The sequence below is a fragment of the Stenotrophomonas sp. NLF4-10 genome, from assembly GCF_022359915.1.
In the GTDB taxonomy this organism is placed as follows: Bacteria; Pseudomonadota; Gammaproteobacteria; order Xanthomonadales; family Xanthomonadaceae; genus Stenotrophomonas; species Stenotrophomonas daejeonensis.
The window spans coordinates 849,271-895,000 of record NZ_JAKSEE010000003.1 but is presented as its reverse complement, the minus strand read 5'-3'; the positions used below and the strand labels follow the sequence as shown (position 1 = coordinate 895,000).

Here is a 45,730-nt window from a genome sequence, read left to right as displayed (position 1 = left end):
CAATTGTGCGAAACGGACCTTGCCGGCTTCGTCCAGCTCGGCGCCGCCAAGGCGGAAGTCACGCAGCGCATTGTCCAGCGCTTTGGCACGGGCCCCGTCGAAGCCGGCCGCTTCGGGCGAGGCCGCCAGCGCCTTGTATTGCGCGTACAGCGCCGGGTTCTGCGCCACGGCACTGCCGAAGCGGCTGATCTTCGGCAGGTTGGCGTTGTAGGCCTCGCGCAGTTCGGGCGTGTTGACCACCGCTTGCAGGTGCGCGACCTGGCCCCACGCGCGGTACAGCCGCTCGGTGGCGTCGTCCAACGGGGTTACGAAATTGTCCCAGCCCACCGGCGCCACGGTTTCGGCGGTCTTCACCGCGGCTTCGGCCTCGGCCAGCAGGACATCGATGGCCGGGGTGACGTGTTCGGGGCGGATCGCGTCGAAGCGCGGCAGGCCGGAGAAGTCGAGCAGGGGATTGGCGTTCATGGCGTTCCGGAAGCGGGGGTCAGGCCTGATATGGCGACGGCTCCAGCCACGCACAAGGCAGCGCCGGCATGCCCTGCCCCGCGACGGCGGCGGCGATGGCGGCATCGGCAGCGGCCACGTCGATGCCCTGCCGCTGGTACCACGCCGGGTCGTAATAACTGTGCGCGTAGCGTTCGCCGGCGTCGCACAGGATGGTGACGATGGAACCGTCACGGCCGGCATCGCGCATCAGCTGCGCGGCATGCAGCACGCCGATGAAGTTGGTGCCGGTGGAGCCGCCGACGCGGCGACCGAGGGTGGCACTGACGTGGCGCATCGCCGCCAAGCTGAGCGCGTCGGGCACCTTGACCATCGCATCGACGCAGGTGGGAATGAAGCTGCGCTCCACGCGCGGACGGCCGATGCCTTCCACGCGCGAGCCGCCTTCGCAGGCCATGTCGCGCCAGTCCTCTCCCCGCAGGGCCGCGCAATAACCGTCGTAGAACACCGAGATTTCCGGGTCGGCGCACAGGATCAGGGTGTCGTGGCGGCGGTAGCTGACGTAGCGGCCCAGCGTGGCGGCGGTACCGCCGGTGCCGGGGCTGCACACGATCCATTCCGGCACCGGGTGCGGCTCCTCGGCCATCTGCTTGAAAATGGATTCGGCGATGTTGTTGTTGGCGCGCCAGTCGGTGGCGCGCTCGGCGTAGGTGAACTGGTCCATGAAGTGGCCGCCGGTTTCGCGCGCCAGCCGCTCCGATTCGCGGTTCAGGTCGCAGGCGCGCTCGACCAGGTGGCAGCGGCCACCGTGGAACTCGATGGCGGCGATCTTCTCCGGCGAGGTGCTGGCCGGGATCACCGCGATGAACGGCAACCCCAGCAGCCGCGCGAAGTAGGCCTCGGACACCGCAGTCGAGCCGCTGGACGCCTCGATCACCGGGCAGCCCTCGCGCAACCAGCCGTTGGCCAGCGCATACAGGAACAGAGAGCGCGCCAGCCGGTGCTTGAGGCTGCCGGTGGGGTGGCTGGATTCGTCCTTCAGGTAGACGTCGATGCCGGGGAAGCCGGGCAGGTCGAGCGGGATCAGGTGGGTGTCGGCCGAACGGTTGAAATCGGCCTCGATCTTGCGGATGGCTGCCGCCACCCAGGCACGCTGGGACATGGATCGCCACTTCATGGAAACTGAAGCCGATTCTACTGTGGGCGGCCCGGACACGCCGGCGATGACGTCACCCCGCGGCTTGCGGTGGTATCGTGCGGCCCTTGCCTTCCCGCCCCATCCCACGTGCCGCGCATCCTGTTGCCCCTGCTGCTGTGCCTTTCCCTGATCGCCGGTACGGTCGGGGCGGCATGGACGGCCACGGCGATGGCGGCACCGGCGCAGGCAAGCGCGCAGCACGACATGGACCATGCCTGCTGTGCCGACGGAGGCGGCCACGGGCAGCCGGCAAAGCAGGTGTGCGGCGAGGGTTCGCATTGCGATTGCATGCAGCACTGCAACCTGCTGCCTGCGCCCGTGGTGACGCAACTGGCGGCCCTTCCCTGTTCCCCGGAACCCACTGCGCTGCGCCTGCTGCGCCATGACGTGACGCCGGACCGGTTGCACCGACCTCCCATCGCCTGAGCCGATGTGATTGCCGGCCAGTGACCCCGTAGGAGCGCACTTCAGTGCGCGATGGGGCATGCCCGGCAAGGCCTCATCGCGCACTGAAGTGCGCTCCTGCGTGATCTGCGCTCGTTCCTTCACCGGGACGGCACCGGAGTTCCCATGACAAACGATTTCCTTTCCGATCCGCGCTCGCTGCTGTCGCGGCGGCGCTTCGTGCAGGGCCTGGCCGTGGGCGGCGTGGTGGCCGGCAGCGGCCTGTGGCGCGCTTTCGATGCGTTCGCCACGCCCATGCGCGCGACCGCCGCCAGCGAACTGCACGGCCATGACCTGAACCTGTCCATCGGCCGTTCCACCGTCGATTTCACCGGCCGCGCGCGTAGCGCCGTCACCGTCAACGGCTCGCTGCCGGCACCGATCCTGCGCTGGCGCGAGGGCGAGATGGCCACCATCCGCGTGGCCAATACGCTGACCGACGAAATGACCTCGATCCATTGGCACGGCATCCTGCTGCCTTCCAACATGGATGGCGTGCCGGGCTTGAGCTTCGATGGCATCGCGCCGGGCGAGACGTTCCAATACCGCTTCCAGCTGCGCCAGTCCGGCACCTACTGGTACCACGCCCATTCGCTGTTCCAGGAACAGGCCGGGCTGTACGGCGCGCTGGTGATCGACCCGCTGGAGCCGCCGCCGTACCGCTACGACCGCGAGCACGTGGTGCTGCTCTCGGACTGGACCGACCTCGACCCCGCCGCCCTGCACCGGCGCATGAAGAAGATGCCGATGCACGACAACACCTACCAGCGCACGGTCGGTGATTTCCTGCGCGACGCGCGGCGCGATGGCCTGCGCGAAACGCTGGCCGACCGCGGCATGTGGGGGCGGATGCGGATGACGCCCAGCGACATCTCCGACATCAACGCCCACACCTACACCTACCTGATGAACGGCACTGCGCCGGCCGGCAACTGGACCGGGCTGTTCCGCAGCGGCGAGAAGGTGCTGCTGCGCTTCATCAACGGCTCGGCGATGACCTATTTCGACGTGCGCATCCCCGGTTTGAAGATGACCGTGGTGGCCGCCGACGGGCAGTACATCCATCCGGTGACGGTCGATGAATTCCGCATCGCGGTGGCCGAGACCTTCGACGTGATCGTCGAACCGAGCGGGCAGGATGCCTTCACCCTCTTCGCGCAGGACATGGGCCGCACCGGCCACGCCTGCGGCACGCTGGCGGTGCGCCACGGCCTGCAGGCGCCGGTGCCGGCGCTGGACCCGCGCCCGCTGCTGACGATGGCCGACATGGCCCACGACCACGGCGGCGGCCATGCCATGCCCATGTCGCACGGTACGCATGGCGGGCATGACGCCCATGCCGGCCACGGCGGCGACACTGCGCCGAAACACCCGGCCGGCGAACGCCGCAACCCGCTGGTGGACATGCAGACCTCGGCCACCTCGCCACGGCTGGACGACCCCGGCATCGGCCTGCGCGACAACGGCCGCAAGGTGCTGGCCTATGCCGACCTGCACGCGCTGTTCGACGACCCGGACGGGCGCGAACCGGGACGCGAGATCGAACTGCACCTGACCGGGCACATGGAGAAGTTCGCATGGAACTTCGATGGCGCTCCTTTCGCCAGCGCCGAGCCGCTGCGGCTGAACTACGGCGAGCGCCTGCGCATCGTGCTGGTCAACGACACGATGATGAGCCACCCGATCCATCTGCATGGCATGTGGAGCGACCTGGAGAACGCGGACGGCCAGTTCCAGGTGCGCAAGCACACCGTGGACATGCCGCCGGGCACGCGCCGCAGCTACCGCGTGCGCGCCGACGCGGCCGGGCGCTGGGCGTTCCATTGCCACCTGCTGTACCACATGGAGAATGGGATGATGCGCGAAGTGAGGGTGCAGCCATGAAGACGATGCCACGCTCCTTGCTGTTCATCGCCCTGGCGCTGGCCGCCGGCAATGCCTGCGCGCAGGCTGCGCACGCAGGTCATCACCCGCATGACGCGACGCCGGCCGCCAACCCGCATGCCGCGCATCGCAGCACCACGCCGAAGGCCGATGCGGCCGATGCGCATGTGGGCCATGAGATGACGGGGCCTGTCACATCCCGCGCGGAGCATCTGCCACCCGCTGTTCCCGCTGTCGATCCGCATGCCGGCCATGCAATGCCGGCGAACGCCAGCGATGCACATGCCGGCCACGCGATGCCAAACCACGCGCACGATCATGCGGGACGACATGCTGCCGCCACGCAGACACCGCGCGAGCCTGTTCCCGCCCTGACCACCGACGACATGGCCGCCGCATTCCCGGTGCTGAAGCCGCATTCGATGGAACATGCATCCACCTTCAACAGCCTGGTGCTGTTCGACCACCTGGAAGCGTGGAACAACGCCCACGGCAGCGGCCAGTCATGGAATGCCAAGGGCTGGTTCGGCGGCGACATCGACCGCCTGTGGCTGCGCGGCGAAGGACGGCGCGGCGACGACCATCTCACCGGCTGGTCGCTGGATGCGCTGTACGGCCATTCGGTTTCACCGTGGTGGGACGTGGTGGCCGGCCTGCGCCATGATGGCGGCGACGGCCCCGGCCTGACCCGCGCCGCCATCGGCGTGCAGGGACTGGCGCCGTACAAGTTCGAGGTCGCGGCCACCGCCTGGCTCGGCGGCCCACGCAAGGTGGAGCTGGCGGTGGAGGCGGAATACTCCTTGCTGCTGAGCAACCGGTTGGTCCTGCAACCGACGCTGGAAGCCGGCATCGCCGCCGATGACGATCCGCGTCGCGGCGTCGGCAGCGGGCTGGGCCACGCCGAAGCCGGGCTGCGCCTGCGCTACGAGATCACCCGCCGCTTCGCGCCCTATGTCGGCTTCGTCCACGAACGCCGCTTCGGCCGCACTGCCACGTTGCACCGCGACGCGGGCGAAGGCGCGCGCGATTCGCGCTGGGTGGCCGGCGTCCGCTTCTGGTTCTGAACATGCGCGAAGGACCCGCTCCCGCCATCGACGCTGTCCTTCCGCCCTTTCCATCATTCCCGAGGTTCACATGAACGCATCGCTTCGCAAGCTGGCCGCCCTGCTGCTGGCCGTCGGCTCCGTATTCTCCATCGCCGCCTGTGGCGCCGCGCCATCGCCGGCAACGCGGGCACAGGACACCACCGCCGGGGCCGCCGGCACCCTGCCGGTGGTCCACGTCCACAAGGACGCGAACTGCGGCTGCTGCAACGGCTGGATCGAACACATGCGCGCGGCCGGCTTCACCGTGGTTGCCCGCGACAACGACGACATGGTGGCGGTGAAGCAACGATCGGGCATCCCGCTGGCGCAGGCCTCCTGCCATACCGCCGAGGTCGGCGGTTACGTGATCGAAGGCCATGTGCCGGCACAGGACGTGTTGCGCCTGTTGCGCGAGCAGCCCGCCGCGCGCGGCCTCGTGCTGCCGGGCATGCCGGTCGGTTCGCCGGGCATGGAGTCGCCGGACGGCCGCCGCCAGCCGTTCACGGTGGACCTGCTCGGCAAGAACGGCACGATGCAGGCGTATTCGCACCATTGACCGGCGCACCTGGAGCGACGTGAGCCGCGACCAGGCATTGTCGAAAAAGCCCGGTCGCGACTCGCGTCACCCCTACAATGATGCGGCCCGATGGCTCTCCCTTCCCCCATGAAAGGAACACTTCCATGAACCTCGACGCCCTCCGCCAACAGCCCGGCGTGGCCGCGCAGCCGCCGGCCGAAACCACCGGTTTCGTCTTCAACCACACCATGCTGCGGGTGAAGGACATCGCCGCCTCGCTGGATTTCTACACGCGCGTGCTCGGCTTCCGCCTGATCGACAAGCGCGACTTCCCCGAGGCCGAATTCAGCCTCTACTTCCTGGCCTGCGTACCCGAAGGCACGCAGGTCCCCGAGGACGACGCGCAGCGCCGCCTGTGGATGGCCGGCATTCCCGGCGTGCTGGAACTGACCCACAACCACGGCACCGAGACGCAGGATGGCCCGGTCTACCACGACGGCAATGGCGAGCCGCGCGGCTTCGGCCACATCTGCGTGTCGGTGCCGGAACTGGAAGCGGCCTGCACACGCTTCGAGGAACTGGGCGTGCCGTTCCAGAAGCGCCTGCAGGACGGGCGGATGAAGCACATCGCCTTCATCAAGGACCCGGACGGGTATTGGGTGGAGATCATTTCCAACCGCTGAGCGGCTCCGCGGAAGCCGGTGCCGGGCAAGCCCGGCACCTACGGCAGGCGTGGGTGCAGGCGTTCCTGTTCCAGCAGCAACGGGGTGCGTTGCAGGGCCGCGGCCACCTCGTCCCAGCCGGCGCGCCGCGCCCAGTCGCACATCGTGCCCGATACCGCTGGCGAGGGCGGTTCGCAGCCGGCGATGACCTCCGCCGGCAACGCATCCGGCGACATCAGCCACGGCAGCAGGCGCCGGTTCGCGGCCGCGGCCGTCTCGGCCAGCTTGGCGGCGATGCGGAAGCCACCACGGTCGATGTCGCCCCAGTGGTACAGCGCGGCATCGGCCGGCAGCCCGGCCAGCAAGCGCGCATAGGCCGCACGCCACGTCGGCGACGGCATGCCACCGGTATAGAGCAGCAGCACCGGGGCGTCGCCGCGCAGAGCGGCGGCCTCGTGGAAGCTGGCGAGGTTCTCGATGCTCAGCAGCGCACGCGCTCCGGTGGCGATGCCGCGCACCGCATCCACCGGGAAACCCAGCCAGCGCCGCGGCAGGACGTGGTGGCTGCCGTCGTCCAGCTCCACCGTACCCTGCCCGGCCAGCAGCAGCGGTTGCGGTTCCCTGCGCAGGCCCAATGCCGACCAGACCTGCTCGTCCTCCAACCCGCTGGGCGCGAGTTCGCCGGTGACCAGCAGGTCGAGCCACGCGGTCAGTGCTTCCAGCCGCTTGCTGTCATTGAACAGGGCGATGCTGGCCTTGCGCAGGATGCGTTCGCCGCGCGCGTCGGCCAGCAGGGTATCCGTGGCGCGGGCAGCATCGGCGAGGTCGGTGGCGGCCTCAGGGCCGTGGCCGCGCACCTTGCGGCCGGCGCGCCAAGCGGCCAGCACTTCGGTGATGACGGAGAAACGCTGCGGGGCATTCGTCTCGTCGGAATTTCCGCAGGAGCGCCGTGAGTCGCGACCGGGCGTTTTCGGGAAGGCCTGGTCGCGACTCACGTCGCTCCTGCAAGGGTACGGTGCGCTCCATTGCGCCAGCAGGGCTTCGGCGCGCACCACGCGTTCGCCCAGCAGTTCGATGCGCAGGTCACGTGCCAACGCCGCCACGTCACGCACGGTCAGGCGCAGCAGGTGTTCGCCATCGTCGCGGTGGCGGTCGCGTGTGGCGGTGATCGCGCCGGCGCGCTCGGCCAGCGCGATGCGGGCGTGGAAAGCATCGAAATCGGCGACGCCACGCAATGCGCGGTATTCGGCGCCATCGCGCTTGCCGTCCATCGGCAGCGTGGCCGGTTGCGCGTCGCCGGCCAGCATTGCCCTCTCCGCACGGCGCAGCAGGCGTTCGAGCACGCGCCTTGCGGGCGTGTCGTCTTCCGGCTGCGCCGGCCCGTTCACGTCGCCGCATGCTCGCGTTCGATGCGCTCGGTTTCGGCCGCCAGCAGTTCCGGGTGCAGGTCGAACTGGTCGGACAGCAGCAGCGCGCGCGCCGCTTCGGTGACTTCGATGCGCTCGGCCTGCAACAGGTCGCCGTCGCGGAACAGTTCGATGTAGCTGTCCAGCACGCCGGACAGGGTGCCCTGCGCGGTGTCCGGCGCGGCCAGCACCAGTTGCAGGCCCAGCGAGCGCAGGTAGCCGGTGATGGCGCGCGCGTTCTGCGCGTCGATCTTGTCGCCGAATTCGTCGAGCAAAATCAGCCCCAGCCCACCCGGTTGCGCCTCGCTCTTGCCGTAGGCCGCGGCCAGCGCGGCGCCGGCGATCACGTACAGCGGCGCGCGGTGCTCGCCGCCGGAGCCGGAGCGCATGCGCTCGCTCAGGCTGCCGATCACACGGTCTTCCTGCCGGATCTGCACCTCGAAGCGGAAGAAGCGGCGGTAGTCGTCCAGCGGCGAATTGGCGACGTGCGCGGCTGCCTTGTCCTCGACCAGCGCGCGGAACGCCTCGGGCACCTGCCCGGCGCTTTCGAACAGCGTGTCCTCGCCGCCGATGTCGGCGGCGCGCTGGATGAAGCGGTGCAGCTCGCGGAACTCCGGCAGCACGTCGTAATGGAACTGGTAGCGCTCGTTGTTGGAGAACGCCGGACTGGCGCGCAGGGTGCGGTTGAGCGTGTTGATCTGGGTCTTGAGCCGGGTGAAGTTGTCGTACAGCGTCGAGGCCACGCCGGTGCGGAAGGTATCCACCGCGGTGGCATAGGCTTGCCGCGCTTCTTCTTCGTACTGCACCAGCTCGGTGTCGCGCAGTTGGGTCAGTTCGCGTTGCAGCAGGCTGCGCGCGGGCCGCCATGCGCTGGCGTCGAAGTCGAGTTCGATGGCGTGGTCGCGTGCGTACTGCGCCAGCCCACTCCATGCCTCGGGCAGCAGCCGAGCCAACTGCGCATCGCTGTCCTTGGCGCGTTCCTCGCAGCGGCGCGCGCGCTCTTCCAGCGAGGGATATTTCTCGTCCAGTTCCTCGCGCTGGCGTTCGACCCGGTTGGGATCGACATCCGGGTCGGCGAAGGCTTCCACCGCGCGGCGCGCGACCAGTTCTTCCTGCTGGCGCAGGCCGTCGAGCAGGCCACGCGTGCGTTCGAGGTTGGAGGCGGCCACCGCTTCCTGCCCGACCAGCGCATCGGCGCGCTTTTCGCAGTCGGCCAGTTGCAGGTTCAGTTCGCGCACCTGTTCGGACAGGCGCAGCAGATCCGGGTCGAGCGAGGCGCGGCGGCTTTCCTGCGCGCTGCGGTAGCGCTCGCCCACCTGCCGGTGTTCCAGCACACGCTCGTGCAGCGATTGCGCCACCGCGTCGGCATCGGCCAAGCGCGCCAAGCCGCGCTGGCAATCGTCGGCGCGGCGCAGTTGCGGTTCGATCTCGCGCACCGTGCGCTCGGCTTTTTCGATTTCCTCGTGCAGCACGCGCAGGCGTGCGCGGTTGTCGGACGCGCCGATGCGCAGATCGCCGGCGGCGGGCAGGCGCAGGCGTTCGATGCTGCCGCCGCGCGAGAGCAGGCCGTCGCGGGTCAGGCCTTGGCGGCTACGCACCAACTCGGCTTCGGTTTCAACGCAGCGCAGTTCGCCAAGTTGGCGGCGCAGGAAGGCCAGCGCGTCGTCGTTTACGCCTTCCAGCAACGCAGCGACGCTGCCAGCGGCGGGTTCTTCGCCACCACGCGAGTTGCGCGCCTGACTCGACAGCGCCAGCTTGACGCCATACACCGAGCGCCCGCCGGACAGGCCGCGATACAGCTTGACCGCCCGCTCCTCGTCTTTGTCGGGGATCAGCAGTGCCTCGACGTTGCTGCGCAGATAGCCTTCGATGGCGTGCTGCCACGTCGCGTCGGTGACGCGCACCAGATCGCAGACCGGGCGTGCGTCGATGCCGGCGTCGCGCAGGTAGCTCATCAGCCGCACCGTATCCGGGTGCAGTTCGGCTTGGCCTGCCGCCAGACGCTTCTGGTTCTGCCGCGCGGTTTCCAGCGCATCGCGCGCCTTGTCGTGGGCGGCGTGCAACTGGCGGGCGTAGCGATCCACCAATTCGCGTAGCGGTGCGGCGGCACGCAGGGCTTGGCGCGCACGCGCGAACAGGTCTTCCGGCGTCCACGGCAACGCATCTTCGGCGGCGAGCGCCGACAGTTCGGCGTGCCAGCCGTCCCAATCTGCGCGCGTGGCGGCCAGTGTTTCGGCGTCGATGCCGTCGAGCGCCAGCGCGTCGAGTTGGCGGTATTGGTCGCGGATGAAGCCGACTTCGCGCAGCAAGTCTTTCTTCAACTGCGCGAGGCGGTCGCGGTCGCGGCCTGCCAGTTCGTCCAGTTGCGCCTGTTCGCCGTAGCCGGCGCTGCCTTGCAGGCGGGCGTTGGCGCGCGCTTGTTCTTCGCGCAGCGTGTCGCGCTCGACGCGGGTGTCTGCGAGGTTGCGGCGGGTGTCGGCCAGTACGTTTTCCGCATCGGCGAGCGCGCCTTCGGCCTGATCGAGTTGTTCGCTGTAGATGTCGCGTGCGTATTCGGCGGCCAAGGCGCGCGCGGACGCGGCGCGGGTGGCTTGCCCTGCGATCTTCTCGTACTGACGCTCCACGCCTTCGGCGGCGTCGATGCGTTGCCGGACCTGCTCGATCTTCTCCTTGATCTGGCGGAAGCTCTCCAGCAGCGCGCGGAAGCGGGCGATGTCGGTAGGCCGGTCCTCGGCCACCAGCGTGCGCACGAACAGGTCCACGTCCTCGACGCGCTGCAGGTTCAGCGCGTTGAGGAAGGCCTTGCGATAGGCGGTGAGGTCGGGGCTACTTGAGGGGCCGGCGCGCAGGCGCAGCAGCAGGTCGCGCAGGAAGCGCTCGGCGTTGGGGTGCAGTTGCGGGGTTTCGCCCACTTCCTTGCAGCGGCGGCTGATGTGCTCGCGGAAGGTGTTCCACGCCAGCGGCAGTTCCTTGCCGTTGATGCGCTCGACGTGTTCGTCCAGTTCCAGCGCCACGCCCGGCAGCAGGTACAGGCCGTGCACGCGGTGCTCGGGTTCATCGCTTGATGCACCCAGCGCGATGCCGGCGGTCAGCGGCGTGCCAGTCTCGGTGTCGCGGAACACCAGCGAGATGTAGGTGGTGGCGGTGCGGCGCTTGCGGCCCTCCTCGCCGGTGCGGAACACGCCGAGGCAGTAGTCGCGGATGGTGCGCGCGCGGTGGCTGCCGCCGGCCTGCGCGTTGAAGCGGATGCGGCTGCGGTCGCCGCCGAGCAGCACGATCTGCAGTGCGTCCAGCAGCGCACTCTTGCCCGCGCCGTTAGGCGCGATGATGGCGCTGGTGCGGTCCAGCCGCAGGCTCTGCGCCTCGAACAGGAAGAACTGGACCAGATGGACGCATTCAAGCTGCTGCATCGTCGTCCTCCACGTCCATCTCGCCATCCTCGTCGCGGTTGTGCTGGTCCAGCCGTTGCAGCCACTGCTCGCCGACGATCTCGACGATGGCTGGGCGCACCCGCAGGTGGAACGGCTGCGGGTCGTCGCTTTCCGACTCCACCAGCCGGCACACGCCCCAGCGTTTCAGGGTGCGCGCCAGCGTGCGCAGCGTGCCGACGTCGGGCATCGCGCGGCTGGTCAGCGCCTGCCAGCTTTCCTGCAACTCGGGCAGCTCGATCACCACTTCACCGTGGTCTTCGATCAGGCTCTGGCGCATCGCTTCGTCGTAGCGTTGGCGCATCACCAACAGCGCCAGCGTTTCGTCCAGCGTTACCGGCGCACCTTCGCCATGCGCCGGCAGCGCGACCACGTAGCGGTAGTGCGCGTTGCGCTCCACGCGGATGCCCAGCGGCTCCAGCGCGGCGGTGAAATCGGCGAGGTGGTCTTCGACCAGGTGGTAGGCCACGCGCGAGCGCGCGTCGGCGGCGTACAGCACCTGCTCGGTGGCAAGGCGATAGGCGGCGCGCTCGAAGTCCTGCACCGTGTAGGTGCCGTTGGACATCTGGCTGAGGGTGTTCCAGCTGCGTTTCATGAAGGCCGGGATTCGGGAATAGGGAATGGGGAGTCGGTAGGAGCGCAGCTTGCTGCGCGATGGGGCTGTACCGGTAAAGCCCCGTCGCGCAGCAAGCTGCGCTCCTACGAGGGCATCGTGCCTATCCGCTGGATGCGGAAGCGCGGGCCGCGCAGGTAATCGTTGTCGTTGCCATCGCCGGCGTCGAGCAGCTCGACGCGGAAGCCGCGCAGCAGCCGGCCCAGCGGGTCCTCGCGACGCAGGCCACCGATGCGGTTGCCGCGCAGCGCCAGGGTCAGCAGGGTCTGGTAGGCGCGCAGGTCTTCGATGCTGGCAATGTCCAGCTGCGCCGATTCGATCGCCGTTCCGTGTTGCAGATGGCGGCCGACGTAGCGCGCCATGTCCTCGGCGTTGACCAACCGCGCGCGCTTCATCCGTCGCAGCAGCGACAGCCGCGCCAACTGCTCGGGCGTGGGCGGCGTGGTGGCATTGGCACTGCGCGGGATCGGCGCAGGCTTGCGGTGCGGTGGACGCAGCCGGGTTTCGTCCATCAGCGGGCCGGGCGCGACCGGCAGCCGCAAGGCTTCCTCCGGTGCCGATAGCACGCCGCGGCAGGCACGGCGCAGCAGCACGTCGAGCTTGTCCGGCGCGCGCAGGCGGTAGTCGAGGAAGGCCAGCGCGCGGCGGTTGGCTTGGCGGATGTCCTCGTCGAGCCGGGTCAGGTATTCGTCGATGCGCTCCAGCTCACGCAGGCGGCCGAGGCTGCGCGACAGCCGCTGCTGCGCGCGCACTTCGTCGCCGCCGGTGACGTGTTCGCGGTACCACGCCACCAGCGTCTGCCGCGGCGCGCCGGTTTCCAGTTGCTGCACCATCGCCAGGATCGAACTGCGCCGCGCCATCGGGTGGTCGGCGCGGTGCAGTTCGGCGTAGTCGCCGATGAACAACTGGCCGACGTAGCGCTCGAACCACTGCCGCGCGAACTGCGCGGTGGTCTCGGCCTTGCTCAGCTCCGGCATCAGGTCGCGCACCTGCAGGCCCATCGACGCCAGCGACACCAGCAGGCGGCGCGCCTGGTCGGCGGCCTCGTCGAGGATGCCGCCGTCCATGCGGCCCTCGGCCACCTGCTGCAACTGCAGTTCCACCGAGCGCATCTTGGCCGACACGAAGGTCGGGCCGTGTTCGCTGAACTCCACCAGCGTCGAAAGCAGCTGCGCCACCATCGGCGGCATGGTCACCATTTCGCGTGCGCCGATGCGCTCCTGGCGCAGCCAGCCGGCGGCGCGGAAGCGGTCGTGGATGGCATTGGCGCGTGTATTCAGTGTCGCGTCCGGGGCCTGGCCGTCCTCGTCTTCCCACGGATCGTCGGTGAGCAGATAGCGCTCGATCGCGGCGGTGATCTCGCGCCGCTGGAAGCCGTGGCTGGGCGGCACCGGCGCATCCGGGCCGAAGAACTCGTCGAACAGCCGGCACAGCAGCGACCAATAGTTCTGGCGGTTGGCCGAGGCCAGCGGGCCGAAGATGCCGGCGGGCACGACCGTGAACAGCGGCGGCGTGGTCGTGGGGGTGGTCGTACTCAAGATGTCGGGGGTCCTGCTGCTTCCTGCCGTGCTCCGGCGATTGTGGCATATCGCCACCAAGGCTCGCCTTCCACGGCACGGTATTGCTTACTGGCCTCGACCGCGGGATGACGCGCCCGTGCGCGGATGCTGCCGCGGTTCCTGCCCGAGGCTGCCGGCCCTCTACCCCGCCAGCGCCTGCCCGCGCGCGCGCGCTGCGTCGATGGCGCGATCGACCTGAACCATCCAGCCACCCTCCTCCAGCACCTGCACCGCGGCCTGGGTGGTGCCGCCCGGCGAGGTCACGCGCTCGCGCAGCCGTGCCGGGGCTTCGTCGGCCGCCTGCAGCATGCGCGCCGCGCCGAGCAGGGTCTGCACGACCAGTCGCCGGGCGGTCTCCGCTGGCAGGTCGCGCGCGCGAGCCGCCTGTTCCATCGCCTCGGCCAGCAGGTACAAGTAGGCCGGGCCGCTGCCGGCGACGGCCGTCACCGTGTCCATCTGCGCCTCGTCACGCAACCACACGGTCATGCCGGCGCCGCGGAACACGGATTCGGCGCTGGCGCGCTGCGCGGCATCCAGCGATGGCGCCGCGTAAAGTCCGGTGACGCCGGCGCCGATCGCCGCCGGCTGGTTCGGCATGCTGCGCACCACGCTGTCGATACCGAGCCATTGCCGCAGTTGCGCATGGGTGATGCCAGCCATGATCGAGATCACCAGCGGGCGCACCTGCGCCGCCACGGGGGCCAGCGCTTCACAGACCATCGCGGCCACCTGCGGCTTCACCGCCAGCACCCAGACCGGCGCCGCGGCCGCGGCTTCGGTGTTGTGTGCCGTTGCCTGCACCTGCAGCCCCGCGGACAGCGCCCGGCGGGTGTCGGCGTCCGGGTCGGCCACCACGATCCGCGCCGGATCGCGACCCTCGGCGAGCAGCCCCTGCACCAGGCAGCGCGCCATGTGCCCGCCGCCAACGAAGGCGACCTCGGCCGGCGACGTCACTGCGGCCGCTCCACGCCGAGTTGGGCATCCAGCCAGTCCAGCACGCGCTGCTGCACGTCGCGCCCGTGCGCGCTCTCGAAGAACCAGTGCGGGCCGCGCGGGTAGGTGACCATTTCCACCGGGGTGCCGTTGAACTTCAGCGCGCGATGGAACATCTCGCCCTGCGACAGCGGTACGCGCCTGTCCTGCTCGCCGTGCAGGATCAGCACCGGCACGGTGACCTTGTCGGCATGGCGGATCGGCGAATGCGCGTCGTAGGCGGCGCGGTTGGCGAGCGGGTCGCCGAAGTAGCCTGGCAGGTAGTCGGGGGTGTCGGTGGTCAGCGCCATCGCGCCGATGTCGATCACGCCGGCGCCGACGATCGCGGTCTTGAAGCGGTCGCTCTGCGTCACCGCCCACGCCGCCATGTAACCGCCATAGCTCCAGCCGCCGATCGCCAGCCGCCGCGGATCGGCCACGCCTTCGCGCTCAAGCAGGTCCACGCCGTCGAGGATGTCCTGGAAGTCGCCGCCGCCCCAGTCGTTGCGCGCCATCTCGGCGAAGGCCGGGCCGCCACCCTCCGAGCCGCGCGGGTTCGGCAGGAACACCGCGTAGCCATGCGTGGCCAGCAGTTGCGCCCAGTCGTGCCACGAGCCCAGCCAGCCCGACCACCATGCCCAGGCCGGGCCACCGTGGCCCTGCACCAGCGTCGGCAGCGGCGTGCCGCGCTTCCAGCCCGGCGGCGTCACCAGCAGGCCGGTGATGCGCAGGCCGTCGCGCGAGGAAGTCCACTCCAGTTCGCGCACCTGCCCATGCGCCCAGCCGGCCACTTCCGGGTGCGTGTCGGTGCGCGCGGCCAGCCGGCCGCGGTCCAGCGTCCAGACCTCGGCCGGCTGGTCGTCGCGCAACCCCAGGTAGGCGCTGCGGCCGTTGCGCGCAGTGGTGAAGGACGCGAACGGAATCTGCGGACGCGCGATTTCCTTCCAGCCGCCGCTGGCCGCGTCCAAGCGCAGGAAGGCACCGCGCACGCCGCGCTGGCCTTCGCCGAGCAGCGTGTTCTCGTCCTGCCAGCGCGCCAGCCACAAGGTGCCGTTCCAATCCGCGCCCAGCGCCACGCGGCGCCCGCTGGCGACGTCGTGCACGGTGGGGCTGGCGGTCATGCCGTGTTCGCCCAGCCGGCCGTAGAGCAGGCGGCGGCCGTCCGGCGACCATTGCAGCGGATGCGCCGAGGCGCGCGGCTCCAGCACCGGTCCAAGCGCACCCGTGCCGGCATCGACCAATACCACCCGCGAGCGGTACCAGTAGTCGTTGAGGGTGGTGCCATCGGAGACGCGCAGCGCCAGTGTGCAGCCGTCCGGCGACCATGCCAGGTCGTGCACCTGCACGCCGGGCGCGGTCAGCGCGCGGGTGGCGCCATCGCGCAGGTCGCGCAACCACAGCCGCGAGAACAGGGTGGGATGTTCGACGCGCACCGCGTCGTCCTTCGCTTCGCGCGCAGCCCTGGCCGCAGCGTCGGGCATGTCGATGGACAGGTAGGCGATGCGGCTGCCGTCATGCGATACCTCGAACGCGCTGACGTCACCCTGCGCGCGCGTCAGCAGCGTGGCGTCGTCGCCCCGCGCATCGACGCGCCAGACCTGCGTGCCGGCAAGGCCGGCCTCGGCTTCGGCCGCCGGCAATGGGCGGTTGGAGATGAAATCCAGATGGCGGCCATCGGCCGTCCAGCGCGGATGCTCCTCGCTGGCCGCGGCGGGTGCGGGCAACTCGCGCGCGATCGCCCTGCCGGTTGCCGGCACCCGCCAGATGCGGCTGCGCGGCGGCTGACCCTGCGCCTGCGGCGTGCCCACGGTGTAGGCGATCCACTGCCCGTCGCGGTCGATCTGCGGATCGCCGACGCTGCGCAGCGCCATGATCTTCTCCGGCGTCGGCAACTCCGGCGCCGTTCCTGCCGCGGCCAGCGCCGGCAGGCAGACGAGCAACGTCAGGCAGATGGTCAGGATCCGGCGCGGCATCGGCATCATGCGGGTTGTCCTTGCGGGGTGGGCAGCGGCAGGTGGCGGCGCAGCCATTCGGCGCCGCGGGCGATGGCGTCGCGCGCCTTGTCGGAGACGGCCATCGCCTCGATGAAGCTGTGCGGCGCGCCGGGATAGACCTGCGTCCGGGTAGGCACGCCGGCCTCGGCCAGCCGCCGCGCCATCGCGGCGTTCTGCTCGGCCAGCACGTCGCGGTCGCCCCACAGCAGCAGCGCCGGCGGCAGGCCATGCAGGTCCGCGTGCAGCGGCGCCGCCAGCGGGTCGGCCACCCGCTCGGCCTCCGGGCCGAGGTAGGCGACCCAGAATTCGTCCATTTCCGCGCCGCTGAGCATGTCCTCGGACGTCCCCAGGTTTTGCCGCGCGGCCTCCGACAAGGCCGGCGTCCACGCGCCGTAGTTCAGCAGCAGCGCGCGGATGCGGGCCAGTTGCCCGGCCTCGCGCAGGCGCAGCGCGGTGGCGACGGCGAGGTTGGCCCCGGCCGAGTCGCCGCCCAGCGCCAGTTGCCCGGCGTCGATGCCGAGGCCGGCGCCGTGCGCCTGCAGCCAGTCCAGCGCGATGGCCGTCTGGTCGAGCGCGGCCGGGTACGGGTGCTCCGGTGCCAGGCCGTAGTCGATCGCCAGCACCGGCAGGCGCGCGGCGTCGGCGTATTCGCGCAGCAGGCGGTCGTGGGTATCCAGCCCGAACATGCACCAGCCGCCGCCGTGCAGGTAGACCAGTGCCGGTGACGGCGCGGCGGTGGTCATGCTCTGCGGGTACAGCACGCGCATACCGAACGCACCATGCGGCGACTCCAGTTGCACGTCGCTGACATCGCGCATCCGCGGCCCACCCTCGCGCCAGCGGGTGCGGGCCTGCGCGGCGATGGCACGGCGCTCGGGCCAGTCCGGCTCGCGGCCGCCGCGCAGTTGCGCGCCCTGCCGACAGACATCCTCGATGAACAGGCGGATCTGCGGGTCCAGCGCCTGCAGGCTGCGATTCATGCGGATGCCCCGACGTCGCCGGCGAAATCGCGCATCCACTCCACCAGTGCCAGCTCGCCACCGGTCTGCAAACCGACCAGCAGTTGGGCGAAATCGTGCCGCGCCTCGTCCTGGCCGAGCTTGAAGGTGGCGCGTACTTCGCGCACCGCCCCGCGCAGCGCGGTGACGCCGGTGGCCAAGCGCGCATAGCGCTCGCCCATCTCGTCCAGCGCCCAGGCGCGCGGGCGCCCGGCCTCCATCTGGCTGACCAGCGCATCGAGTTCGGCGCGGATGTCGGCCGGCTCCTCGCTCACCGTCACCTCCAGCTCGAACATCGCCGCGGCGTAGTTCCAGCTCGGCGCCTGGGTGCGGTCGTCCAGCCAGCTCGGCGAGACATAGGCGTGCGGCCCGATCAGCAGCGCCTGCGCACGGCCGTCGCGGCGCAGCCGCGCCACGTGCGGGTTGCGCCGCGCCAAGTGGCCGCGCAGCGCGACCAGCCCGCCATCGGCATCGAGCTCGGCGCGCAGCGGCAGCGGGGTGAAGGCGGCATCCTCGCCCCCGGCCGACACCAGCCAAGCGAAGGGTTGGGTGGCGAGCAGGCGCAGGACGTCGTCCTGGCTGCGCGGTGCATAACGGCTGTCGCGGGCGTGTCCCATCAGTGCAGTTCCTTCAGTGCGGTGGCCACGGAAACCGCGGGCCAGCGGTCGCGCCACGGCGCGGCCTGTTCGAGTTCGGCGGCCAGTTGCAGCAGCAGCGGCTCCTGTCCGCGGTCGGCGGCGAACTGCACGCCGACCGGCAATGCGCCGGCCTGCCCCAGCGGCAGCGAGATCGCCGGGGTACCGGCGAGGTTCTGCAGCGGGGTGTAGCCCATCCAGTGGAACATGGCCGGCAGCAGGGCGTCGAAATCGCGGTCCGGCGCCAGTTCGCCCAGCGGCGGCGGCGGGGTGCGCAGGGTCGGCGTCAGCAGCACGTCGCAATGCCGGTGGAAGGCGTTGAAGGCCGGCGGCAGCGCGGCCAGCTTGGCGTAAGCCTGTTCCAGTTCGGCCACGCCGCAATGGGTGCGGTGATACTCCGCGAGCCCGTGCGTCCACGGCTCCAGCGCGGTCGCAGCGAAGTCCTCGCCACCCTGCGCGGTGGCCAGTTCCACCGCGTCCAAGCCCAGCCGCGACCATAGCGTGTACAGCGCCCGCCAGACCTCGCCACCCGGCAGCGGGTACGCCGCGGCTTCGACGCGATGGCCGAGCGAGGTGCATAGCCGAGTGACGTCCTCGACGACGGCAGCGACGGCCGGGTCCGGCGCCAGCCCCGGCAACGCATCGGCCACCACGCCGATGCGCAGCCGGCGCGGCGGGCGCGCCAGCGCCTGCGGGTCGAGGCCACCGTCCGGGTACGCGGCCGCGAACGCCCAAGCGGTATCGCGCACGCTGCGCGACATCAGGCTGTCGGCGACGATCAGGTCCTCGATCGCATGCCGCCCGCGCACCGCCACCGTCGCACCACGCCCGGGCTTGAGCCCGACCACGCCGCAGGCCGAGGCGGGGATGCGGATCGAGCCGGCGCCGTCGCTGCCGTGGGCCAGCGGCACGATGCCGGCGGCCAGCGCCGCGCCGGCGCCGCCGCTGGAACCGCCCGGCGAATGCGCCACGTCCCATGGGTTGCGCGTGACCGGGCCGAGCAGCGGTTCGGTCGAACCCATCAGGCCGAACTCGGGCATCGCGCTCTTGCCGATCGCCACCAGCCCGCTGGCGTCGAAGCGCTGCACGAACGGCGGCGCGTCGGTGGCCGGCATGCTGCTGCGCGAACGCGAGCCGCCGCGCGTGGGCATGCCCGGGTAGCGCAGCGAATCCTTGGGCAGCCACGGCACCCCGGCCATCGGCGCGGCGCGGTCCACGCCGGCGGCACGCGCCAGCGCACCGTCGAAATCCGTATGGCTGAGCGCGCCCAGCGCGGGGTCGAGATGGCGCGCGCGGACGATGGCCGCGGCGGTCAGTTCGGCCGGCGACAGTTCGCCATCGCGGACCAGCGCATGCTGGTCGTGCGCGTCCAGATGGCCCAGCTCCAATGCCTGGGCCAGCGGAAATTCCTTGGACGTCATGCTTGCGGATCCTGCACTTGCCGGCGCGCGCGGCGCTGGCCGTAACCGAGGTAGAGGACGGCGCCGGCCAGCAGGTAGGCCAGCAGCAGGCTGGCCGGCAGCACGTCGCCGCGGCGCACCTGGTTGAACATGTCGCCCAGCACCGGCGCCATCATCGCCAGGCACATGACGATGCCCAGCACCGGCACCACGCCGATCCAGGCCCGGCCGATCCACACCCCGCCCAGCGGCACGCGGAAGCCGCCGCGCAGGTCGGGGCGGGTCGAGCGCAGCCACATCACCGCGATGCACACCACGATGAAGGCCGAGGCGATGCCCAGGCAGATCAGGTCGCCGAGGATGCCGATCGGCAACAGCGCGGCGAGCAGGGCGCTGGCGACGCCGAAGGCGACGCTGGCCAGCCACGGCGTGCCCAGCTTCGGATGCACCCGGGTGAAGAACGCCGGCAGCAGGCCGTCGCGGGCAATGGCCATGCCGACGCGGGAGACGCCATAGGCGTTGGCCAGCAGTACCGAGCCCAGCCCGGTCAGCGCACCGACCTTGATCAGCACCGCGAAACCCGGCCAGCCGATGCGGTCCACCGCCAGCGCCACCGGGTCGGGCACGCCGAGCTCGCGGAACGGCACCAGCCCGGTCAGCACCGCGCCGGCGGCGATGTACAGCACCGTGCACACCACCAGCGAGCCGAGGATGCCCAGCGGCACGTCGCGGCGCGGCCGGCGCGCCTCGGCGGCGGCCATCGATACGGTTTCAAAGCCGAGGTAGGCGAAGAACAGCATCGCCGCCGCGCGCATCACCCCGGGCCAGCCATAGGCGAAGCCACCCTCGTTGGCCGGCAGGAACGGCCGCCAGTTGGCCGCGTCGATGAACGTCGTGCCCACCGCGACGAAGGCCAGCAGCACCGCGATCTTGATCACTACCAGCACCAGGTTGGCCAGCGCCGAACGCCCCACCCCGGCGATCTGCACCGCCGCCGCGGCCAGCACCGCCAATGCCGCGACGACGTTGACGCCGCCGCTGATATCCAGATGGGTATGCCCGCCCTGCTGCACCGCGCTGACGGTGGAGGTCGCCAGCGCCGCCGGCACCTGCACGTGCAGGTCGCCGAGCAGGCTGGTGAGGTAGCCCGAGAAGCCGGCGGCCACCGCGGCGGCGGCCAGCAGGTATTCCAGAATGATCATCCACGCCAGCGCCCACGCCGCGCCCTCGCCCAGCGTCACCTGGCAGTACGAGTACGCCGAGCCGGGCACCGGGATCACCGACGACAGCTCGGCATAGCACAGCCCGGTGAAGCCGCAGGCCAGCGCCGCCAGCACGAAGGCCAGCACCACCGCCGGCCCGGCGAAGCTGGCCGCGGCCTCGCCGGTCACCACGTAGATGCCGGCGCCGAGGATGTTGGCCACGCCCAGCACCAGCAGGCTGCCGGCGCCCAGGCGGCGGTGCAGGCCGGCGCGCTCGCCGTCGGCCACCACCGCCTCCAGCGGCTTGCGGCGGGCCGCAAGCTGCCAGCGCCCGAGCGGACGCGCCTTCGCGAAGTTCCCGTCCATCGGCTCAGTAGCGCCAGTGCACGGTCACGCCGACGGTGCGCGGACGCACCAGGCCTTCGCCGACGCCGTTGGTCTCGGCCACGCTGCGGGTGACGCCGCGCTTGTCAGTGAGGTTGCTGCCGAACAGCGTCACGTCGGTGCTGCCGAAGGTCATCCGGTAGCGCAGGTCGAACAGGTTGTAGTTGCCCTGACGGTTCGGCGCGACGCCCGGCACCGCGGAGTTGAGGTCGCTGATGCCGCCGCCGACATACTGGTGCGACAGCGACAGCACCGGGTAGAAGCGCGCGTCGAAGTGCCAGCTCAGCAGGTTGCTCACCGTCCAGTCGGCCGAGCCCGGCAGTTGCGAGCCCTTGGGCGCGGTGCCGTACCAGAGAATGAACAGGTCCTCGTCCAGGCGCGCGCGCTGCCAGGTCGCCGCGGCCTGCCACTCGAAGGCATCCACCGGGCGCCAGGTGGTGGCCAGCTCGATGCCGCGGCTGTAGGCCTTGCCGCCATTGCTGGCGTAGTTGTAGAAGTCCGGCGTCTGCAACCGCAGCTGGATGTCCTTCCAGTCCACGTCGAACAGCGTGGCATCGAGCAGCAGGCGCCCACCGGCCCAGCTGGTGCGGGTGCCGAGTTCGTAGTTGACCAGGCTGTCGCTCTTCGAGCCGGACGGCACCGGATAGGCGCTCAGGCCGGCGGTGTTCGGCTCGCCGAAGCGGAAGCCCTCGGACACCAGGCCGTAGACCATCACGTCCGCGTTCGGCTGCCAGCTCAGCGCGACCTTGGGATTGAAGCCGTTTTCCTTGGTCTGCTGGGTGGAGACGATGGGGTCGCCCGGATACGTGGAGAAGCCGACCTGGGTGGTGGTCGTGCGCACCTCGTTGCGGAACAAACGGCCGCCGACGGTCGCCTTCCATTGTTCGTTGAAGTGGAAGCTGGCCTCGCCGAACAGCGCCGCCTCCGAACCGCCGAGGTGGGTGCCGAAGGCGTTGAAGACCTCCCCGTCCGGCGCGATCACCGCGCCGCTGCCCGGGCCGAACAGCGCCGACTGGTCGAACGCCGCGGCCGCGCCGGCGGCGCCGATCTGCTCGTACAGGTCCTTGTCCGAATCGAAGTACATGCCGCCAACCAGCCAGTCGACGCGGCCACCGGGCTTGGACGACAGCCGCAGCTCGATGCTCTTGCCGCGGCTCTCGCCGCCGGATTCGATGTACAGCGGCGAGGTCAGGTCGAGGTCGAGGTCGGCGTTGTAGGCGGCGCGGATCGGGGTGTAGTCGAAGCGCCAGTCCTGCTGCTTCTTCTGGTAAGCGGCCAACGCGGTGAGGTCGGCGAAGCCCAGGTCCTGGTCCAGCCGCAGGCTGTGCACGGCGACCTTGGTAGTGGTGAACTCGGGGATCGCGGTGTCGCGCTGCAGGTCGCCCAGCCCGGCGATCCGGTAGCCGTTGTCGTCGCTGTCGATGTCCTGCAGCAGGCTCAGCCAGGTCAGGGTGGTGGCTTCGGACGGGGTCAGCACCACCGACAGGCGGCCGCCGTCCAGCGTGGTGTCGTTGGCGCCCTTGCGGCCGGTGCCGATGTTGTCGAGGAAGCCGGGGTCGTCGCGGTACTGCGCCACCGCGCGCACGGCGAGCAGGTCCTGCTTGATCGGCAGGTTCACCATCGCCTTGGCGGCAAAGCCGAGGTCGGCGTTCTTCGTCTGGCTCAGCGTCGCCTCGGCGGCGGCGTCGAAACCGCCGCTGTCGGCGACGTTGGCGACGTAGTTGACCGCGCCGCCCATCGACGCCGAGCCGAACAGCGTGCCCTGCGGGCCGCGCAGCACTTCCACGCGGTTGAGGTCGAAGGCATCGACGTCGGGGATGGCGATGGTCCAGCCCGGCTCGGTCAGCGGCACCTCGTTGAGGAAGTAGCCGGTGGTCGGCTGGCCCTGCACGTTGCCCGAACTGGTGGCGATGCCGCGCATGACCACGTGCGACACGCCCGGCTGGTAGTTGTTGAACACCACGCCCGGAGTGCGGCCGATGTAGTCGGCCAGCGACTGCGCGCCGATGTCCTGCAACTGCTGGTCGGTGACCGCCGAGGCCGAGCCGGCGATCTCGCGCACCGATTCCTTCAGCTTGCCGGCGGTGACGGTGATGGTGTCCAGCGTCCGGGCCGGGTCGGCGCCCGCGGCTGGCGGCGTCGCGTCCTGCGCCCAGGCGGTGGTGGTGGCGGCGGCCACGCCGAGGCAACAGGCGAAGCGGATGGCGTGGGTGAGCTTGCGGACGTGGAGTTGCGAAGGCATTGGCACGGTCCCCTGGTGGCGATGGATGGAGCCGGCGGGCATTCCCGCACGGCGGCATGCGCGGCTGGGACCGAGTGAAAGTGAAAAGCGCCATCGCTGTCCAGCAGAATCAACGGCACGACAACTGGCGACAAACCATTGATTGCACTATGGTTCCAACGCAGAAAGCCGTGGATATGGCCGATCCCGCAGGTGAAATACGCAGAATCTGCGGCGCCCGTCATCAAATAGCGAACAACCTGCGGCAGCCGCCGCACCGGGAAATCCCATGACCGCCAAGGCGCTGGACCGTACCGACCTGAAGATCCTCGACGTGCTGCAGCAGGACGCGCGCATCACCAACCAGGCGCTGGGCGAGCGCGTGGCGCTTTCGCCCAGCGCCTGCCTCGCGCGGGTGCGCGCGCTGGAGGCCAAGGGGCTGATCCGCGGCTACCACGCGCACGTGGCGGTGGACCGCATCCGCTCGGCGACCGTGGTGCTGGCGCAGGTCACCTTCAAGCAGCACGCGCTGGAGGAATTCACCGAGTTCGACCGCCGCATCCTGGCCATGCCCGAGGTGGTCGAGGCCAGCCGCATCTCCGGCGCCCACGACTACCTGCTACGGGTGATCGTCAACGACGTGCACCACTGGAAGGACATCGCCCGGCTGCTGCTCGGCGGCGACTACGGCGTGGAGAAGATCGTCTCGCAGTTCCTGATGGACGAGGTCAAGCCGTTCAGCGGCTACCCGCTGGTGGCCACCTCGACGGACAAGCGCGGGGGATAGCCGCGGCCGCCGCGCCCTGCGGTTTGTTGACTGGTAATAAAGTTGTATCCCGAAACCATCGCAAATAGCTGACTGTCCGCCGACACCGCTCAGGGCAAAAATGGAAAGTTCTACCCTAAGGCTATCGGCAACTCAATTAGCACCCGAAATAAAGTTCTATCCTCACAGGCTGTAGCAGCCTCAAGGAGTTGCGCCCACGCACCCATTCGAGAGGAGAGGCAGATGCAGGTCATTTTTTCGATGACCTTCATGTGGCTCGAGATGCTGCCGCAGCAAGAGCACTTTCCAGATGCTGTTGTCCTGAGACTTGATGGCACCTGTAATCATCATAGCGCTCCGGTGACCTCGCCCACCGAAGGTACCCGGCACCAGGCAGCACCGAGCCACTCCCGGTTCTCCGGATGCAGGTTCCCGTTGGATCTGCGGGCAAGCTGGTTGTCGATGAATTGCTCAATACCGTCATGGGCTTCGCGAGTCGATTCACGGTCAACTTTCCAATGGTCCGTCTCCATCGGCTCAAGGAACCAGGACACCACCCCTGGCGGGTTGGCATGCAGCTGACCCTCGCCATCCACAGCCACCGCCAGGAACTCCTGCCGCAGCCGCAGGCCACGTTCGTCCTGCCAGCGCAGCATGGCGGTGACGACATGGCCGACCCCCGACAGCGAAGCTCCGGCAGTCAGGCCCTGGAAGTCATAATTCCGCGCACGGGACAACAGGTCCTGAACGAAGGGATGGTCGAGATCGAGCACCTCCGTTTCCACCGCCTGGTGCCGCATCTCCCTGGTAAAGGTGACCCGGCCCTCGCGCCCAAGCCTTGGGAGCCGGGCATCTGCTGGCACCTCGATCCGCCAGGCCACTCCAGGGAAGTGGCGACTCTCCCGGATTGCGCCCCCCAGCAAAACGACCATGCCGAACACGAAGGCCTTCAAGTGCGGCGCACCGACTCGGAAGCCCGCTCTCAGCTCGTCCGCGTCATAGCTGACCGCATGCTGGAACAGGTCGCGCTGCAGCTCTGCAGTTTCCCGGGCCCGCCGCATTGCTTCCTCGATGTTCTCTTCGGTGCGGCGCACTCCGGCCGTTGCGGCCTGCTCTAGGATCTCCTCCACGTCCAGCAGGCTGGCCAGCTCGCCGACGATGTCGCTGACCAGGTTCTCGGAAGATCTCTGGTCGACGCCGGCCATGTCCGCCGCCACCTGCTGGAGTCGGTCATACATCTTGATGACGACCTGATCGTCGGCGGATTCAATGCCCTGCAGGTTAATTGCCACTACGTGGTGCTGCTGCCCGTAGCGATACAACCGACCGATCCGCTGAGCAAGTCGCATGGGGTTCCACGGCAAGTCGTAGTTGACAAGGATGTGGCAACGTCGGTGCAGGTTCAGGCCCTCGCCACCGGCTTCGGTGGAGACCAGAAACTGCCCCGTGTCCTCGAACCTTGCGATGGCAGCGCGGCGTTCCTCGACATCCATGCTGCCGTTGATGACATCCACCTTGTCGGCGCCATAGCGAGCAGCCAGCTGCTCGACGATGTAGTCCTGCGTACCGCGGTACTCGGTGAACACCAGGACGCGCTCGGCGCTGTTGTCGCGGGTAATGGGTGCGATTATGCTGTCGAGGAAAGCATCCATCTTGTCGTCTTCCTCACAGGCGACGCGACACTCCTCGATCAGGGTCTTCAGCTTCTCCGTCTCGCCGAAGAAGAACTCCTCTCGTGCCTCGTCGATTCCGACTCGGGCTTCTTCGTACTCACCCTCGAACCGCTCATCCCCGAGGTCTTCGAGAAAGCGGGCCGATGCCGCCTCTGAGGTCAGTCTGGACAGACGGCGCGTCAGGGCCAACTGCAGGGTACGGATCGAGGAGGCTGCGAGCTTGCGGTAGACCGTCATGACGAAGCCGATCGCGCTTCCGCGTCGCCGCCCCACCCGCTCAGCGGCTTGGTATCCCAGTTTCAGATAGGCCTGCAACTGCGCTTCAAGCTCCCGTAGCTCCGGGCTGGAATCCACCTGCACCATCCTGGAGGTCTGTCCGTGGAAAACGAAGTTGCCATCGAGGGTTCACCCCCGTTTTCACGGACACTTACGAGAAGGCCGATCGAGGCCTGAGGAGTGTTCATGTCGAAGTGAAGGAAGTTCAGCGCCGAGTTCAAGCGCGGTGCTATTGAGCAGGCCAGCCAGCCGGGTGTGAGCTGTGCCCAAGTGGCTCGGGAGTTGGGGATCCGCGACACCCTGTTGACCCGCTGGAAGCGGGAAGCCCAGAGCCAGGGGGTGGTGGCTTTCGGCGGCAGCGGGACGCCCCGGGACGAAGAGCTGGCCCGCCTCAAGCGCGAGCTGGCCCGGGTGAGGAAGGAACGGGATTTTTTGCGAGAAGCGGCGACGTTCTTTGCCAAGGGATCATCCTGAGGTATCAGGTGATCGAACGTTGCCGCGACGCGTTTCCGGTTCGACTGATGTGCCGCTGCCTGAAGGTGTCGGCCAGCGGTTACTACGACTGGAGCCAGCGACTGCCCAGCGCCCGACAGCGCGACAACCAGCGCCTGGCCGCGCGAATCCGCGAGATGCACGAGGACAGCCGTGGCACTCTCGGCGCCGGTCGCATGCACGAAGACCTGGTCGATCAGGGCGAGTCGGCCAGCTTGAACCGCGTGGCGCGACTGATGGCGGCCGAGGGTTTGCAGGGCTGGCCGCGCCCGAAGCGGCGCGGTCAGCGCGGACGGCCGGCGCTCACGCCTCCGGGCGTGCGCAACCTGCTGGAGCGGGACTTCACCGCACTGGAGCCGGAGACCAAATGGGTCACCGACATCACTGAGATCAAAACAGGACAAGGCAAGCTGTATCTATGCATCGTGCTGGATTTGTTCGACCAGCGCGTGGTGGGTTGGTCGATGCACCACAGGCAGGACCGGCACATGGTGATCCGGGCGGTGCAGATGGCGGTATGGCAGCGGCAAGGCGCGGAGCCGGTGATCCTGCATTCCGATCGCGGCAGTCAATTCCGAAGCGGCGACTACCAGCGGTATCTGTCGAGAAACGGCCTGGTCTGTTCGATGAGCGCGGTGGGACACTGCGGCGACAACGCGGCCTGCGAAGGGTTTTTCGGCGTGCTCAAGCGCGAGCGGATCTACCGCACGAAGTACCTGACACTCGATGCAGCGAAGACTGATGTGTTCGAATACGTCGAGCGGTTCCATAACCCGAGGATGCGGCGAAGAGTCGCCAGGCGCGATCGGGAGTTCCAAGCTCTTTCACAACCGTCCGTGATTTCGGGGTAGAACCCGTTTCCCGCAGGGCTCGGGCAATCATTCCACCGTCACCGACTTGGCGAGGTTGCGCGGCTTGTCCACGTCGGTGCCACGCGCCAGCGCGGTGTGGTAGGCCAGCAACTGCACCGGGATGGTGTGCACCACCGGGCTGAGCACGCCGGCGTGGCGCGGGGTGCGGATCACGTGCACGCCCTCGGAGGCGCTGAAATTGCTGTCCTGGTCGGCGAACACGAACAGCTCGCCGCCGCGCGCGCGCACTTCCTGCATGTTGGATTTCACCTTTTCCAGCAGGCTGTCGTTGGGGGCGATGACCACCACCGGCATCTCCGCGTCCACCAGCGCCAGCGGGCCGTGCTTGAGCTCGCCGGCCGGGTAGGCCTCGGCGTGGATGTAGGAGATTTCCTTCAGCTTCAACGCGCCTTCCAGCGCGATCGGGTAATGCAGGCCGCGGCCGAGGAACAGCGCGTTGGCCTTGCCGGCGAAGCGCTCGGCCCAGGCGACGATCTGCGGTTCCAGGTTCAGCGCGTGCTGCACGCTGCCCGGCAGGTGCCGCAGCTGTTCCAGGTAGTCGGCTTCCTGCGCGGCATCGACGCGGCCATGCAGCTTGCCCAGCACCACCGCCAGCTGGAACAGTGCGGCCAGCTGGGTGGTGAAGGCCTTGGTCGAGGCCACGCCGATCTCGGCACCAGCGCGGGTGTAGCAGACCAGCTCGCTGGCGCGCGGGATCGCGCTCTCGGGCACGTTGCAGATCGACAGCGTGTGCGCGTGGCCGAGCGACTTGGCGTACTTGAGCGCCTCCATCGTGTCCAGGGTTTCGCCGGACTGGGAGATGGTGACGATCAGGTGCTTCGGGTCGGCATAGGCGGCGCGGTAGCGGTATTCGCTGGCGATCTCCACACTGCACGGCAGCCCGGCGAGGGCCTCGATCCAGTAGCGCGCGGTCAGGCCGGCGTAATAGCTGGTGCCGCAGGCCAGGATCTGCACGCCGGTGACGCCGGCCAGCACCGCCTCGGCGTTCCTGCCGAACAGTTCGGCCGGGAAGCCGCCGGCATCAATGGCGGCCTCGATGGTGTCGCCCAGCGCGCGCGGCTGCTCGTGGATTTCCTTCTGCATGAAGTGGCGGTACGGGCCGAGTTCCAGCGAGGCCAGCGACACGCTGGACAGCCGCTCCTCGCGCTGCACCGGCACGTCGCCGGCATCGAACACGCGCACGCCGGCGCGGGTCAGCTCGGCGGTGTCGCCTTCTTCGAGGAACACCACCCGGCGCGTGGCCGAGACGATCGCCGACACGTCCGAGGCGACGAAGTTCTCGCCCTCGCCCAGCCCCACCAGCAGCGGGCAGCCCATGCGCGCGACCACCATGCGCTGCGGCTCGGCCTGGCTGATGACCGCCAGCGCGTAGGCACCGGTCAGTTCCTTCACCGCACGCTGCAAGGCTTCCAGCAAATCAATACCGGCTTGCAGGTGGTGGTGGATCAGGTGGGCGATGACCTCGGTGTCGGTCTGCGACTCGAAGGCGTAGCCCAGCGCGCGCAACCGCTCGCGCTGTTCCTCGTGGTTCTCGATGATGCCGTTGTGCACCAGCGCCACGCCGTGGCTGAGGTGCGGGTGGGCGTTGGATTCGGTGACCCCACCATGCGTGGCCCAGCGGGTGTGGCCGATGCCCAGCATCGCGCTGAAGCCCTCGGCGGCGGCGGCGCTTTCCATCTCGGCCACGCGGCCGGTGCGGCGCACGCGGCGGATGGCACTACCGTCCAGCACGGCGATGCCGGAGGAGTCGTAGCCGCGGTATTCCAGCCGCTTCAGCCCTTCGATCAGTACCGGTACCACGTCGCGATCAGCGATCGCCCCAACGATGCCGCACATAAACCGCCCGCTTGCGAAAAGAGCGGACATTCTAAGTCAGCCGATTCGGCCATCCAGCGGACATCGCCGGACAGGCCCGCCGCGGACACTGTCCGCGCGGGTGTCCGCGGACACCCGGACACTTTCCCGATCCGCACATATTTCAATGATTTCAAATATTTGCGAGTTGGCACGGGACCTGCTTGATGAACCGCAACCTACCAGCGATGCCGACAATGATCCGCGACACCTCCGCACAGGACCAGACAATCACCCAGCACCAGCGGCCGCAGTGGCGCCGCTGGCTGTGGCCGGCCGTGGCCGTGCTCGTCGTGCTGGCCGGCGTCGGCTTCGTCACCAAGGGCTGGCTCGGCGGCTCGCGCTCGTTCGACGGCGACCGCTTGCGCATCGCCACCGTCGGCCGCGGCGACCTGGTGCGCGACATCGCCGCCGACGGCCGCGTGATCGCCGCCAACAGCCCGGTGCTGTACGCCATCTCCGCCGGCACCGTGACCTTGAAGGTGGTGGCCGGCGACGTGGTCAAGCAGGGCCAGGAGCTGGCGGTGATCGACAGCCCCGAACTGCGCAGCAAGCTGGCGCAGGAACAGGCCACCCTGGCCGGGCTGGAGGCCGAGGCCGGGCGCGCCGCGCTCGACGCCACCCTGGCCCGCGCCACCGGCGCGAAGATGTCCGACCAGGCCGAGCTGGTGCGCACCGCCGCCCAGCGCGACCTGGACCGCTACCAGCGCGGCTTCGACGGCGGCGCGGTGCCGCAGGTGGATCTGGCCAAGGCCCAGGACGAACTGAAGAAGGCCGAGATCGAACTGCAGCACGCGCACCAGGACGCCACCCTGCAGAGCCGCGGCGCCGACCTCGACGCGCGCAACAAGCGGTTGTTGGCCGAACGCCAGAAGGCGGTGGTGAACGAGGTGCAGCGCCAGGTCGATGCGCTGACCCTGCGCGCGCCGTTCGACGGCCAGGTCGGGCAGGTACAGGCCACCCAGCACACCCAGGTCGTCGCCAACGCGCCGGTGCTGGGCGTGGTCGACCTGTCGCGCTTCGAGGTCGAGATCAAGGTGCCCGAGAGCTTCGCCCGCGACCTCGCCATCGGCATGCCGGCGCAGCTGACCAGCGGCTCCAGGCAGCCGTTCCCGGGCGAGATCTCGGCGGTGTCGCCGGAGGTGGTCAACGGCGAGGTGGTGGCGCGCATCCGCTTCTCCGACCAGCAGCCGCCGGGCCTGCGCCAGAGCCAGCGGATGAGCGCGCGCATCCTGCTCGACACCCGCAAGGACGTGGTCAAGGTCGAGCGCGGCCCGTTCGTCGAGCAGTCCGGCGGCCGCTACGCCTGGGTGGTCAACGGCAGCACCGCCAGCCGCCGCCCGGTGACCTTCGGCGTCAGCAGCCTGGGCGAGGTCGAGATCGTCGAAGGCCTGCAGCCGGGCGAGAAGGTCGTCGTCTCCGGTACCGATCTGTTCGGCGATGCCGAGCGCGTTTCCATCAACTGATCCCCGTTTCCACCTTTCAGCACAGGAACCTCCCATGCTCCAGATGCAATCCGTCTCCAAGGTCTTCCGCACCGAACAGGTCGAAACCCACGCGCTGCGCTCGCTGGACCTGCACGTGCGCGAAGGCGAGTTCGTCGCCGTCACCGGCCCGTCGGGCTCGGGCAAGACCACCTTCCTCAACATCGCCGGGCTGCTGGAAACCTTCACCAGCGGCCAGTACCTGCTCGACGGCCAGGACGTCAGCCACCTCGGCGACGACGCCCGCTCGCGCCTGCGCAACCAGAAGATCGGCTTCATCTTCCAGGGCTTCAACCTGATCCCCGACCTCAACCTGTTCGACAACGTCGACGTGCCGCTGCGCTACCGCGGCATGCCCGCCGCCGAGCGCCGCCAGCGCATCGAGAAGGCGTTGAGCGACGTCGGCCTCGGCTCGCGCATGAAGCACTACCCGGCCGAACTGTCCGGCGGCCAGCAGCAGCGCGCCGCCATCGCCCGCGCCCTGGCCGGCAGCCCGCGCCTGCTGCTGGCCGACGAACCGACCGGCAACCTCGACACGCAGATGGCGCGCGGCGTCATGGAGCTGCTGGAGGAGATCAACAGCCAGGGCACCACCATCGTCATGGTGACCCACGACCCGGAGCTGGCCGCGCGCGCGCAGCGCAACGTGCACATCGTCGACGGCCAGGCCACCGACCTGCTGCGCGAACCGGCGCTGGCACACGGCTGACCTGCGCCCTCCCTTGCGCGTAGCGCAGGGGAGGGCTGGGGAGGGGTGCTTTGGCTTCCCCGCGAAAAGCCGCCCCCTCCCAACCTCCCCCTTTTGCTTTGCAAAAGGGGGAGGGGTGTCCCCCCGCAACCGGAACCCTTCCATGTTCGCCTACTACCTCAAACTCGGCCTGCACAGCCTGCGGCGCACGCCGGTGCTGACCGCGCTGATGGTGTTGTCCATCGCCATCGGCATCGGTGCGGCGATGACCACGCTGACGGTGATGCACCTGCTGTCCGGCGATCCGCTGCCGGGCCGCAGCCAGCACCTCTTCTACCCGCAGGTCGATGCGCTTTCGACCAGCAAGGCACGCCGCAACCCGCCGGACATGCTCGACTACACCTCGGCGATGGATTTGTGGCGCGCCGGGCGCGGCGACCGCCAGGCGCTGGTGAACGACAGCCCGATCAAGTTGCAGGCGCCGGAAACCGGGCAGCCGCCGCTGATGACGACGATGCTTTCGACGCATGCCGACTTCTTCCCGATGTTCGCGGTGCCGTTCGCCTTCGGCGGCCCGTGGACCGGCGAGGACGACGAAAAGCATGCGCGGGTCGCGGTCATCTCCGCCGACCTCAACGAAAAACTGTTCGGTGGCAAGGACAGCGTCGGCCGCACCCTGCGCATCCGCGATGCCGACGTGCGCATCGTCGGCGTGCTGGGGCCGTGGCGGCCGTCGCCGCAGTTCCACACCCTGGCCGGCGGCAATTTCTCGCAGGGCGACACCGCCAGCTTCTACGGCAAGGCCGAAGACGTGATGGTGCCGTTCCAGACCGGGCTGGAAATCAACGACGGCCACTTCGCCCAGTTCACCTGCAATTCGCTGCCGGCCGTGCCCGGCCACCTGCAGAACACCGACTGCGTCTGGCTGCAGCTGTGGGTGGAACTGGGCAGCGCCGCCAAGGTCGCCGACTACCGCCGCTTCGTCACCGACTATGCCGCGCAGCAGAAGGCGCTGGGCCGTATTGCCTTTCCCGAGAACGCCCGCCTGCTGTCGCTGATGCAATGGCTGGACTACAACCGCGTGGTGCCGCGCGACGTGCGCCTGCAGAGCTGGCTGGCGCTGGCGTTCCTGCTGATCTGCCTGTTCAACACGGTCGGCCTGCTGCTGGCCAAGTTCCTGCGCCGCGGCAGCGAGATCGGCGTGCGCCGCGCGCTGGGGGCATCCAGGCGTTCGATCTTCGCCCAATGCCTGATCGAAGCCGGCCTGATCGGCCTGATCGGCGGCACGCTTGGCCTGCTGCTGACCCTGGCCGGGCTGGGCGCCATCCGCAGCCAGCCGGTGGAATACGCCGACCTGGTGCACCTGGACCTGCCGATGTTCGCCGCCACCTTCGTGCTGGCGCTGTCGGCCAGCATCGTCGCCGGCCTGTTCCCCGCCTCGCGCGCCAGCCGCATCGCCCCGGCGATGCAACTGAAGACCCTGTAAGCGGAGCCGACCCATGGACATCAAGCCAATCCTCTCCGCACTGGGCCGCCACCGCGTCGCCGCCGCGCTGATCGTGCTGGAAATCGCGCTGGCCTGCGCGGTGCTGTGCAACGCCTTCTTCCTGATCTCCAGCCGCCTGGAACTGATGCGCATCGACAGCGGCGTGCAGGAAAGCGCCGTCGGCACGATCACGCTCAACGGCTGCGACGGCTGCAGCAACGCCGACCTCAACGCACGCGTGCTCGGCGCGTTGCGCGCCATCCCCGGCGTGCGCGCCGCCGGCGCCGCCAACAGCACCCCGTTCGGCCAGCGCGCCGGCTACATGGGCGCCAGCCTCGACCAAGAGGACAAGCAGTGGGCCGGCGTGCTGCACTTCTACATGGCCGACGCCGCCGCGATCGAGGCGCTCGGCCTGCACCCGGTGCAGGGCAATCCCTTCGCCGCCAGCGACTTCCAGCCGATCGACAACTTCGTGCCGAGCGACGCCCCTGTGTGGGTCACCCGCGCGCTGGCCGAACACCTGTGGCCCGGCGAAAGCCCGCTGGGCAAGGAACTGTGGAGCGGCGCGCACTTCCGCGTGACCGGCGTGGTGGACAACTTCGCCGTCACCGACCCGGGCCGCAGCGAGGAGGGCGTGGCCGGCGCGCAGTGGTCGGTGATCGTGCCGGTGCGCGACGACGCGCAATCGGGCAGCTACGTGCTGCGCGCCGATCCGCTCGACCTGCCGCGGGTGATGCAGGCCGCGCGCCAGGCAGTGGCCCGCGCCGTGCCCGAGGCGGTGCTCGACCAGCAGCAAAGCCGCACCCTGTCCGAACTGCGCGAACGCTATTTCCGCAGCGACCGCGCGATGGCGTGGCTGCTGGTCGCGGTGATCGCGGCGATGCTGCTGGTCACCGCGCTGGGCATCGTCGGCCTGGCCAGCTTCTGGGTGCAGCAGCGCACCAAGCAGATCGGCATCCGCCGCGCGCTGGGTGCCACTCGCCGCCAGATCACCGCCTATTTCCAGACCGAGAACCTGCTGCTGACTGGCGCCGGCATCGCGCTCGGCATGCTGCTGGCCTACGGCGGCAACCAGGTGCTGATGCACCACTTCGAGATCGCGCGGCTGCCGCTGCCCTACCTGCCGTTCGGCGCGCTGGCGCTGTTGCTGCTGGGCCAGGCCGCCGTCATCGGCCCGGCGCTGCGCGCCGCCGCCGTCCCGCCCATCGTCGCCACCCGCAGCGCCTGACCCACCGGAGCCGAACATGTTCACCTATTACTTCAAGCTGGCCCTGCGCAGCTTCCGCCGCAACAAGGTGCTCACCGCGCTGATGGTGCTGGCCATCGCCCTGGGCATCGGCGCCGCGATGACCACGCTCACCGTGTTCAAGGTGCTCTCCGGCGACCCCATCCCGCACAAGAGCGAACGCCTGTTCTACGTGCAGCTCGACGCCTACACCCGCGAGGGCTACAAGCCCGGCGAGGAGCCGGAAGGGCAGCTGACCCGCTTCGACGCCGAGGAACTGCTGCGGCAGAAGAAGGCGCCGCGGCAGGCGATGATGACCGGTGGCGGCGGCATCGTCGATCCGCGGGTGGATGCGCTCAAGCCCTTCAGCGTCGGCATGCGCTACACCTCCGGCGACTTCTTCCCGATGTTCGACACCCCGTTCCTGTACGGCCAGGGCTGGAGCGGCGCCGAGGACAACGGCCACGCGCGGGTGGCGGTGATCAGCCGCACCCTCAACGACAAGCTGTTCAAGGGCGCCAACAGCGTCGGCCGCGACGTGCTGGTCGAAGGCCACGCGCTGCGCGTCGTCGGCGTGCTCGACGACTGGAAGCCGCAGCCGCTGTTCTACGACCTGTTCGTCGGCCGCTACGACCGCCAGGAAGACGTGTTCGTGCCGTTCTCCACCTCGCGCGACCTGGAGCTGGACCGCAACGGCAACATGAACTGCTTCGGCCGCGAGATCGTCAACGACGCCACCGCGCTGAACGTGCCCTGCGCCTGGATCCAGTACTGGGTGGAGCTGGATTCGGCCGCCGACGCACCCGCGTTCAAGGCCTACCTGGACAACTATTCCGACCAGCAGCGCGCCGCCGGCCGCTTCGAGCGCCCGGCCAACACCCGCCTGCGCAACGTGATGGAGCTGCTGGAATTCCGCAACGTGGTGCCCGGCGATGTGCGCCTGCAGATGTGGCTGGCGTTCGGCTTCCTGCTGGTGTGCCTGGTCAACACCGTGGGCCTGCTGCTGGCCAAGTTCCTGCGCCGCAGCGGCGAGATCGGCGTGCGCCGCGCGCTCGGCGCCAGCCGCACGGAGATCTTCAAGCAATGCCTGGTCGAGGCCGGGACGATTGGCCTGGCCGGCGGCATGCTGGGCCTGCTGCTGGCGCTGGGCGGACTGTGGGCGGTGCGCCAGCGCCCGGCCGACTATGCCTCGCTGGCCCACCTGGACGGCTCGATGCTGCTGCTGACCTTCGCCCTGGCCATCGCCGCCAGCCTGCTGGCCGGCATCCTGCCGGCGTGGCGGGCGATGCAGGTGGCCCCGGCAGTGCAGCTCAAGACGCAGTGACCAATGCTTTTCCCTTCTCCCTCCGGGAGACAGCTTGGCAGGATTGCCAAGCTGCACGGCGAAGCCGCCCGAAGGGTGAGGCACATGGATGTGCCGAATGCAGTTGGCCCGAAGGGCCGGATGAGGGTTCGGTGCGGTCAATGCAGTCCGAACCTCCCCCATCCTCCCCGAACCCTCACCCCAACCCCTCTCCCGGAGGGAGAGGGGCCAAAACCCCGGAGTCCCACATGGAAATCCGCCCGATCCTGTCCACCCTGTCGCGCCACAAGACCGCCGCGGCGCTGATCGTGCTGGAGATCGCGCTGAGCTGCGCGATCATCTGCAACGCGCTGTTCATCGTTTCCCAGCGCCTGGAAACCCTCAACCTCGCCAGCGGCATCGACGACGACCGGCTGATCGAGATCGGCCTGAGCGGCATCGGCCAGCAGACCGACGGCGACGCCCGCACCGCCGAGGACCTGGCCTCGCTGCGTGCCGTCCCCGGCGTCGAACGCGTGGCCATCACCAACCAGTTGCCGTTCCAGAACGGCAGCTGGAACACCTCGCTCTCGCTCAGCGCCGAGCAGGAAGTGCCCACGCTCAACGCCACCCAGTACATGGTCGGCGAAGGCACGCTGGCGACGATGGGCCTGAAACTGATCGCCGGCCGCGACTTCAACGCCGACGAGTACAAGAGCAGCGACGTGCTGAACAAGGTCGAGGACGTCAACGGCCTGTCCTCGGCCATCATCCTCAGCAAGCCGGCCGCCGACAGGATGTTTCCGGAAGGCGGCGCGGTCGGTAAAACCGTCTACATGGCCAACATCCCGCTGACCATCGTCGGCGTGGTCGATACCCTGCTGCGGCCGAACATGCAGAGCAACAACCGCACCTATTCGGTGGTGTTCCCGATCCGCATGAACTTCGCCAACGGCGGCCGCTACCTGATCCGCGTGGCCGAGCCGGCGCGCCGCGCAGAGGTGCTCGAACAGGCGCTGGCGGCGCTGGACCGCAACGATCCCAACCGCCTGGTCTGGCGCAAGCTGACCTTCGAACAGGGCCGCGCCGACTACTTCGCCAACGACCGCGACATGGTCGGCCTGCTGCTGATCGTGTGCGCCCTGTTGCTGCTGGTGACCGCGCTGGGTATCGTCGGCCTGGCCAGCTTCTGGGTGCAGCAGCGTACCAAGCAGATCGGCATCCGCCGCGCGCTCGGCGCGACCAAGGGCCAGATCCTGCGTTATTTCCAGACCGAGAACTTCCTGCTGGCCGGCATCGGCATCGTCGTCGGCATGCTGCTGGCCTACCTGCTCAACCAGTGGCTGATGGGCCGCTATGAACTGCCGCGGCTGCCACTGCTGTACCTGCCGGTCGGCGCGCTGGCGCTGTGGCTGCTGGGGCAGGTGGCGGTGTTCGGCCCGGCGCGGCGCGCGGCGGCGATCCCGCCGGCGGTAGCAACGCGCAGCACCTGAACACGACAGGCTCCTCCTTCCGCAAGGCGGGAGGGGCACGGCTTGCGGACCGCGGCCCCGCAGCCCTTCCAACGCCCTCGCCCCGGGGCATGGGCCGGGATACGGAAGGATTGGGGGAGAGGACCCGGGCGACGCCCGCGATGTGCTCGCGCGAAAGCTTCGCCTTGTCCTCAGGCAAGGAAACCAAGAGGTGTTCATGCTCGGCTACTACCTGCAACTCGCGCTGCGCAGCTTTCGCCGCAACAGGGTATTGACCCTCTTGATGGTGCTGACCATCGCGGTCGGCATCGGCGCGACGATGACCACGCTGGGGCTCTACTTCGTACTCTCCGGCAATCCGATTCCGGGCAAGAGCGCGCGGTTGTTCTACCCGCGCATCGAGCCGCGCACCTTGGGCAAGGACGCCACGCTGGACAAGGAACCGTTGAAACAGATGACCCGCCATGACGCCGAAGAGCTGCTGCGGCAGCGGCGCGCCGACCGCCAGGCGGTGATGACGGCCGGATTGGTCACCGTGCAACCGGAGGGCAATGCGGGACAGCCCTTCCGCGTCATGGCGCGCTACGCATCGGCGGATTTTTTCCCGATGTTCGACGTCCCCGTGCACAGCGGCACTGCATGGAGCGCAGCCGACGACGAAGCGCGCGCGCAGGTGGCGGTCATTGATCGCCGGCTGGCGAACAGGCTGTTCGGCACCGAGAATGCCGTCGGCAGGGAAATCCGCCTGCCGCAGGGCATGTTCCGGGTGGTGGGTGTGCTCGGCGACTGGCGACCGACACCGCGCTTCTATGACCTGACCAGCCAGCGTTACGGCGGCGACGAACAGGTGCTGCTGCCATTCTCCACCGCCCGCGCACTGCGGCTGGATGTACAAGGCCATATGCAATGCTGGGGCCGCGGCGGAGAGGGCGAGGAAGGGGGCCGCAGCCTCAATGCCCCCTGCGCCTGGCTGCAGTACTGGGTGGAACTGGATTCGCCGCAGAAAGCCGACGCCTACCTGAAGTACCTTGCCGACTATTCGGATACCCAGCGCACCAATGGCCGCTTCGAGCGCCCGAACAATGTGCGCCTGCATGACGTGATGGACTGGCTGGATTACAACCGCATCGTGCCCGACGACGTGCGCCTGCAGATGTGGCTGGCGTTCGGCTTCCTGCTGGTGTGCCTGATCAATACGGTGAGCCTGCTGCTGGCCAAGTTCCTGCGCCGCGGCGGCGAGATCGGCATACGCCGCTCGCTGGGTGCTTCGCGCCTGGACATCTTCAAGCAATGCCTCACCGAAGCCGGCGTCATCGGACTGGTCGGTGGCGGACTGGGCCTGGGCTTCGCCGCCATCGGCCTGTGGCTGATCCGCCAGCAACCGGACGAGTACGCGAAGCTGGCGCATATGGATGGCACCACGCTGTGGATGACCTTCGCCCTCGCGGTGACGGTGAGCCTGCTGGCCGGCCTGCTGCCGGCGTGGCGCGCGATGCAGGTTCCTCCCGCACTGCAACTCAAGAGCCAGTGATGAAATGCAAGACGGACGGAAATGAAGCACGGGGAGCACACCCCTGCCCGGTCAGCAGCCCCATCGCCACCGGCATTGCCATCACCCCTGCGTCATCCGCCCACCGCCCCATTCCCCACTCCCATCGGTGAACATGGAAATCCGGCCCATCCTCAACATGTTGCTGCGGCACAAGATCGCCGCCCTGCTGGTCGTGCTGGAAATCGCCCTGAGCTGCGCGATCATCTGCAACGCGGTGTTCATCATCAGCAATCGCATCGCCGAACTGCGGATCGGAAGCGGCATAGCCGATGACGAACTGGTGTACCTGTCCACCAGCAGCCTGCTGCCCGACGTCAACCACGACGCCCTGCGCAGGCAGGACATCCGCGCGCTTTCCTCCCTGCCCGGAGTGAAAGCGGTGAGCAGCGTCAACCAGATTCCCTATGGCGGCAGCGTCTGGGGCTCGGACGTCCGTCTCGATGCGGACCAGACCCGGCCCACCACCAACGCCTCGCTCTACATGGACGACGGACAACTCCTGCAGACCTTCGGGCTGCGGGTGGTGGAAGGCCGTGCGTTCACTCCGGACGAGTATCTGGAGAACAGCACGTTCGACCCCAACCGGGTCGGCCAGACCGTCCCCGCCATCATGCTGAGCCGGTCCCTGGCCGACTCGCTGTTCCCGGGCCAGAGCGCGCTTGGCAGGAACCTCTATGTCTGGGGGGAACAGCAGCCCCCTTCGACCGTCGTCGGCGTGACCAGCGACCTGATGGCGCCCGGAGAAGCGGGCAGCTTCGCCAGCCGCTTCGATTCGATGATCTTCCCGATCCGCGTCTCCAATGGCGGCTATGCGCTGCGCACCACGCCGGAACAGCGCGAAAGCGTGCTCCAGGCCGCCGTCGCCGCGTTGAACCGCGAAGATCCCAACCGGATCATCGAAGAGAAGGGCACGCTGGAGCAGATGCGCACCGATTTCCATCGGCGTGACCGCTCGGTGATCTGGCTCCTGCTCGCCGTGTGCTCCGCACTGCTGGCGGTCACCGCCTTCGGCATCATCGGCCTGTCCAGTTTCTGGGTGCAGCAGCGCACCCGGCAGATCGGTATCCGCCGCGCGCTGGGCGCCACCCGCAGGCACATCCTGCGTTACTTCCAGCTGGAGAACTTCCTGCTCAGCAGCATCGGGATCGCATTGGGGCTGTTCCTGGCCTACGGCCTGAACATGCTGCTGATGAGCCACTACGAACTGCCACGCCTGCCGCTGGCCTACCTGCCGGTCACCGCAGTGGCGCTGTGGCTGCTGGGCCAGGCCGCGGTGCTCGGCCCGGCCCGGCGCGCCGCCTTGATTCCACCGGCCGTCGCCACGCGCAGCGCCTGAAACCTGCAAGGACACATGATGAAGACCACACTGCGCCTGTTGCCCCTGTTGCTGTTGTCGCCCACTGCCACCGCACTGGCGGCCGACGACCTGACCACCACCGTCGCCGCGCTCGACCAGGCTGTGTTCGACAGTTTCAACCATTGCCAGGACCCGGCCCAGCTGGAAAAGCACGCCAGCTACTTCGACCCGGCGGTCGAGTTCTACCACGACACCGGTGGCGTCACCTGGAGCCGCGAGGCGATGCTGGAAAACACCCGCAAGCACGCCTGCGGCCACTACACCCGCGAACTGGTGGAAGGCAGCCTGCAGGTGTTCCCGATCAAGGATTTCGGCGCCATCGCCCAGGGCAGCCACCGCTTCTGCGACACCGCCAGCGGCAAGTGCGAGGGGCTGGCCGACTTCACCATGCTCTGGCACCTGCACGACGGCCAATGGACCCTCACCCGCGTGCTGAGCTACGGCCATCGCGCGGCCGCGGCGGCCGGACACCCCTGAAGCACATGTCCCCTGCCAGCGCGGGCCGCAACGTGTAAGGTCTGCGCTTCCCTTTCCACTCCCACCCTTGCAAGCCCCGATGCCGCAGATCCTGATCATCGACGACAACAGCGCCGTGGCCACCGCGCTGGACGTGCTGTTCTCGCTGCACGACATCGACACCCGCCACGCCGCCTCGCCCGCGCAGGGGCTGGCGATGCTCGAAGAGCAGGAGTTCGACCTGGTGATCCAGGACATGAACTTCACCGCCGACACCACCTCCGGCGACGAGGGCCGCGCGCTGTTCGGGCAGATCCGCGACGCGCACCCGGACCTGCCGGTGATCCTGCTCACCGCGTGGACGCACCTGGACAGCGCGGTGGAACTGGTCAAGGCCGGCGCCGCCGACTACCTGGCCAAGCCGTGGGACGACGGCCGCCTGCTGACCACGGTCAACAACCTGCTGGAACTGGCCGAAACCCGCCGCGAGCTGGCGCGCCGTCGCCAACGCGAGCTGCGCCAACAGACCAGCCTGCGCGAGCGCTACGACCTGCGCGGGGTGGTGTTCGCCGACCCGGCCAGCGAACGGGTCATCGCGCTGGCCTGCCAAGTGGCGCGCTCGGAGCTGCCGGTGCTGATCACCGGCCCCAACGGTGCGGGCAAGGAGAAGATCGCCGAGATCATCCAGGCCAACTCCGGCAAGCGCGGCGGCCCGTTCGTCGCGCTGAACTGCGGCGCGATCCCTTCCGAACTGATCGAAGCCGAGTTGTTCGGCGCCGAGGCCGGCGCCTATACCGGCGCCAACAAGGCGCGCGAAGGCAAGTTCGAGGCGGCCGATGGCGGCACCCTGTTCCTCGACGAGATCGGCAACCTGTCGCTGACCGGGCAGATGAAGCTGCTGCGGGTGCTGGAAACCGGCCGTTTCGAGCGCCTGGGCTCCAACCGCGAGCGCCAGGTGAAGGTGCGCGTGGTCAGCGCCACCAACGCCGACCTGCCGGCGATGATCCGCGACGGCAGCTTCCGCGAGGACCTCTATTACCGCCTCAACACCGTCGAACTGACACTGCCGGCGCTGGGCGAACGGCGCGAGGACATCCTGCCGCTGGCCCGCCATTTCCTCGGCGACGACGGCAAGCCGCTGTCGCCGCAGGCCGCGCAGGCACTGCAACGCCATAACTGGCCGGGCAATGTGCGCGAACTGCGCAACGTGATCCAGCGCGCCAGCCTGCTGGCGCAGGGGCCGCGCATCGAAGCGGCCGACCTCAACCTGCCGCGTGCACCGCAGCGCCCCACCGCGCCGGCCGACGAACCGGACCGCGCGCGCATCGTCGCCGCATTGGAACGCGCCGGCGGCGTCATTGCCCAGGCTGCCGCCGACCTCGGCCTGAGCCGGCAGGCGCTGTACCGGCGCATGGACCGCCACGGCATCCCCCGCGAATGAAACGACCATGTTGAAGACACGCTCGTTCACCTTCCGCCTGTTCCTGCGCCTGCTGCCGGTGCTGGGGCTGGCCGCGGCCATGCCGTGGCTGCTGGCGTACTGGATGGACCGCGGCTGGGTGGTCGCCACGGTATCGACGGCGCTGCTGCTGGCGCTGATGTGGTGGACGCTGCGTCGCGCCACCGCGCCGATCCGCTCGCTGCTGCGCGCGCTGGCCGGCATCACCAGCAGCTACCGCGACGGCGAATACAACTTCGGCGTGCACTGGCGCGGCAACGACGAACTGGCACAACTGGTGAAGGCCCACGCCGAGCTGGGCGACGTGCTGCGCGAGCAACGCCAGTCGCTGGTGCAGCGCGAGCTGTTGCTGGACACGATGGTGCAGAACACGCCGGTGGCGATGCTGCTGCTGGCCGACGGCGGCGACGGCGTGCAGCGCGTGGCGTTCTCCAACCTTGCCGCGCGCAAGCTGCTGCACGGCGGCTGGAAGCTGGAAGGCAAGCGCATGCACGAGCTGCTGGAGAACATGCCGGTGGAACTGCGCAACGCCATCGCCCGCGGCGGCGACAGCCTGTTCGCGGTGCGCGAGGAAGGTGGCGACGAGGACGACGAACAGGTCTACCACCTGTCGCGGCGCAGCTTCCATCTCAACGGCCGCCCGCACGAACTGCTGCTGCTGCGCCTGCTGACCGCCGAACTGCGCCGGCAGGAAGTGCAGACATGGAAGAAGGTCATCCGCGTCATCAGCCACGAACTGAACAATTCGCTGGCGCCGATCGCCTCGCTGGCCCACTCCGGCGCCGAGTTGGTACGGCGCGGCCGCAACGACCGGCTGGAGGACATCTTCGCCACGGTCGAGGAGCGCGCGCGCCATCTGGAAGGCTTCATCCGCGGCTACGCGCGCTTCGCCAAGCTGCCGCAACCGCAGCTGCAGACCATAGGCTGGGCCGCGTTCCTCGGCGGGTTGCAGCAGCAGATTCCCTTCCGCATGGCGCCGCCTGCCGAAGACCTGCACAGTCGCATCGATCCGGCGCAGTTCTCGCAGGCATTGCTGAACCTGCTGAAGAACGCGCACGAGGCCAGCGCCGACAACGGCATCGACGCCGACGACGCGGTGGAAGTGCGGCTGGCGCGGTTGCCGCACTGGCTGCGCATCGAGGTGCTGGACCGCGGCAGCGGCATGAACGAGGCGGTGCTGCAGAACGCGCTGATGCCGTTCTATTCGACCAAGCGCAACGGCACCGGCCTGGGCCTGGCGCTGACCCGCGAGATCGTCGAGGCGCACGACGGCCGCATCTCGTTGCAGAACCGCAACGACGGCGGCCTGTGCGTGACCATCCTGCTGCCGGCCGCCTGAGCTCGACGCCGAGCCGGAGCGGTCCCGGCGGCTACTCTGCAAGGGTAGGTCGGGGTTACATCCCCGACGCTTGATGTCCGGATGCGCAGGGCGTCGGGGATGTAACCCCGACCTACGCGCCTTTACTTTTTCACCGGCCGCTTCCAGCCTTCGATGGTCTGCTGGCGGCTGCGCGCCACGGTCAGCTTGCCTTCCGGCGCATCGCGGGTGATCACCGAGCCGGCACCAATGGTCGCGCCGTCCGCCAGCGTCACCGGCGCCACCAGCGCGCTGTTGGAACCCACGAACACCTTGTCGCCGATGGTGGTGCGGAACTTGTTCACGCCGTCGTAGTTGCAGGTGATGGTGCCGGCGCCGATGTTGGTGCCGCTGCCGATCACCGCATCGCCCAGGTAGGTCAGGTGGTTGGCCTTGCTGCCCTTGCCCAGCGTGGTCTTCTTCGTTTCCACGAAGTTGCCCACGTGCACGCCGTCGGCCAGCACCGTGCCGGGGCGCAGCCGTGCGAACGGGCCGATCTGCGCCGCGCCCTCGCTGACCACGCCTTCCAGGTCGCAGTGCGGCTGCACCACGGTGCCGGCACCGAGCCTGACGTCCTTCAGCCGTACGAACGCGCCGATGCTGACGCCGTCGCCCAGCTCGACCTCGCCCTCCAGCACCACGTTGGCGTCGATCTGCACGTCGGCCCCGGCCCTGACCGTGCCGCGCTGGTCGAAGCGCGACGGGTCCAGCAGGCGCACGCCCTGCGCGCACAGCGCACGCGCCGCGCGCAGCTGCCAGGCGCGCTCCAGCTGCGCCAGCTGCCACGGGTCGTTGGCGCCTTCGGCCTCCTGCGGATCGGCCACGTGCACCAGCGTGGCCGGCGTGTATTCGGCCGTGGCCGCGGCGAACACGTCGGTCAGGTAGTACTCGCCCTGCGCGTTGGCGTTGGACAGGCCCGACAACCAGCGCCGCAACGCGGTGGATTCGGCGGTGACGATGCCGGTATTCACCGTGCGGATGCGCTTCTGCTCGTCGTCGGCATCCTTCTGCTCGACGATGGCCGCGACCTTGCCCTCGGCATCGCGCACGATGCGGCCATAGCCGGTCGGGTCGTCCAGGTCGGCCACCAGCACCGCCAGCCGCGGCGCGCCATGCAGCAGCGCGCGCAGCGTATCGGCGCGGATCAGCGGTACGTCGCCATACAGCACCAATACCTGCGCCGTGTCCGGAACGGCCGGCATCGCCTGCTGCAAGGCATGGCCGGTGCCCAGCTGCTGTACCTGTTCGGCCCAGTTCAAGTCCGTCTGGTCGGCAAACGCCGCGCGCACCGCCTCGCCGCCGTGGCCATGCACCACGTGGATGCCCGCCGGCTGCAACTGTCGCGCGGTGTCGATCACGTGCGCCAGCATCGGCCGCCCGGCCACCGGCTGCAGCACCTTGGGCAGCGCCGACTGCATGCGCTTGCCGGCGCCGGCGGCGAGGATGATCACGTGCAACGGCTGGGTCATGTCGGCGGATTTCCTGTAAACGATGGAGCAATTCTAGTGAACCTCTCCCCGCCTGCGTGAAGCACGCATTCCCCGCCGCGGGAATCCGCCGGCAGCCGGTAACATGGCCGTCGGTCCCGTCGCCCAGGAATCCAATGAGCCTGTTCCGGCAAGGCAGCCAGTACCTCGCCATCGGCCTGCTGCAGTTGTCGCTGGACTGGCTGGTATTCGTCGCCGCCACCGCCGCCGGCCTGCCTGCGATCCCCGGCAACCTGCTCGGCCGCGTCAGCGGCGCGCTGCTCGGCTTCTGGCTCAATGGCCGTTATACCTTCGCCAGCGGCGGCGAACGGCGCCACGGCTGGGGCCGGTTCGCGCGCTTCCTCGGGCTGTGGCTGTTGATGACCGCCATCAGCACCTGGCTGGTGGCGCTGGTCGCGCATGCACTGGGTTTGCAGATGGCCTGGCTGGCCAAGCCGGTGGTCGAGGGTGCGCTGGCCGCGGCGAACTTCTTCCTGCTGCGGCACGTGGTCTATCGCTGAGCCCAAACCCCGTAGGAGCGCACCTTGGTGCGCGATGGGGCTTTCCCGGTGAAGCCATCGCGCACCAAGGTGCGCTCCTACAGGAAACCATCAAATACTTCTTCTCTTGATGCACCAACGAAAAACGCCGGGCAAGTCCGGCGCTTTCCTGTTCCCGCAAGCCCGCACTCAGTGCTTGAGGTTGCGGCGCAGGCGCTCCAGCGCCTGCAGCTGCGCGGTGATCTCGGCCAGCTTCTGCTGCGCCTCGGCCAGCTCCATCGCCTCGCCGCGGTGGGCCAGCACGCGCTCGGCTTCTTCCTTGGCCTTGCGCACCGCGGCCTCGTCGATGTCGGTGGCGCGGATGGCGGTGTCGGCCAGCACGGTCACGACCTGCGGCTGCACTTCGAGGATGCCGCCGGAAATGGCGAAATCCAGCTGCTCGCCGACCGGCGTGGTGACCACGACCTTGCCCGGCTTCAGGCGGGTGATCAGCGGCGCGTGCTTGGGCGCGATGCCCAGCTCGCCCAGCTCACCGGTTGCCACGACCAGGGTGGCCTCGCCACTGAAGATCTGCTGCTCGGCGCTGACGATGTCGCAACGGATGGTGCTCATGGTTTGGTTCTCAAAAGCGGGGAACAGGGAACGGGGAACGGGGAATGCGGGTCCACCGCGGCAGGCCCGTGGAACCGGGAACGTTCATTCCCCGATCCCGGTTCCCGCTCCAGCCTTCCTCAGGCCTTCTCGGCCATCTTCTTGGCCTTCTCGACCGCTTCCTCGATGCCGCCGACCATGTAGAACGCCTGCTCCGGCAGGTGGTCGTACTCGCCATCGACGATGCCCTTGAAACCACGGATGGTTTCCTTCAGCGGCACGTACTTGCCCGGCGAGCCGGTGAACACTTCGGCCACGTGGAACGGCTGGCTGAAGAAGCGCTCGATCTTGCGCGCGCGCGACACGGCCTGCTTGT

The 45,730-nt window shown here is 69.0% G+C and carries 37 protein-coding genes (2 of these 37 running past the window's edge); 19 read left to right on the top strand and 18 right to left on the bottom strand.

The annotated features are described in order from the left end of the window. Positions 1 to 465 carry the start of a M3 family metallopeptidase gene (locus tag MIC98_RS04290; RefSeq protein WP_239735923.1) on the bottom strand. The gene continues 1,563 nt to the left of window position 1, outside the view, so 465 of the gene's 2,028 nt are visible here — the first part of the coding sequence; its start codon is at positions 463 to 465; its stop codon lies off the left edge, out of view. 19 nt (positions 466 to 484) lie between these two features. Next, positions 485 to 1,606: a PLP-dependent cysteine synthase family protein gene (locus tag MIC98_RS04285; protein ID WP_057640995.1), complete on the bottom strand. Its 1,122-nt coding sequence runs from the start codon at positions 1,604 to 1,606 to the stop codon at positions 485 to 487. Between the two features lie 123 nt (positions 1,607 to 1,729). Between MIC98_RS04285 and MIC98_RS04280 the strand changes: the two genes are divergently transcribed. From MIC98_RS04280 to gloA, 5 genes are all read left to right on the top strand, one after another. Beyond that, positions 1,730 to 2,068 (top strand): CopL family metal-binding regulatory protein, encoded by a 339-nt coding sequence (locus tag MIC98_RS04280; protein WP_239735921.1) that lies wholly within the window; start codon positions 1,730 to 1,732, stop codon positions 2,066 to 2,068. Positions 2,069 to 2,212: 144 nt separating this feature from the next. Then, the gene (locus MIC98_RS04275; protein ID WP_239735919.1) at positions 2,213 to 3,970 is read left to right on the top strand and encodes a copper resistance system multicopper oxidase; all 1,758 of its coding nucleotides are present in this window, start codon (positions 2,213 to 2,215) and stop codon (positions 3,968 to 3,970) included. Then, positions 3,967 to 5,034, top strand: coding sequence for a copper resistance protein B (locus tag MIC98_RS04270; protein WP_239735917.1), 1,068 nt, complete (start codon positions 3,967 to 3,969; stop codon positions 5,032 to 5,034). The genes MIC98_RS04275 and MIC98_RS04270 overlap by 4 nt, the downstream gene beginning before the upstream one ends. A gap of 70 nt (positions 5,035 to 5,104) precedes the next feature. After that, positions 5,105 to 5,611 (top strand): DUF411 domain-containing protein, encoded by a 507-nt coding sequence (locus tag MIC98_RS04265; protein WP_239735915.1) that lies wholly within the window; start codon positions 5,105 to 5,107, stop codon positions 5,609 to 5,611. A gap of 125 nt (positions 5,612 to 5,736) precedes the next feature. Continuing rightward, a complete protein-coding gene (gloA, locus tag MIC98_RS04260; protein ID WP_239735913.1) occupies positions 5,737 to 6,255 on the top strand; it encodes a lactoylglutathione lyase in 519 nt (172 codons plus the stop codon). 38 nt (positions 6,256 to 6,293) lie between these two features. Here the strand turns inward: gloA and MIC98_RS04255 are convergent, their stop codons facing one another. From MIC98_RS04255 to MIC98_RS04205, 11 genes are all read right to left on the bottom strand, one after another. Then, on the bottom strand, positions 6,294 to 7,622 hold the full coding sequence (locus tag MIC98_RS04255) for a Wadjet anti-phage system protein JetD domain-containing protein (RefSeq protein ID WP_239735910.1): 1,329 nt from the start codon (positions 7,620 to 7,622) through the stop codon (positions 6,294 to 6,296). Next, complete coding sequence (locus tag MIC98_RS04250; protein ID WP_239735908.1) at positions 7,619 to 11,050, bottom strand: SbcC/MukB-like Walker B domain-containing protein; 3,432 nt, start codon at positions 11,048 to 11,050, stop codon at positions 7,619 to 7,621. The genes MIC98_RS04255 and MIC98_RS04250 overlap by 4 nt, the downstream gene beginning before the upstream one ends. After that, positions 11,037 to 11,663, bottom strand: coding sequence for a DUF4194 domain-containing protein (locus MIC98_RS04245; RefSeq protein WP_239735905.1), 627 nt, complete (start codon positions 11,661 to 11,663; stop codon positions 11,037 to 11,039). The genes MIC98_RS04250 and MIC98_RS04245 overlap by 14 nt, the downstream gene beginning before the upstream one ends. Before the next feature lie 104 nt (positions 11,664 to 11,767). Next, positions 11,768 to 13,219: a Wadjet anti-phage system protein JetA family protein gene (locus MIC98_RS04240; RefSeq protein ID WP_239735903.1), complete on the bottom strand. Its 1,452-nt coding sequence runs from the start codon at positions 13,217 to 13,219 to the stop codon at positions 11,768 to 11,770. A 162-nt stretch (positions 13,220 to 13,381) separates the two neighbouring features. Further along, positions 13,382 to 14,194: a pyrroline-5-carboxylate reductase gene (proC, locus tag MIC98_RS04235; RefSeq protein ID WP_345772146.1), complete on the bottom strand. Its 813-nt coding sequence runs from the start codon at positions 14,192 to 14,194 to the stop codon at positions 13,382 to 13,384. Further along, positions 14,191 to 16,194 (bottom strand): S9 family peptidase, encoded by a 2,004-nt coding sequence (locus tag MIC98_RS04230; protein WP_239735901.1) that lies wholly within the window; start codon positions 16,192 to 16,194, stop codon positions 14,191 to 14,193. Before MIC98_RS04230 ends, proC begins: the two co-directional genes overlap by 4 nt. Continuing rightward, complete coding sequence (locus tag MIC98_RS04225) at positions 16,191 to 17,186, bottom strand: alpha/beta hydrolase (protein WP_239735899.1); 996 nt, start codon at positions 17,184 to 17,186, stop codon at positions 16,191 to 16,193. The genes MIC98_RS04230 and MIC98_RS04225 overlap by 4 nt, the downstream gene beginning before the upstream one ends. Continuing rightward, the gene (locus MIC98_RS04220) at positions 17,183 to 17,821 is read right to left on the bottom strand and encodes an FMN-binding negative transcriptional regulator (RefSeq protein ID WP_239735897.1); all 639 of its coding nucleotides are present in this window, start codon (positions 17,819 to 17,821) and stop codon (positions 17,183 to 17,185) included. The genes MIC98_RS04225 and MIC98_RS04220 overlap by 4 nt, the downstream gene beginning before the upstream one ends. Continuing rightward, on the bottom strand, positions 17,821 to 19,260 hold the full coding sequence (locus MIC98_RS04215; RefSeq protein WP_239735894.1) for an amidase family protein: 1,440 nt from the start codon (positions 19,258 to 19,260) through the stop codon (positions 17,821 to 17,823). Before MIC98_RS04215 ends, MIC98_RS04220 begins: the two co-directional genes overlap by 1 nt. Then, on the bottom strand, positions 19,257 to 20,807 hold the full coding sequence (locus MIC98_RS04210; protein WP_239735891.1) for an amino acid permease: 1,551 nt from the start codon (positions 20,805 to 20,807) through the stop codon (positions 19,257 to 19,259). Before MIC98_RS04210 ends, MIC98_RS04215 begins: the two co-directional genes overlap by 4 nt. Positions 20,808 to 20,811: 4 nt before the next feature. Beyond that, on the bottom strand, positions 20,812 to 23,067 hold the full coding sequence (locus MIC98_RS04205) for a TonB-dependent receptor (protein WP_239735889.1): 2,256 nt from the start codon (positions 23,065 to 23,067) through the stop codon (positions 20,812 to 20,814). Between the two features lie 268 nt (positions 23,068 to 23,335). On the opposite strand from MIC98_RS04205, the gene MIC98_RS04200 reads away from it, so the two are divergent. Then, on the top strand, positions 23,336 to 23,833 hold the full coding sequence (locus tag MIC98_RS04200) for an Lrp/AsnC family transcriptional regulator (RefSeq protein WP_239735885.1): 498 nt from the start codon (positions 23,336 to 23,338) through the stop codon (positions 23,831 to 23,833). Between the two features lie 326 nt (positions 23,834 to 24,159). On the opposite strand, the gene MIC98_RS04195 is transcribed toward MIC98_RS04200, so the two are convergent. Beyond that, positions 24,160 to 25,839, bottom strand: coding sequence for a C-terminal helicase domain-containing protein (locus MIC98_RS04195; protein WP_239735884.1), 1,680 nt, complete (start codon positions 25,837 to 25,839; stop codon positions 24,160 to 24,162). 153 nt (positions 25,840 to 25,992) lie between these two features. Here MIC98_RS04195 and MIC98_RS04190 point away from each other — a divergent pair. Continuing rightward, positions 25,993 to 27,104, top strand: a protein-coding gene (locus MIC98_RS04190) for an IS3 family transposase (RefSeq protein WP_239738024.1) whose coding sequence is annotated in 2 segments (ribosomal slippage) — positions 25,993 to 26,188 and positions 26,188 to 27,104 — 1,113 coding nt in all. Because the reading frame shifts where the segments join, the coding sequence is not laid out codon by codon here. A 27-nt stretch (positions 27,105 to 27,131) separates the two neighbouring features. Here the strand turns inward: MIC98_RS04190 and glmS are convergent. Next, positions 27,132 to 28,961 carry a glutamine--fructose-6-phosphate transaminase (isomerizing) gene (glmS, locus tag MIC98_RS04185; protein WP_239735882.1) on the bottom strand — a complete coding sequence of 610 codons (1,830 nt, stop codon included), beginning with the start codon at positions 28,959 to 28,961 and terminating at the stop codon, positions 27,132 to 27,134. A gap of 215 nt (positions 28,962 to 29,176) precedes the next feature. On the opposite strand from glmS, the gene MIC98_RS04180 reads away from it, so the two are divergent. The 11 genes from MIC98_RS04180 (at position 29,177) to MIC98_RS04130 (ending at position 42,779) form a co-directional block, all read left to right on the top strand. Next, positions 29,177 to 30,445: an efflux RND transporter periplasmic adaptor subunit gene (locus tag MIC98_RS04180; RefSeq protein ID WP_239738022.1), complete on the top strand. Its 1,269-nt coding sequence runs from the start codon at positions 29,177 to 29,179 to the stop codon at positions 30,443 to 30,445. A 34-nt stretch (positions 30,446 to 30,479) separates the two neighbouring features. Continuing rightward, positions 30,480 to 31,172, top strand: a complete 693-nt coding sequence (locus tag MIC98_RS04175; RefSeq protein ID WP_057641015.1) for an ABC transporter ATP-binding protein — start codon at positions 30,480 to 30,482, stop codon at positions 31,170 to 31,172. Positions 31,173 to 31,314: 142 nt separating this feature from the next. Continuing rightward, a complete protein-coding gene (locus MIC98_RS04170; RefSeq protein ID WP_239735879.1) occupies positions 31,315 to 32,637 on the top strand; it encodes an ABC transporter permease in 1,323 nt (440 codons plus the stop codon). Between the two features lie 13 nt (positions 32,638 to 32,650). Continuing rightward, positions 32,651 to 33,865: an FtsX-like permease family protein gene (locus tag MIC98_RS04165; RefSeq protein ID WP_239735877.1), complete on the top strand. Its 1,215-nt coding sequence runs from the start codon at positions 32,651 to 32,653 to the stop codon at positions 33,863 to 33,865. 16 nt (positions 33,866 to 33,881) lie between these two features. Further along, a complete protein-coding gene (locus MIC98_RS04160) occupies positions 33,882 to 35,186 on the top strand; it encodes an ABC transporter permease (protein ID WP_239735875.1) in 1,305 nt (434 codons plus the stop codon). 227 nt (positions 35,187 to 35,413) lie between these two features. Then, positions 35,414 to 36,637: an FtsX-like permease family protein gene (locus MIC98_RS04155; protein ID WP_239735872.1), complete on the top strand. Its 1,224-nt coding sequence runs from the start codon at positions 35,414 to 35,416 to the stop codon at positions 36,635 to 36,637. 196 nt (positions 36,638 to 36,833) lie between these two features. Further along, positions 36,834 to 38,147 (top strand): ABC transporter permease, encoded by a 1,314-nt coding sequence (locus tag MIC98_RS04150; protein WP_239738020.1) that lies wholly within the window; start codon positions 36,834 to 36,836, stop codon positions 38,145 to 38,147. Positions 38,148 to 38,280: 133 nt separating this feature from the next. Beyond that, positions 38,281 to 39,504, top strand: coding sequence for an FtsX-like permease family protein (locus MIC98_RS04145; RefSeq protein WP_239735870.1), 1,224 nt, complete (start codon positions 38,281 to 38,283; stop codon positions 39,502 to 39,504). 18 nt (positions 39,505 to 39,522) lie between these two features. Next, a complete protein-coding gene (locus MIC98_RS04140) occupies positions 39,523 to 40,002 on the top strand; it encodes a nuclear transport factor 2 family protein (protein WP_239735868.1) in 480 nt (159 codons plus the stop codon). A gap of 79 nt (positions 40,003 to 40,081) precedes the next feature. After that, positions 40,082 to 41,422 carry a sigma-54 dependent transcriptional regulator gene (locus MIC98_RS04135; RefSeq protein WP_239735865.1) on the top strand — a complete coding sequence of 447 codons (1,341 nt, stop codon included), beginning with the start codon at positions 40,082 to 40,084 and terminating at the stop codon, positions 41,420 to 41,422. A 10-nt stretch (positions 41,423 to 41,432) separates the two neighbouring features. Next, a complete protein-coding gene (locus MIC98_RS04130; RefSeq protein WP_239738018.1) occupies positions 41,433 to 42,779 on the top strand; it encodes a HAMP domain-containing sensor histidine kinase in 1,347 nt (448 codons plus the stop codon). Positions 42,780 to 42,901: 122 nt separating this feature from the next. Here MIC98_RS04130 and glmU read toward each other — a convergent pair whose 3' ends face one another. After that, positions 42,902 to 44,266, bottom strand: a complete 1,365-nt coding sequence (glmU, locus tag MIC98_RS04125) for a bifunctional UDP-N-acetylglucosamine diphosphorylase/glucosamine-1-phosphate N-acetyltransferase GlmU (RefSeq protein WP_239735863.1) — start codon at positions 44,264 to 44,266, stop codon at positions 42,902 to 42,904. Positions 44,267 to 44,400: 134 nt separating this feature from the next. Here glmU and MIC98_RS04120 point away from each other — a divergent pair, with 134 nt between their 5' ends. Beyond that, positions 44,401 to 44,784, top strand: coding sequence for a GtrA family protein (locus tag MIC98_RS04120; protein WP_239735861.1), 384 nt, complete (start codon positions 44,401 to 44,403; stop codon positions 44,782 to 44,784). 168 nt (positions 44,785 to 44,952) lie between these two features. On the opposite strand, the gene MIC98_RS04115 is transcribed toward MIC98_RS04120, so the two are convergent. Together MIC98_RS04115 and atpD are read right to left on the bottom strand one after the other, a co-directional pair. Further along, positions 44,953 to 45,375, bottom strand: coding sequence for a F0F1 ATP synthase subunit epsilon (locus MIC98_RS04115; RefSeq protein WP_239735859.1), 423 nt, complete (start codon positions 45,373 to 45,375; stop codon positions 44,953 to 44,955). Positions 45,376 to 45,494: 119 nt separating this feature from the next. Continuing rightward, positions 45,495 to 45,730, bottom strand: the final stretch of a protein-coding gene (gene atpD / locus MIC98_RS04110; protein ID WP_239735857.1) for a F0F1 ATP synthase subunit beta. The gene runs 1,171 nt beyond the window's last position; the window shows 236 of its 1,407 coding nt (coding positions 1,172–1,407); its start codon lies off the right edge, out of view; the stop codon is at positions 45,495 to 45,497.

Bases quoted from the DNA above. Each gene is read 5' to 3' on its own strand.
- MIC98_RS04115 (WP_239735859.1), bottom strand. From the start codon at position 45,375: ATGAGCACCATCCGTTGCGACATCGTCAGCGCCGAGCAGCAGATCTTC.
- MIC98_RS04120 (WP_239735861.1), top strand. From the start codon at position 44,401: ATGAGCCTGTTCCGGCAAGGCAGCCAGTACCTCGCCATCGGCCTGCTG.
- MIC98_RS04245 (WP_239735905.1), bottom strand. From the start codon at position 11,663: ATGAAACGCAGCTGGAACACCCTCAGCCAGATGTCCAACGGCACCTAC.
- MIC98_RS04225 (WP_239735899.1), bottom strand. From the start codon at position 17,186: ATGAATCGCAGCCTGCAGGCGCTGGACCCGCAGATCCGCCTGTTCATC.
- MIC98_RS04155 (WP_239735872.1), top strand. From the start codon at position 35,414: ATGGAAATCCGCCCGATCCTGTCCACCCTGTCGCGCCACAAGACCGCC.
- MIC98_RS04160 (WP_239735875.1), top strand. From the start codon at position 33,882: ATGTTCACCTATTACTTCAAGCTGGCCCTGCGCAGCTTCCGCCGCAAC.
- MIC98_RS04165 (WP_239735877.1), top strand. From the start codon at position 32,651: ATGGACATCAAGCCAATCCTCTCCGCACTGGGCCGCCACCGCGTCGCC.
- MIC98_RS04205 (WP_239735889.1), bottom strand. From the start codon at position 23,067: ATGCCTTCGCAACTCCACGTCCGCAAGCTCACCCACGCCATCCGCTTC.
- MIC98_RS04140 (WP_239735868.1), top strand. From the start codon at position 39,523: ATGAAGACCACACTGCGCCTGTTGCCCCTGTTGCTGTTGTCGCCCACT.
- MIC98_RS04200 (WP_239735885.1), top strand. From the start codon at position 23,336: ATGACCGCCAAGGCGCTGGACCGTACCGACCTGAAGATCCTCGACGTG.
- MIC98_RS04220 (WP_239735897.1), bottom strand. From the start codon at position 17,821: ATGGGACACGCCCGCGACAGCCGTTATGCACCGCGCAGCCAGGACGAC.
- MIC98_RS04230 (WP_239735901.1), bottom strand. From the start codon at position 16,194: ATGATGCCGATGCCGCGCCGGATCCTGACCATCTGCCTGACGTTGCTC.
- MIC98_RS04285 (WP_057640995.1), bottom strand. From the start codon at position 1,606: ATGTCCCAGCGTGCCTGGGTGGCGGCAGCCATCCGCAAGATCGAGGCC.
- MIC98_RS04135 (WP_239735865.1), top strand. From the start codon at position 40,082: ATGCCGCAGATCCTGATCATCGACGACAACAGCGCCGTGGCCACCGCG.
- MIC98_RS04150 (WP_239738020.1), top strand. From the start codon at position 36,834: ATGCTCGGCTACTACCTGCAACTCGCGCTGCGCAGCTTTCGCCGCAAC.
- MIC98_RS04275 (WP_239735919.1), top strand. From the start codon at position 2,213: ATGACAAACGATTTCCTTTCCGATCCGCGCTCGCTGCTGTCGCGGCGG.
- MIC98_RS04175 (WP_057641015.1), top strand. From the start codon at position 30,480: ATGCTCCAGATGCAATCCGTCTCCAAGGTCTTCCGCACCGAACAGGTC.
- MIC98_RS04170 (WP_239735879.1), top strand. From the start codon at position 31,315: ATGTTCGCCTACTACCTCAAACTCGGCCTGCACAGCCTGCGGCGCACG.
- gloA (WP_239735913.1), top strand. From the start codon at position 5,737: ATGAACCTCGACGCCCTCCGCCAACAGCCCGGCGTGGCCGCGCAGCCG.
- glmU (WP_239735863.1), bottom strand. From the start codon at position 44,266: ATGACCCAGCCGTTGCACGTGATCATCCTCGCCGCCGGCGCCGGCAAG.
- MIC98_RS04250 (WP_239735908.1), bottom strand. From the start codon at position 11,050: ATGCAGCAGCTTGAATGCGTCCATCTGGTCCAGTTCTTCCTGTTCGAG.
- MIC98_RS04270 (WP_239735917.1), top strand. From the start codon at position 3,967: ATGAAGACGATGCCACGCTCCTTGCTGTTCATCGCCCTGGCGCTGGCC.
- MIC98_RS04265 (WP_239735915.1), top strand. From the start codon at position 5,105: ATGAACGCATCGCTTCGCAAGCTGGCCGCCCTGCTGCTGGCCGTCGGC.
- MIC98_RS04180 (WP_239738022.1), top strand. From the start codon at position 29,177: ATGATCCGCGACACCTCCGCACAGGACCAGACAATCACCCAGCACCAG.
- MIC98_RS04210 (WP_239735891.1), bottom strand. From the start codon at position 20,807: ATGGACGGGAACTTCGCGAAGGCGCGTCCGCTCGGGCGCTGGCAGCTT.
- MIC98_RS04215 (WP_239735894.1), bottom strand. From the start codon at position 19,260: ATGACGTCCAAGGAATTTCCGCTGGCCCAGGCATTGGAGCTGGGCCAT.
- MIC98_RS04145 (WP_239735870.1), top strand. From the start codon at position 38,281: ATGGAAATCCGGCCCATCCTCAACATGTTGCTGCGGCACAAGATCGCC.
- glmS (WP_239735882.1), bottom strand. From the start codon at position 28,961: ATGTGCGGCATCGTTGGGGCGATCGCTGATCGCGACGTGGTACCGGTA.